Below are 57,671 nucleotides of genomic sequence, written 5' to 3'. Positions count from 1 at the left end.
GCGTCCGGTTCAAATTTTCCGATAACGTATTCAAGCTTTTGGATAAGCTGCCGATTTCATCATGACTGCGGATGGGGGATTTCGTTGAAAAATCCATGTTCGCCATGCGAACGGCAGTGCGGTTTATTGAAATAAGCGGCCGGGAAACCATTCTGGAAAAAAGGAAGGACAATACGGCGATCAGACACAATCCGCCGATTCCCAAATATAAATAATAAACTTTCAGCGCGCCGAATGACTCCGTGAGCTGTGTTAGCGGCGTAAGAACGAATACACATTCCCTGATTTTTCCATCTGCCATAATAGGCCGTATAAATATAATATTGCTGACCCCGCTGACCGGTTCGGTCCACTCCGCATGAAACGCCTGTCCATTCTTCACATTATCCGCATATTTAGGCGGAATCGGCAGCCACTCTTTCAATGCAGCGGCCAAAATCCCTTCTCGCTTGTTCCATTGTGCCGGTGCAGGCAGCAGCAGGTCCGTTATCGTACCGCTCACCTCTTGAGCTTGCCCCTCCGCAAGACCGTTAGGCAAGCTGCCGATTGCAGGCACGCCTTGTTTGGAGATCACATAGGGAGAGAACAGTAGATTGTTGATCTCCGAATAATAATTGCCTCGGACTGTAATCCGGTCCCCGCGCTTCAGGCCAAGCTCCGTCAAGCGCTCTATATCGGGGAAGAAGGAGACGGGAACTGCGACGGACAACCCTTGATCCGTCAGCAGGCGGATTCGAAACGGGTTGTCGTATTTGACATTGCCTTCAGCATCAAGAATGGCGACTTGCGCTCTATTTTGATTAATAAAACGGGCGATAACCGGCATCATTTCGCTTCGCGTCCAATTTTGGCGCGTGTACTGTTCTGTAAACTCCGCCACCTTCTGATCCAGTTCCTCGGCTCGTTGATGCTGATAAAATTTTTCAAAAAACCAGAACTGCCCCAAGATGACGACGGCAAAGAACATGACGAAAAACAAAAACGTCACGGCAAACAGCTTTGCTACAATCCCCTGTCCTTTCATTGAACTTCCCCGAATTTATAACCGGTTCGAAAAACAGTGGCGATATGCCGGGCATCCGCACCCAGCTTGCCGCGCAACTTTTTGATATAGGTGTCCACGACCCGCGGGTCGCCATAATAGTCGATCCCCCATACATGGTTAAGAATCGTTTCCCTGGACAAAGCGATATTCTCGTTTTTAATTAAAAACAAGAGAACGTCGTACTCTTTGGACGACAGATCAATGCTCTGCCCGTCGACGTGCACCGTGTGAGCCAAGTTATCAAGCTTGACTTTGCCGAATGAAACGATATGATCTTCATGACCGACGGTTCTTTCGACCCGTTTCATCAGCGTTTTCGCACGGGCCACAAGCACCTTCGGGCTGAACGGCTTGGTCACGTAATCGTCCGCCCCCAGCTCAAAACCGAGCAGCTTGTCCTCTTCATTCGATTTGGCGGTCAGCATAATGATGGGCACCGCAGACATTTGCCGGATGCGCTGGCATACGGACCATCCATCCAACTGGGGGATCATAATGTCAAGTATAACGAGATCGACCCGATGCTTGCCGAATTGTTCAAGCGCCTGGACGCCGTTCTGCGCCTCGTAAACATGCCATGAGGCCTCGCTAAAGTAATCGGCTACAATTTCGCGAATCCGCCTTTCATCTTCAATTATCAAAACAGTTCTCTGCACGCTTTCACCTCATTCATTTCTCTTGCGCCATCTATGTTAACATTAAAATTCATTTATTTTGAATCGATTCACACGAATTACACAACTCTAATGTATTATAGCGATAATGATTATCAAAATCACCTTTTTTACGAAAACAATTTTAAAGGAGAGAAACAAGTTGAACCAGAAACACCCGCACCGCAGACATGCAAAAAAACAAGCTGTCACCCTAGCCTCCCTTATCGTCATTATGGCCGCGTTCGTCAGCGCCTGCGGGACAAGCCCGAAGCCTGACGACAAGTCCGCTGTGCCTGCGGAAACAGCCAAGGCAGCAGCCGAATCCAAAGAGCTCGTCATGTATTCCGGACGCAAGGAGAAGCTGCTTGTTCCGATCATGGACGCTTTTGAGAAGAAAACCGGCATTAAAGTGAAAGCCCAGTTCGGCGCCTCCAATGAATTTGCCAACAAAATCAAGGAAGAAGCGGCGCATCCCGCAGCAGATGTCTATATATCGCTGGATGCGGGCATTATTGATTCCATGGGCAATAACGGCCTGCTTGAGCAAATGAGCGACGAGACGTTGAAACCGGTCGACCCTGCGTGGCATTCCTCCAAAAACTATTGGACCGGCCTCTCTTCGCGCTATCGGGTCATTTTATACAATAAGGATCTTGTCAAAGAAAGCGAGCTGCCTACCTCCGTTCTTGAGCTAAGCGACCCTAAATATAAAGACCAGTTGTTCATTACGCCAGGGTCCAATCAATCGCTGCAAGCTCAAGTGTCGGCAATCCGGCTTGTTAAAGGCGAAGATGCGGCAAAGTCGTTCCTGGACGGTCTGGTCAAAAATAACGTTTCCGTCTTGAGCAATCACGACGATATCCGCAAAGCTGTCGGAGCCGGCGAGCGAAAGTTCGGCCTGATTAACAACTATTATTACTATCAGCAGTTGGACGAGAAAGACAACAACCATGTCGGGATCGTTTATCCGGACCAACAGGAAGGCCAAATGGGTATTGTCAACGATGTTGCCGCCATCGGCATCGTCAAAGGGGCGCAGCACAAAGACGCAGCCGAAAAGTTCGTGCAGTTTTTGTTGTCGAATGAAGGCCAGGCGATGTTTGCCGGCTTGAACAGCGAGGTTCCGATCGTGCAAGGCGTTCCGTTCAAGGAGCGAGGCAAACCTATGAGCGAGCTGAAATTCGCCAATGTCAAGCTGGAGCAGCTCGCCGCCGAGTTGGACAAAACCCGCAAGCTGATCGATTCGGTCGGAGGCTTGCCGATTAAATAGAAGGACGGTCATCGCTTTGACACTGAGAATCCGCAATCGAAAGAGACCTTCTGCAAGTACTGCCGCTTTAGCTGTAGCGGCAGTACTTCTTATGCTTTTGCCGCTTGTTTTCGTTATCGTCCATGCATTATCGGCCAAGCTCGAACTGTGGGGCGAACTGAGCCGCCACCTTTTGCCGTTCTTGCTGTGGAACACCATTTCTTTGACCGTCTGCGTCACCCTGCTGTCGCTGGCGCTTGGCGTATCGCTGGCCTGGCTGGTCGCCCGCACGGATTTGCCCGGGCGCAAGGCGTGGCGCTGGCTTCTGGCGACGCCGATGGTCATCCCGATTTATGTTGGGGCATTTGCCTATATTTCTTTGTTGACGCCGGGAGGACTCGTGCCTAAATGGCTGAGCCGGTTGACGGGCGCTCCCGTCTATACGTTCAAGTACATTTCCGTATACCATTTTTGGGGCGTGTGGATCATTATGTCGATCTTCATGTTTCCGTATGTATATATGCTCGTGCTGGCTGCGCTGAATCGAATGAACGTCAGCCTGGAAGAAGCGGCGCGGGTGGGAGGCTATTCACCGGCACGCGCTTTTTTCCGAATCATTCTGCCGATGCTTCGTCCGAGCGTGGCAAGCGGGGCGCTGCTCGTCAGCTTGTACGTAATGTCCGACTTTGGCGCTGTCGGCATGCTGCGCTACAGCACGTTCACCTACGCGATCTTCGATCAGCTGAACCGCGGCTCGGACCGTTCCGGGGCGGCCGTGCTCAGCCTCGTGCTGACACTCATGACCTTGCTTGTGATCGGACTGGAATGGGGCAGCCGCAAACGGGTCCGATACTTCCAGACAGGCGCCTCGACAAAAGACGTCAAACTTATTCCGCTCGGGAAATGGAAGCCGGCCGCCCTGCTGTATGTGATTTTCATTGTTTTCATCGCTGCCGCCCTCCCGTTGGGCATGTTGGTATTTTGGACGGTGCAGGCACTGCAAACGAACATGATAGGCTTTAAAACGCTGCAGTACGCCTGGAACAGCGTATCGGTCTCCGCCCTGTCGGCAACGGCCGCGACACTGCTCGCTTTTCCCGTCGCTTTCCTGCGCACCCAATATCCATCGCGTTCAAGCGAGCTGTTGTCCCGCCTTTCGTACGCCGGTTACGCGCTTCCCGGAACAGTGGTAGCTCTGGGCATCATCTTTTTCTTTAACCGTTATGTGCCTGTTTTGTACGGAACCGTTGCGCTTCTCGTTTTGGCTTATGTCATCCGCTTTCTACCGCAAGCGATGCAGTCGCAGGAAGCTTCCTTGCAGCAGCTCGCCCCGTCTCTGAATGAAGCATCCCGCGTAATGGGGCATACGCCGCTGCGGACACTGGCCAAAGTGACGCTGCCTCTTATCGCACCGGGGCTTGTCGCCGGCTGGTCGCTCGTTTTCGTCAATTCCATGAAGGAGCTTCCGGCTACTATGGTGCTTCGTCCCATCGGCTTTGAGACATTAGCTTTTCGCGTCTGGACGGAAGCTCAAGGCTATTACTTCATGGAAGCTTCACCGGTAGCGCTTATCCTCGTGATCCTATCGCTTATTTCTTTAAAATCGCTGCTGGGAACCAAAACAATGGGAGGATAACAACGTGACAGATCATGCATCAAAAGAAGTGATACGCATCCGTTCGCTTGCAAAAACTTATCCGGGCAGTTCCAAGCAAGCTTTATGCGGGATAGACCTGTCAGTCGGCGAAGGGGAAATTATTACGCTCCTTGGACCTAGCGGATGCGGAAAAACGACGGCTTTGCGTCTCGTTGCGGGTTTGGAAACTCCCGATGCAGGCGAGATTTACATTCAGGGCAGGCTCGTTTCCTCCGCCGAAACATCGCTTCCGCCGGAGAGCCGCGGTCTGGGGATGGTGTTTCAAAATTATGCGCTTTTCCCGCATATGACCGCTTATGACAATATTAGCTTTGCACTCTTCAAATTACCGAAAAAAGCCCGCCGCCAGCGCACTGAAGAAGTGCTGGAGCTGGTCGGGCTAACAGCTTTGGCCGGCCGCTACCCGCATGAACTGTCCGGCGGCCAGCAGCAGCGGGTTGCTTTGGCCCGCGCCCTGGCGGCGAAGCCTGCGGTCGTATTGCTGGACGAGCCGTTCTCCAATCTGGATGAAGAGCTGAAGAAAGGGCTGCGCAAAGAAGTGAAGCAAATTTTGAACCGGGAACGGGTCGCGGCCATTTTCGTCAGCCACGATCAGAAGGACGCGCTGCAGCTGTCGAATCAGATTTTGGTCATGAAAGACGGAGCGATTGAGCAAGCCGGGACGCCGCAGCAAGTGTTTCTCCGGCCGCGCACGGCGTTTGTCGCCTCTTTTCTTAGCGGAGCGTACACCTTGCCCGGACAGGCTGACATTGCGAACGGACTCGTGCAGACGGATATAGGCGCTTTCCCCTGCAGCGACATTTCCGACCGCGGCAGCCAGGCAACCGTTTGTTTGCGCCCGGAAAGTCTGACCCTATGCGCCGAAGGAACGATACGGGGGATCGTCAAATCCGTCTCGTTCATGGGCCCGGTTCAGGAAATATCCGTACACATTCAGGGCGTTCGGGATTTGCATGAAATCGTTGTGAACTGCGGTCTTCAAGAGGACGTAAAGCCAGGACAACATATCCGGCTGCAGCCGGATGCCGGGCATATCGTCGTCGTTTAAAGCCGCCCGGACGGCTCTGATACGAAAAAGCCCGGCCCCCTGCCGTTCGGTTCGGCGAAGGACCAGGCTTTTTGCTATTTAATCAGCAGATCGCCTTGCTTACCGCGGCTGAGCACCGCTGTCACTTTGTCGGTTAACTGACTGACCTTGTCATAGTCGGCGGAAATCGCGCCCTGCTCGTTTCGATCAAAGATTAGTCCATCGATTTCGCTTCCCGTCTCAAATAATTTCCGAAATGATTTTGGACACCGGCGCGTTCGACAACATGACGGGGAGACCCGTTGACAGACATGCTCCCCATCGTTTGGAAAACTTTCATCGAACCGCAAATTTGCTGCATTTTACCAAATTCTTCCTCACTGTAAAAGGCGCACGTGCCGTTCGTCACTTCTTTCGACGTCTCCACCGCAAAACGGACAGCGGATGCGCAGAAAACCTGCAAAAATACATCTTTTTTATTCCCCAATACGCTGAATCTGAGCAATTCCTGCAAATGTGCAGTTTTTTTCGCTAAATTTGGGGCTAAGACTGACCAAGCTCGGAAATTCCTGCACAATTGCAGGCATTTCTTCCAAACGAGCGGATTACTGAAAAATACCTGCACTTTTGCAGGTTTTCGGGTGTGTGCGGGCTGGAAAACGACAACCGTCGTCTATTCGCTCCCCGAGGGCGAGCAAATTGCGAGTACTACAGGGGAACTTTGCATGGGATGAGTACGGAGACGTGTCGCGAAATCGCGGTGGTACCGGTACAGGTTGGTCAAGGTGGCGAAGCATGTGAGGCAGATGCAGCCTGCCGTAATTCCGGCTGATTTTTATTGCTTTGTATCGTGTCGATCCGAACTCTTTTATAAAGTGCCGGAAATGCCAAAAAATTCTCATATACTTGCCTTTCCTCTGTTAGCCTTTGCTTTATAACCCAATCTATTTTAAAAGAATCATGCCCCATATCAGGAAGTACCTTTCTTCCTTCGTCTCTCATTAACCCCAACTTTTCGAGGCGGCGGACACGTTCTTTATTCAATTCAGTCCATGAACTTTTTTTGCTTCTGGGAGACAGTCTCTGTGCCAGCCCCGCTTCAGATATTTTCTTTTTGACTCCATCGATCCATCCAAAACACAATGCCTCTTCGACCGCGTCCAAATATAGCAGCATATCCGGGTTTGGCGTCACACTAACTACTACCCAACAAAATTTTTCAGTCTTACAATTGTCCTGCAGCCAAACCCTCAAATCTTCTCTTGATTTTACTGCAATTAGATTTTCAATTTCCATGGATAAAATACAATCTCCTTTCTAAGTATGGAGAGTGATTGACAAGTAAAAAGGGCGATTTCTCTGATCTCAGAAATATCGCCCTTTTACACTACTCAGTGCCCTTAACCAATCTTACGGCGTAAGGGATTAAATGGATTCCGCAGGCTGCTGATACCAAAAAAGTGCATAGTCGTTCATGGCGGATGCGCGGCCCAACTGACGCAACATTGTAGAAACATTGCCCCTGTGATAGGTCCCGTGATTGACCAGATGCAGCACAATTTCCGATAAGCGTGTTTGGCGGATTCCGGCGTATGGATTGTCAAGCAAAATGGTTTGTTCCAAATCGGCTTGACTTCGGAACCATTCCCCGTATTGTTCCGATAACTGGGCAAAAATATTGGCGTATTCATCCACAGAATGCAGGATGCTCTCATTTAGCGGTATGCATGCTTGCAGCGCCTCTTTCATGCCAGTGCCCGTTAAAACCAGATACCACATCTTATCAACCGCATAAATATGATTAAGGGCATGGGCAATGGTGGGTAATGTCTCCTTTTTGATTTGCTATGGATTTGAAGTTGTTTCCTGATGTCAGTATAAAAAAAGAAGTTTGACAACAGCGTGTCATACTTCTTCATAATGTTTGAGTGTATTTTGAAGCTGTTCTTTTACGATGCCTCGTAGTAGAGGCGGTTCGAGAACTTCGGCGCCGCTGCCGAAACTCAATAGAATTGTCCAGAGCCACCGTGCTCTCAATGGCTGATAAACAGGAATTCGCATCGTCATACTTCCATCGGCATGAAATTGCTTATCGACCTGGTGAAACTGATCCAGCGCTTCCGCCAAAGCTTCCGGCCCCACCCGGATCACTACATCCTCCAACTGATCTTGCCATTCCTTGTATGAAAAAGCAGCCTCTTCCGGCACCTCGTGATGCGGCTCGAAAGTTTCCTGTGTCAGAAACAAATTCATCAACCGGGACAGTCGAAACTCCCGATACTCTCGCCGAGTTCGGCAAAACCCGTAAATGTACCAATTACGATATTTAAAATGAAGCCGCAGCGGTTCCATTTCACGGGTCGTGCGTTCATTCTTTGCATTGATATAATCAAAGCGGACGATATTTCGCCGGGAAATGGCCATGCGTAAATGTGGAAGCGCGTCAGGATCCGTCCGGCTGGTTTCAAAGTCCACTGTCAGACTCGTGGTCCGATGCTCCGGGCCGATCGTCTGCAGTTTTTCTGGCAAAATGTGGTCGACCGATCGCCGTCATGCAGCTCGACACCACACGCTGGGAGCTGCACGCGGTGCGAAAATCTTGGGACTGGCCTGCTTGTTGTGTCGTTTGACCAATCGGAGGAACTCGCTTTATCTGACGCGCTCCCAGAAGACCTCCGGTGCGTGTGACGTCAAGCTGGATTGGAGTTCCCTTGGAGAGCATCGCTACCGCGGGGAACGGTACATGACGAATGTGGAGGCGCAAAATGTTTGCTGTGCGGAGTTATTCTATCGCGCCGTGTCGGCGTGCAAGCTCGCAAAAAGGAGCTGCCGCGGCAGCTCCAGATTTTTTTCAATCATGTATGAATTATACCCGGTGTACCTTTTCCCATCCTCCCGAATTTACGCTTCTGACGATCGCATCATTGACGAGCATGGTTTGGTAGCCTTCTTTGAATGTAGCCACGGAGTCGGAGAGCGGCTTTTTATTTCTAATGGCGTCGTAAAAATGCCTCATCATGTTTTTCAAGCTATCCGGCCAGCCTTCCTCATGCCCACCCGGATAATGCACAAATGGAAGCGCTTCACTTTTCAAAATGCCGGCCTCCCTCTTTATCGCTTCCGCCGGTTTATCCCGATAGCCCATATGAAGCACAAAAGGTTCCTCCTGTTTCCAAGAACCGGACGAGAAAGAGCCGTCCAAATGAATTTCCAGAGCATTTTTATTTCCCGCCGACACTTGCGATACCGTAAAAACGCCCTTGCTTCCGTTATCGAATTTCACCAGAACCGAGCAGTAGTCTTCGGTGTGGACGTCAACGAGTTCCGAGGTTTCTCGCGATTTGTACCGCTTTGGAATAACGATGGACGAATCCGCCAAAACTTCAGAAATCCCGAGTCCAGTAACGTACTGGACCAAATCGAACAAATGGGACCCGATATCGCTGATCGCTCTCGTGCGTCCGCCGAACTCCGGCTCCATACGCCAGTTGTAGTCCGTGTCGTAAAGCAGCCAATCCTGCAAATAGCTTCCTCTGACGATGCGGATCTCGCCCAGATCTTTGTCTTTAACCATACTTTTGAGCTGCTGCACCATCGGAAACTGCCTGTAATTGAAATTGATGCCGGTATACAGCTGCTTTTCCGCGGCCAGTTCATATAGTTCCCTGGCTTCCTCACTTAGTAGAGTGAGCGGCTTTTCCGAAAGCAGATGTTTACCGTGCAGCAGCGCCTGTTTATTGATTTCATGGTGCAAATGGTTCGGCGTGCAATTGTGTACGACTTCAATTTCCTCGTCCTGCAGCAGTTCCATATAATGTCCATAAGCCTTGGGGATGTTCAATTCTGCGGCATATTGCTCGGCCTTAGCCTGATTGCTCTGGCTGACCGCTGCAATATCTGCAAAACCGAGCCTTCGTACAGCTTCGATATGCGCCCTTCCAATAAAGCCCGCTCCTATAACAGCTGCCTTGACTTTTTTCATAGCGCCTCTCCTTTTCATTTGTTCGTTGTATACTTTTGATTATATCAGTTATACTTTTAACATTCAATGTTAAAAGTATATGGAATGGCGTTCAACCGTGTGAATGCATCATCCTGTTTAGCGCAAGGGGTTATAAGCCTCCGCTTTGTCCCAGCTATGGCCGCACCTTTCGCCAACAGCGTGTGCTGACTTGACTGGATGGCGCGTGCCCATGCACTGTTTGCGCCAACTCACTGCAAGCGCGTCTTGGAGCAAAAAACCTGCAAAAGTGCAGGCTTTTCCGCTGAAAGCACCACGTTTTGGCGAAAAGCCTGCGATTGTGCAGGAATTTCCACTCCAGATTGAGCTGAGCCCCGAATTCGGCGAAAATTGCTGCACTTTTGCAGGAATTTATCTCGGCTGACATGTCGACGAGCAAAAAACCTGCACTTTTGCAGGCTTTCCTCGCTCTATCAAGCAGATGTGCTGCCGGCTCTGACGTGCGAGTTTTTCAACATTCTGAAAAACGAATCTTTCCCCCTGGATGCCTTTCCTCAAAGCAATCCTGCAGGCACCCCTCAGGCCCGTCCCGACCGGAAATTCCTGCATTATCGCCATGGCCGGCTTTCCCGCCAAAAACCGGCCGCTTCCAGCGAACGAGCCTGCACCTTCACAGCTTTGCCGGCCGGATTATGCCGTTTGTGAAGCCGCTAGCCCGCCATTCCATGCAAAAAAACCTTGCCCAAGGCAAAGTTTACATTGTCCATACTATATGCAATTCAACCGAGAGACGCCTCGGTTTTATCGTTCGTCGCTTGTATGATCAACTGGTCGATAGTCATATAAGCGCCGCCGATCAAGCCGGCCGTACTTCCCAGCACTGATTTATCGATGATCAATTTGCGGGTAGCGAGCGGCAAAGAGCGCTGATACACACTTTGGCGGATTGCCGCGAGAAACAAGTCCCCGAACCCGGAAACAGCGCCGCCGATCGATACCAGAGACGGATTGGAAAAGTTTACGACCGCAGCGATAACGCGGCCGATCGCCGCCCCGCTTTCGCGGACAAGTTGGGTGGAAACGGGATCCAGACTCAGCAAGCCCGCTTCAATATGCGCGAGCGAAATGTTCCCTTCCTCTTGGACGATTTTCAGCAAATACTCGCTTTTCCCCGACAGCGCAAGCTCCTTAGCCTTCGTGACGATGGCTTTGCCTCCGGCCGTCGCTTCCAGACATCCGCGGTTGCCGCACCAGCAGACCACTTCACTGCCGATGTCAAAATGCCCGATGTCCCCGGCGCTTCCGGTCGCTCCCCGGTACAGCTTGCCGTCATAAATAACGCCGGAACCGATTCCCGTATCGACATTGACAAAAATCAAATGCTCGACCTCGAAGTTCAAGCCTTTGGCGTACTCCCCGAGCGCCATAATGTTGACATCGTTATCGATGTAGCAAGGGCAATCGAAATAAGCGGACCAAAACTGTTTGATCGGATACTGGTCCCAACCCGGCATAATCGGCGGCGAAACCGGCCGGCCGGACGAAAATTCGACAGGGCCCGGGATGCCGATCCCGATTCCTTTGACCGAACGGCTCTCGATGCCGTTTGTTTTCAGCAATCGTTCCACGCACTCGTGCAACCGGGTCAAAACGGTTTCAGGTCCATCCTGGATCTGAATCGCCGACGCAGCCGAGTCTATGATTTGGCAATTAAAATCGGTTATCGCCACCTGAGCGACCGCGGTGCCCAGCTCAATTGAAACAATAAATCCGCAGCCCGCGTTCAGCGCGTATTGTTTCGGCTTTCTTCCGCCACTCGATGCGCCGATGCTGGAACCTTCGATCAGGTTCCCTTCCAGCAGCCGTTCGATATGATCCGAAACCGCCGACAAGGATACGCCGGCTTTGCTTGCTATGTCCGCTTTTGAGAGCGGCAGTTTGGATTTTCTTATCATTTGAAGAATGTCAGCCGTCATGGACAGCATGTTGGGACCACCACCTAGCCACTTTGCCGCCGCTTGCAACATATGTCTAATAAACCGGCCTGCATCTATGAATACTTTTAGTTACGACTGTTCATATATTACCACAAAGTCGCACGCAGACCAATTTGCCGCCCACCAATCCCCGCTATTTCCCAAATAAGACAATTCATACAAATGCATCGCCGCAAACTTCCCGGTAATTGCAAGAGGCACACTTATATTTCCTAGGAAATGAAGAAAAATAATCGATAGGCTTCGGCTTGTTGGCCGCTATGTCTTCCAGAAACTTTGCCATCTCCAACTGGCTGTCCGTAATTTGCTTCCTGACTTCCTCCAGGTCGGAGTCGTTCACTTCTATTTTACTGCACTCGCCGGAGAGCAAGTTTTCAATTTTAATTTTCATCTTTTCAGGCTGAGCCCCGTATTTCACGTTCAAGTATAAGGCATATACCTGTACTTGTTCTTTGTAGCTTTCGTCGTCTTTGCCCGTTTTCCAGTCTACGATCGTCCAGAAACCGTCTTTATTTTTGTATAATAAGTCCAGCTTTACGTATACTTTAGTCCCGTTGATGAGTATGTAATCCAATTGCTCCATTTCCAAAATTTCCAAATTCGTGTCCCTACACAATTCAGCCAAACTTTCGGAACCGAGCAAATGATCCAAGCACACCTGCTGCCTCGCTTTTATCGTTTGCACACGGTCAGGCGGCAGATTGCCTTCGTAATACATTTCATGAAGCATCGTTTTGTTTTTGGGCTGGTGCCACCACGCCTGTTTGTTCCGGGAGTCCACGTAAGCCCGGTTCAGCTCGGCCCGCATCTCGGCAGCCATCGTCTCCCGTTCCGGCAGCGTCCGGTTTTTTTGCCACTGCAGCACCGCTTTCAATGCTTTATCGTGCAAAACGGAGCCGAACAGCAGATACAAATTTTGCAGCTGCTTGAGTCTGTAAACCGTTTGCCGGCTTGCTTCCGCCTCTCTCAACCATCCGTTGTGCGCGCCGTAATACTGAAAATAATACTTTCGCGGGCAGTCCAGCAAAACTTGGTGCCGGGATACGGACCAGGACCATTCCGGATACGGAGTGACCTCAAATGGCATGGAATCCCCCCTTTCGCCGCGAGTTAACCTTCGGTTGACGCACCCGCGTAGTGCTTCGCCAGCTCGATAATCATCGCGCCCATCCGCTCGCTCTCCGGCACGATGACAAGATCGATCTGTTCGTTATTCAAAGCCTCGGCCGTCACTTTGCCGACCGCAACCGCTTGGACACGCTCGGCAAAAGCTTCCCGAACCGCGCCGTCAATCCCTTGCTGCCTCGCATAGTCAAACAAATAGCGCACTTGTACCGCGGTAGTGAAGCAAACTGCATCGATCATTCCGCCCAACAGCTCGCCGCAAATCGTTTCCAGTACCGTCGAGTCCGGCGCAACGTGCCGATAAGGAAGCAGCTGAATGACACGAGCGCCCCTCTCTTCCAAAAATTGGATCAACGCCGGCTGCGGCTCCCCATGCAGCTGAACGGCTACCGTCCGGCCCGCGAAATCGCAATCGGCCAAACCATTGATCAATCCTTGTGTCGTCCCATCCTCGTCGACAACTTCAGGCTGGATATCCAACTTCTTCAGCAGGGCGAACGTCTTATACCCCCGCGCCGCCACCTTCGCTTCCTTCATCTTTTGCAGCAAAGCCGTGTGAATGCCGAGCTTCGCGGCAGCATCCAGCAGCGTTTCCGTTCCGATGCCTGTCGTAAGGACGAACCAGTCCACCTTTTCGTTCGCGCAAACATGCAGCTCTTGTTCAACCGCCGTTTCATCGAACCGAAGCAGCCCTTGCAGCGGGCGAACGAGCGGAATCCCGCCCTGCTTCTCAATCAGTACGCTCATCTCATCCGTTTTTCTCGACCCGGCAATCGCAATTTTTTTACCGAACAGTTTGTCCATTTATGTATGAATCCCCTTTCGAACAAGCAAACAATACCCTAACCCGTTTATAGTAATAGGCAAACGGCTGTTTGGCAAGACGATTTTCTTTTTGGCCCTATCAAGTTCAAAAATTTGGAACAATAGCGGCAAACCCGGCTATATGCTTTTCCGCCCCGGATGATATACTAATGATGCTTTACTCTGCTTGCTACTTGGCCATAATGAAATAAGGTGATGAGAACATATGTGGAAACCGGACCGATCGAGCAAAAAGCCCATCTACCGGCAAATAGCGGATTACGTGGAACGGAGAATTTCTTTTGGAGAATTTCCTCCCGGAAGCGTCCTTCCTTCGGAAAGAAAATTAGCGGACAGCCTTGGCGTCAACCGCAGCACCGTCGTGCAAGCTTACGAGGAACTGCGGGCATCCGGCATCGTCGAGAGCGCCAAAGGAAGCGGCACCAGAGTAACCCGGCATAAATGGGGAATTGCCCCCAAACAGACGCCCAACTGGAAAACCTATGTGGAAGGCGGCACGTTCCTTCCGAATCTTCCCTTTATCCGCCGCATCCGCGAGGAACTGCGAAAAAAACCGTCTATCATCGATTTTGCGAGCGGCGAACTGTCCCCCGACCTGTTTCCGAACGAAATCGTGCGCGATTTGCTGCAAAAACAGCCCTTCGAGGAGCAGCTCGGCTACGACGATCCGCAAGGATACGCTCCGCTTCGGGAAACTCTCGTTTCGTTTCTTGAGCGGCACCTTCAAATCCAAAGCACGGATTCGTCGATCTTGATCACTTCGGGTTCCCAACAATCGTTGTACTTGATTACCCAGTGCCTCCTCAGTCCGGGAGACGCCGTTGCCATAGAAGATCCGTCCTACTGCTATTCGCTGCCGATGTTCCAATCGGCGGGGCTCCGCCTGTTCCGCTTGCCTGTCGACGATCAAGGAATCGATCCCCAGGATGTCGCCAACCTGTACAAGCAGCACCGGATACGCATGATTTTTTTGAATCCGAACTTTCAAAATCCGACAGGCAGCGTCCTGGCTGCGGAGCGCAAAATCCGCTTGCTGCAAATTGCCGCGGAGCTCGGAATCCCTATCGTCGAGGACGATCCTTTTACGCTGACCGCTTTTGACGGAAATCCGCCGCCCACACTTAAATCGCTGGATAAGACCGGCAATGTACTGTACATCGGCTCCTTATCCAAAATCGCCGCATCCGGCCTGCGGATTGGCTGGATGATCGCACCGCAAACCGTCGTGAACCGCTTGACGGATGCCAGACAGCAGATGGATTTCGGCTTAAGCAGCATCCCGCAATGGGTAGCCAATCAATTTATCCGGGACGGGCATTTTCAGACTCAAATCGCCGGGTTGCGTGAACGCCTGCGCATCAGGAGAGACGAGCTCATGCAAGGATTGCGGTCGATCATGGGCGATTCCGTTGCATTTACTCCGCCTCAGGGAGGACTCAACCTCTGGTGCAAAATCAATCGCGAAGTCGACAATTTCAAATTGCTGGACGAAGCGATAAAAAGAGGCGTCCTGTTCGTGCCGGGAAGCGTTTACGGCTCGGATCAGGGCTGCATTCGTATCAGCTTTGCGAGACCGCGCTTCGAGCAAATTGCACCTGGGCTTGAGTGCCTTCGCGACGCCCTGCAGCTGCAGGGCAAAACGGCCGCGTCCCGCAGCAAATAGCGTTGGCGCGGCGATAATTTATCCGGCCTATTGCCGGATGTACACGATTAGCGCCAACACTCCCGCGGCAATGGCTATCACATAAAGGGCCGAAAGCCGGATCCATTTCGTCCCCGTTTTTTGAAAGTAAGTTTGATCCCCTTCCCTGTTTTTGCGCGAAAAACCGACCATAAACGTGCCAAACAGGCCAAACAGCAAAATCACGGAAAAAATCGCATAATAAGCATACATAGACATAGCAAACCGCCCTTTCTTTACACAATCAACGTGTTATAAAAAGAAGTATATATGAAACAAGCGTTCACTTCATCAACCACTTTTGCGTTATTATGCCCATCCAATTGTCAAAAGATCGCTGTACCGCGAACGGGCGGCAGTTAGCACCGGCAGCAGTTGGCCGGAATTCGCCTTGCTGCGCGCCGCTTTTGGAGAAGCGCAGGGACTTAATTTCTGCCGGTGCGGGTGGACTGATTCGGTTGGCTGGCTCGGTTGGAGTGATTGGATAAGTTAGGGCGGTTGGTCGAGTGGAGTAGATGGACTGGTTGGACGAGTTGATTCTGCCGGTGCGATTGGGATTGGGATTGGTTAGACTAGTTAATTTCTGCGGGTGTGGTGGATTGATTTGACTGGTTGGGTGCGGCTGGTGGGATTGGACTAGTTAGAGTGGTTGGCTGGCTGGAGGTAGATGGGCTGGTTTGCCGCCTGCTGAGCCGATACAACCGTCTGTGGAGCGCTTGCCGGCCCGAAAGCCTGCAAAAGTGCAGGCTTTTTCTCAGGCGGCGGGGCATTTGGGGGAAAAGCCTGCGATAGTGCAGGAATTTTCGGCAATAACCCGCCTGAACAGGCGATTTGGCGAAAAAAACTGCAGATTTGCAGGAATATTTCGAGGGAAGGGCATCAAGGAGAAAAAAGATGTACTTTTGCAGGCTTTTGGCGCACATGAGCCCACTTCAACGCTCCGAGGGGCGGATGGATCGTTTCAGGCCGCTGTCAACGCCTCAAACGATACCTTTCACCTGCCGGAGAGTCAAGCGGGAGCCGCAAAACAAAAAGGCAGCCGGCACTACACCCGCGCGCGGCCCGCCTTCTCGCGTCCAGCCCCGCCACGCGTGCGTACACACGAGCACGCGCGCGCTTACTGCCGCGAGGCCTCTTTCACGAACTGTACGTGGACTTTGGCCCCGTACAGCAAAACGCGTTCATCGAGATCGAATCGGGGATGATGAACGGAATGCGTAAATCCTTTATCGCGGTTCCCGACGCCGATAAAAGCAAACGCGCCGGGAACGCGCTTGAGATACAAGGCGAAATCTTCGCCTGCCAGGCTCAGCGTTTCCAGCGAAACCGCCTGGGCCCGGCCCAGCACCTCGGCACCCGCCTGCAGCGCAAGCCGGGCGGCTTCGCTGTCATTCCACAGCGCCGTGCCCATGCGGAAGCTCAGCGCGCAGGTGCCGCCGTAATTGCCGGCGATCGCCTGCGCGCGGCGCTCGATCGACTGCCTGATCCGCTCCACTGCCCCGTCGCTGAACGTGCGGTAAGAGCCCGTGATTTCGCTGTCCGCGGCAATCGCATTCAGGACAGTGCCTGCCTTTAGCGTGCCGAAGGACAGCACCGCAGGCTCCAGCGGGTCGATTTCGCTCGCCACCGCGACCTTCATGTCCATGGCGAACTGGGCTGCCATCAGCAGCGCGTCCGCCGCCAAATGCGGCGTGCTGTGATGCCCGGACACACCGTGAAACTGCACCTTAAAATGCGTGGACGCAGCCATCGCATATTTGGGGTGGACGCCGATCGTGCCGATCGGCAGCTCCGGCCATACGTGCAGCGCGAAACACAGATCCGCGCCGTCCAGCACGCCGGATTCCACCAAATCCGCGCCGCCGCTAATCAGCCGTCCGTCCAGCGGGCTGACCTGCGCCCCCTCCTCGGCCGGTTGAAACACAAACCTGACCGTACCTGGCAGCTCATCCCGGAACCGGCTGAGCGCCTTGGCGGCGCCGAGCAGCATCGCGGTATGAGCGTCATGGCCGCAAGCGTGCATCGCGCCGTCTTGCAGCGATTTGTACGGCGTTTCGTTCTCTTCCCGAATCGGCAGGGCGTCCATATCGGCGCGCAGCACGACCGTCTTTCCCGGCTTGCCGCCGCGCAGCGTGCCGACAACGCCCATGCCGAAATGCTTGCCGCAGCGGCGCTCCACTTCCAAGCCCCATCGTTCCAGCAAATCAGCCACTATGGCCGAGGTGCGGACTACGTCAAACAAAATTTCCGGATGTCTGTGCAAATCCCTGCGGATCTCCACCAGCTCTTCCTCCAAAGTATCGATATAGCCCCAAATCGATGCCGTATCCATACCTCACCTCAGCTGTGCGCTTCCACCTTCGTGTAGCGGTTCGCCGGAATCGGAACCCCCAGATTGCCGCGCAGCGTGTCGGATTCGTAGTCTTTCCGGAATAGGCCGCGTTCCTGCAAAATCGGGACGACCAGATCGACGAAATCGTCCAGCGCTTTCGGAATGGAGGCAGCGATGATGAAGCCGTCCGCCGCGCCTTCCTCGAACCATTTTTGTACGCGGTCCGCAACCTGCTCCGCCGTTCCTGTAAATTCGCCGCGCGGCGTCGCCACGCTGAGCGCCACCTGACGGAGCGTCCAATTGTTCTCCTTGGCGTCGCGCTTGATTTTATCCGTGCCGCTGCGGAAGCTGTTGCTGCCGAAATCGCCCAGATCCGGGAACGGCTCGTCAAGCGGATACTGGGAAAAATCGTGATGCTCGAAAAAGCGGCCGAGGAAATCGAGCGCCTTATCGATCGTAACCAAATTCGCAAGTTCCTGATATTTGCGCTCAGCCTCTTCTTCAGTGCGCCCGATAATCGGGCCGATTCCCGGCAAAATCACGACGTCGTCCGGCGAACGCCCGTGAGCGGCCGCTCTGCTTTTAATATCCTGATAATAAGCCTGGGCTTCTTCGAGCGTCTCATGACCGGCGAAAATGGCATCCGCCACCCTGGACGCAAACGCACGGCCGTCCTCGGACGCTCCCGCCTGAAAAATAACCGGCTGCCCCTGCTTCGAACGGGCAATGTTGAGCGGGCCCTGCACGGAGAAAAATTCCCCTTTGTGATTGAGCGTATGCATTTTCGCCGGATCGAAAAATACGCCGCTCTCTTTATCCCGGACAAACGCATCGTCTTCCCACGAATCCCACAGCCCGCGCGCTACTTGCAAAAACTCGCCGGCAATCCGGTAGCGCTCCGGATGGGCCGGATGGTTCTCTTTGCCGAAGTTTTTGGCCGAGCCTTCGAGCGGAGAAGTGACAATGTTCCAGCCTGCGCGCCCGTCGCTGATTTTATCGAGGGAAGCGAACTGCCTGGACACCGTGAACGGCTCGCTGTACGTGGTCGATAACGTGCCTACAAGACCGATGTTCTTCGTTACGGCCGCAAGCGCGGACAATATCGTAATCGGCTCGAAACGGTTCAAAAAGTGCGGGATCGATTTTTCCGTAATATAAAGGCCGTCCGCAATGAACAGCAGATCGAACTTGCCGGATTCGGCTTTTTGCGCCTGCTGCTTGTAAAATCCGAAGTTTACGCTGGCGTCCGTAATCGCGTCGGGATGACGCCATCCGGACACATTGCCGCCTACGCCGTGAATGATTGCGCCCAATTTCAGTTGTTTACGTTTTGGCATGTTCGTTCCGTCCTCTCATAATAAAGCTGCTTGTTTTAAATGAAGCCGGTAGCTTTTGACCAGAGTGTCGCCTTTTTGAATGTCCTTGTCGAAGGCCCGTTCGAAGCCGAGCCGCTCGTACAGCTTCACCGCCGACGCCATCATGTCCGACGTGTGCAAATGAAGCGTCTGTGCGCCGGACTCCAGCGAGCGCCGGGCGCTTTCTTTAATGAGCGCCGTGGCGATACCTCGCCCCCGGGCCTGCGGGGAAACGGCCAGCAGCCGGATGATCGGGGAGTTGATGTCCAGCTCCGGTGCGCCGTATGCCGCCGCAGACGACGCGAACAGCAGCACGCTGCCTACAACCTCCCCGTCGATTTCGGCGACGAGCCGCGCCTCAGCGCCATCGCTTTCGATCGAGGCGACGATCGAATCCTTGTACTGCTGCCAGCCCTCAGGTGGCAGCGTATTTGCATACTGCACATACGCGTCCAGCGTAACTTGCAGGATAGCCTGCCGGTCCGCGCTATTCGCTTCGCGAATCCGCACCTCGTGCACGCTCATAGTTCCCCGCCTCCGTTCTTCCCCGGCCCCGGTCAGCCGACTTTACTTGCTTCGCTCTCCGCCAGCTTGATCCGGCTAATTTGCGCCAGATGCACCTGTACGTGGGCGACAAACGATGAAACGACGTCTTTCAGCGACACCGTCTGCCCTTTAAAATTGACGGCCGTTTTGTCCCAATCCTCCGCCGACAGCCGTTTGAACAATAAACTGTTATAAACCAATAACGCATGGAAAATGTCCAAAATATCCGCAGCAGAGCCTTCGTTTGCCTTTGCGTCGCTGACCCAAGGGTCCTGGCTGAATGCCGGCAGCTGGGCGGTCGAGCCTGAAATAATTTCCCGGATGCGGAAAGAAACGACGATGTTATGATCGGCCAGATGCGACAGCACCTCGGTCACACTCCACGATTCCGGCGCCGCTTTCCACTTCAACTGCTCGTCGGAGAGCCCTTCTATCGCGGTTTTCAGCTGTTGATGCTTATCCAGATAAGATTGAATATCGATTTCGCTCACACTCATTTTTTAACCTCCAATGTGCTCCCGAATAATTCCGGCTGACTCAAAGCAAGCTCGGCCAACTCGGCAAAATATTGCGCGCTGACGGGCAGAGCGCGTTCGTCCAGATCGAATGCCGGATGGTGCCATTCCTTCGAACCGGAAGTGCCCATAAACACGAATACGCCAGGCACCTGTTTTTGATAAAAAGCAAAATCTTCCCCTGCTGGCGAAGGCGTCGGCACAACGACGTTCAAGCCTGTGCCGTTCGCGGCCCGGGCGGCGAGCTCCGCCAGCTTCGCGTCATTTTGCACGGATGGCGGCCCCTTCACCCAGCGCACGGACGCCGTCGTCCCGTAAGCCGCAGCCACGCCCTCGACCACCTGCTCCAAGCGGCGGATGACAAGCGAGCGGACCTTTTCGTCGAACGTGCGCACCGTGCCGTCCAGAACGGCTTTCTCCGGGATGACGTTCCAGGCCGTTCCGCTATGGATGCGGGTGACGCTGATGACAGCGCTTTGTAGCGAGTTGATGTTGCGGCTCACGATAGATTGGAGCGCCGTAATGATATGGGCGCCCGCAACGATCGGATCGATGCCCGCATCCGGGACCGCGGCATGCGTGCCGTGCCCTTTGACTTCGATCACGAACCCGTCCGCGGCAGCCATGAGCGGGCCGGACTTGATGCCGATCGTCCCGACCGGAAGATCGGGCTTATTGTGCATGCCGAAGATGGCCTGCACATCCTGCAGCGCTCCGCTGGCGATGACCTGCTCGGCTCCCTGCGCCTTCTCTTCGGCCGGCTGGAAAATAAACCGCACCGTGCCCTGCAGCTCATGCTCGCGCTGCTTGAGCAAAAACGCCGTCCCCAGTATGGCGGCCGTATGGAAATCGTGCCCGCAGGCGTGCATTTTTCCCGCCGTCTGCGAAGCGTAAGGCAGTCCCGTTTCCTCCTGGACCGGCAGCGCGTCGATATCGGCCCGCAGCGCGATGACGGGGCCGCCGCTCCGCCCGCCGACCTCGGCGATGACGCCGGTCCGGAGAGGGAAATCGGCAATCCGGATGTCCGCTTCCCGCAGCCATTCGCGGATCGACGCAGTCGTCTGGAATTCCTCGTTGGACAATTCCGGGTTTTGGTGCAGCTGACGCCGGATGGCAACCAGCTTTTGCCCGAAATCCAAATCCGTCAAAGACGGCACCAAAGTTTCACCGCTCATAAGCGCTCTCCTTCCCTCCGTGCACGTCTCATACGTGCAGCCCGGAGAAAGCTTCTTTCAGCAATTCGAAGGAACGAATGCGCTTTGCGAAATCTTTCACCGGCGTCGTGATCATAAATTCGTCCAACCCATACTTGTTTTGAATGTCGAGCAATTGGGAGCGCACGCTTTCTTTCGAGCCCTTCGTCACTTCCGCCTGCTTTTCTTCGACCGTAAATTTGGCGTTAGTCTGGCGTCCGTACTCTTCGGCCTGCTCCAGCGTGCCGACAGTCAGCGTTTTGCCGTTTTCCAAATGAATTTTGACGTTTTTGTACTCGCCGGCCAGTTCCTTCGCTTCCTCTTCCGAGTCGGCGACAATGAGTGAAAGCGCGAGTATCGCTTTCGGCTCAGCCCCGCCGCTGCGGTTGAACCCGCTGCGGTAAGCTTCGAAAGCCGCTGCGGCCACGGCGTGATCGCCGTTGATGAACAGGGCGAACACGTACGGAAGCCCGAGTTCGGCAGCCAGTTCGGCGCTGGCCCTGCTCGCTCCGAGCAGGTAAATGTCCGCAGGCTGCGCCGGAATCGGCGAAACGCGCAAGCCTGCCAGCGGGTGATCGTCCTTCAGACGGTTGCTCACAAATTGCTGGAGCTCCTTCAGCTTATCCGATAAGGAAGCAGGCTCGGCAATTCCTTGCTGCAGCGCCTGCGTCGAGCGCGGCAGACCGCCGGGCGCTCTGCCGATGCCGAGATCGATTCTGCCCGGCGCGAGCGAAGCGAGCACATTGAAGTTCTCAGCCACTTTGTAAGGGCTGTAATGCTGCAGCATAATGCCGCCGGAGCCGATGCGGATGCGCTCCGTTTTGGCCAGCAGGTGAGAAATCAATACTTCCGGCGAGGAACCCGCCAATTGATCGGAATCGTGATGCTCGGAAACCCAAAAACGGTCATAGCCCCACTCCTCCGCTTTTTTCGCCAGTTCAACCGTATGCCGCAAGGCGTCCTCCGCATTCTCTCCGGGTAAAATAACGCTTTGATCCAAAATGCCAAATTTGATTTCCATGGCTCAGCACTCCTATCTGAATATCGTTATATCGTATAGCTCCACTCGGGAGTAATCCGCTTCAAAAACTGCCGGGTGCGCTCCTCTTTGGCCGAACCGAAAATTTCCTGCGGCTTGCCCTCTTCCACGATGACCCCGCCGTCCATGAAAACGACATGATTGGACACGTCGCGGGCAAAGCCCATTTCATGGGTGACGACGATCATCGTAATCCCTTCCCTGGCGATTTTCTGGATCACGTCCAGCACCTCGCCCACAAGCTCGGGGTCCAGCGCCGAAGTCGGCTCGTCGAACAAAATGACTTCCGGGTTCAGCGCCAGCGCCCGGGCGATGCCGACACGCTGCTGTTGTCCGCCGGACAACTGGCTCGGAAATGCGTCCAGCTTGCTGCCCAGCCCGACTTTTTCCAGCATTTGCACGCTTTTGGCGCGGGCGGCTTCCTTCGATTGCTTTTGTACGATCACGAGCCCTTCCATCACATTTTCCAGCACCGTTTTATGCTTGAACAAATTGTAATGCTGGAACACCATCGCCGTTTTGCGGCGCAGGGTATGAATGTCCGCTTTGCTCGGACGCTTGCAGTTGACGCTGAAATCGCCGATCGCCACCTCGCCGTCATTCGGCTTCTCCAGGAAGTTCAGGCAGCGGAGCAGCGTCGTTTTGCCGGAACCGCTGGGGCCGAGAATACAAACGACTTCACCCTTTTTCACGGTCAGGTCAATGCCTTTGAGCACCTCGTGCTTGCCGAAAGCTTTCGTAATATTCGTCAGTTTGATCATGATACGCCACCTCGGTTGTACAGATTGATTCGTTTTTCCAGCTGCCCTGTCAGCTTTTCGATCAGCATGGTCACTCCCCAAAAAAGCAGGGCCGCGGCAATGTATGCCTCAAAAAATTTCCAGTTTGTCGTAGCGACAATCTGCGCTTTGGCATTGATTTCAACGACCGATACGGTAAAAGCGAGCGTCGACCCGTGCAGCATGCCGATCAGCGAGTTGGATAAATTCGGTAAACTGACGGCAAGTGCCTGCGGGAGCACGATCCGCCTGAGCGCCTGGGGCGTCGTCATGCCGATTGAGTAGGCCGCTTCCATCTGCCCGCGATTGACGGCGAGTATTCCCGAGCGGACCACTTCGGATAAATAAGCCCCTGCCGTAATCGAGAAGGAAATAAAAGCAAAACCGATCATCGGAATCGATGTCGATCTGAAGCTCCAGCCGATTGCGGCGGCAAAAGCGTCCAGCAGCATCGGCAGCCCGAAATAAATGAGCAGCAGGTGCATCAGCATCGGCGTGCCGCGAACGAACGTAACATAGGCGGCGGCCAAGTAATGAAGCACAGGAATGCGGTAAATCCGGATCAAAGCGACCGCCGAACCGATCATAAAGCCGAAAAATACCGAGACAACCGTAATGACGAGCGTAGTCGGCAGCGCAGACAGCAGTTGAACGAAAGCCGTCCAAATAAACACGGGATCGAGCTTCATGGCTGATACCCTCCTTTACCGGGCTGCGCAGCCCAGACTCCTTTGAACAAGCGCCGCGATTTCGGCTGCGGTTGTTCGGAAACGATGCGCTGCTCGTAGCGAAGCAAACGTTTTTCGATCAACTGGAAAATCTTTTCCAGACCGTAGCAGATGACAAAATAGATCAGCGAAAGCGAAATATACGTTTCTATAAAATGCTGCGTAGCGGCGCCGAGCGTCTGCGCCTTGCCCATCAGTTCCATCGCCCCCAGCGAAAAAGCGAGCGACGTATCTTTTAAATGGGCGATAAGCAGGTTGGCAAAATTGGGCAGCGATATCGCCAGCGCCTGCGGCGCAATAATTCGCGTGAACGCCTGATACCCGGTCATCCCGACGGAATAAGCGGCTTCGACCTGGCCCCGGTCCACCGCTTTGACCGCCGCCCGGATCACCTCCGATATGAAGGCTCCGGCGTTTAGCCCGAAAGTCAAAATGACGAAAGTCAGCACGGGAGCTCTGGAGACGTCCACGTCGATCAGCTTCAGCGTCTCCGGCAAACCGTAATAAATGAGGAACAGCTGGATCAAAATCGGCGTTCCCCGGAAGAAGGATACGTACACTTGCGAAAAACGCTTTAACACCGGGATATCGTACAGCCTGGGGAGGGCGACGAGCAGTCCGACGACAACCCCGAGCAGCATGGAACAAGCGACGATAAACAGCGTAATATTCAAATACGACAACAGTTTCGGGATAAAATCAAACACATAGGTGATATCGAATTGTTTGCCCATGATGACGACTTCACCTTCCTTAAAATCCGGAATTAAATGCTCACTACTTGGTATCTTCTTTTTTGGTGAAATCGCCGCCGAGCCATTGCGTGCTGAGCTTGGAAAGCGTACCGTCGGCTTTGATCGCCTTCAGCGCCTCATCGATTTTGTCGGCGAGAACCTGCTCGTCTTTATCGTTTTTGCGGAACAAAAACCGCACTTCGGCCTCTTCGAGAATGGGGCCTACCGCTTTCAGTTTGCTTTGCGGATCGATCAGCGGAAGCAGGAAGTCCGCCCCCAGCATTCCGTCTGCGCGTCCCGACGTCAGCTGGCTGACGGAATCGTTAGCCGCTCCGCTTTGGTACACGATATTGATGGCGTTGTTATTCGTCTTGTTGTATTTTTCCAGCAGCGTCGCTTCCGCGCTCGTAGCGGTCGTCAGCGCCTTCTTGCCTTTCAGATCGTCGATCGATTGAATCGCCGTGTTGTCTTTGGACACGATCACCTTCGTTTTCCAGAAAGCGTACGGTTCGTTATTAAACAAATATTTCTGCTCCCGTTCCGGATTTTTCTCCATTTCGTGAGCGACGAAATCGATTTTGTTCGTTTCCAGGCTGAGAAGCAGGTTGGTGAAATCCATCGTTTTGAACTCGAACTCATAATCGGGAAGACGCTTGTCGATCTCTCTGACGAGCTCGATGTCGTAACCGGTCAGCTTGCCGCTGCTGTCCAGAAAAGCTACGTTAGGGAACTGGGTGCCCGTTCCTACGATAATTTTTTTCACCTTTGCCGATTCGGTTCCGGCTGCCGCTGCCTGCGCCTTCGTACCTTCCGCCGCTTTGTCCGCTGTAGAGTCCGCGCTTTTCGCACCGCAGCCCGCCGCCGTCAATGCCAAAGTAAGTGTTGCCGCCCAAACCGTCCATTTTTTCATATTCGTTTCCCCCATGCGCTTCAAAGTTGTTTTATTTAACACATAATTCCTACAGGTTTTATATGAATTAAGCTTGAAACTAATTTATCATTTTCGCCGCAAAATGGATAATAGAGTTTTTCTATATGCATATTAAACATTCGAATATGAATGGCTTTCTTAGATCGGCAACATTTTACATATTTCTATAATGCTGTTGAAAAACAACGTGCTGCCGCCGTTAAGAGCGATCAAATTGGTTTGCAGGGAAACGCTCGAAGTTTCCGGAAAATCAATAGGAAACAGCTTGCCGTCCTCCACTTCCCGGCTGACGCACAGCCCAGGCAAAAACGAAATGCCGGCTTTTTGCAGCACAAGCTTTTTCGCCGTTTCCGAGTTGTCCGTCTTGATTTCGATATTCGGGGGCACATTCAAGCTTTCGAAAATGCGATGAATCCGCATCCAATCCAGCGACCCGCATTCAAAAAACACGAGCGGATGCTTGGCAATCTCCTCTATCGATACTTGCCTGTTTCCTATAAACGGATGCCCTTCATAGACATATAGGCGAATCGGATCTTCATAGAGCTTTGCCGATAAAATGTTGGGATGCGTCACACCGCGCACAAAACCTAAATCCAGCTCCTTGTTCAAAACTTTATGGACGATCTCATCCGTCACGCCGGTCGTCAAATGAAAATGCATATCCGGATATTTGAGCTTCAGCTTCGGGATCATTTTCGGTATCACGTAATTGGATACGGACACCGTACAGCCGATGCGCAGCTCGTTCGGCAGCGCTTTTTTTTGCTTAAGCTGGATTTTGCCTTTCTGGTACGTTTGCAGCAGCTGCTGCGCATAGGGCAAAAACTTTTTCCCTTCCTCGGTCAAGTGAATCTGCTTCCCGATCCGGTCAAACAGCTTGCAATCCAGCTCGCGCTCCAGCGATTGAATGCGGGCTGTCACCGACGGCTGCGACAAAAACAGCAGCTCCGCCGCCTTCATAAAACTACCATAGTGAATGACGTAAACGAATGCTTCGATATTCTCAATATTCATTGCGGCAGCCCCCAACAATAATGAAACATTTTAATTCGATTATTCCAATGTATTAACTCGGAATTAAGATTGTTTTCAATATAATCCACATCCTCACCGGTGTCAATACATTTCTTAATCCGCTTTGTCCACCATACAAACCTGGCCGGATGAGCGGCTCATCCGGCTAACGTCCACTATCAGCTAATCAGCCAAATAGTCGTTTTGAGTAGCAATGCCTGATTTTCCCCCCATACATCGGTCGGGTAAATTGCAGGATAAAGCCCGCGGCTTCCAAATTGTTCATACTTGGGAGGTTGTCGGGATGAACAGTTGAATACAGGTATCGACAGCCTCTCTCCCTGGCGCGAAGTTCGCGCAGCTGATGAAAATGCCTCTGCAAACCAAGACCGCGAACGGATTCATGGACTACCGTCGAATCCAAAACTCCAATGAGAGGCAATTCCCGCTCCGGCACCCCGAATTCTCTTCCGAGATTGCTTTCACTCATACCGGGAAACGCCAGAACCGAATATGCCGCAAGCTTCCCACCCAGGTAGGCGCCGTATATTTTACCTTTTTCCTCAACGTGCTCTTGCAAGTACTCTTCTTCATCCATGGCAAAAAGCTCTTGGGAAGGAAGCCGTGAAATCACGTCAAGCATTAGCAGCCGCACCTTTTCTACTTCCGTATGCCCCAACCGGCGTATCTTGATTTCCGTACCTTCGCTATTCCGCATCAATAGGCCCCCTCCACAGCAGCAGTTCATAGGTATGAAAATAGTACCACATGATGGGACTGGGCCGCCAATTCGTTCAGCGACTATAACCGATTAGGCAAAAAAACAGCTCCCCTGTGCGCGGGACCTGTTTATTGGTTGTGGGCCGGAACTTTATTTCGTTCGTTCGGGTACGGGCGCAATATCTTTTTGGTAGGCCAGCACGCGGTCCCAGTCCCCGCTAAAGATCGGGACCCGGTAGTAGCCGACCCGTTCGTAAAGCGCAGCCGCTTCAGGCTGCAAAGGACCGGTCTGCAGCTTGATGCTGCTGTAGCCGAATGCGGCCGCAAGGCGCTCGATCTCGGCGAGAATCGCCTGCGCTACGCCCTTGCGGCGGTAATCGGCGCGCGTGTACATTCTTTTGACTTCGACGGTCGTCTCGTCCAGCGGGCGAAGCGCTCCGCAGCCGACCGGATGGCCGTCAAGGCGGGCGACGACGAACGCTGCGCGGGGCGCTTCGACGTCCTCCGGCTTGAAGCCCGCGCCTCCGTCGGAATGCTGATACAGCGCCGCAAGTTCAGCGCTAAGCTCCCGGATCAATTGCGCGGAGTCTTCGCTGCGCACGTCTTCGGCAGATGCTTTTATCGTTGTCATGATCATATTCCCCTTCCGTTTTCGAATAGAAATCGAGCTGCAATACTAAAGTCGATAATTCCTATGCTTTATATCGGTTTTAGATTTGTTATAAACTTATCACTGCTTTTTGCCATCGTCAATGCGCTTTTCAATAGAAAATTTCAATTTAAAAATAGAAAAATTCAATTGAAATGGCGGGCGGTGGCGGTGACCCAAGCACTTTGCCGTACCGCTTCGCGCATGATAGCGCCGGCTTCGTAACCTTTTTCAAAACTGCGCGTCTAAGGTTATGGAAAAGAATTGCTTGTGAGGAAAGGGAGGGGAATTGGAATGAAGCGTAAAGTTTTGTTAGGGGCGGTGTTCATTACCGCTTGTTGGGGCTTGATGGCGGCTCCCGCGAAAAGCTCGGCTGCCGGGCAAAGCGTCAGGGTTACGCTGCCGGACTTTACGGTGAAGCTAAACGGAAATGAAGTTGACAATCGATACAGACAGTATCCGCTGCTCGTTTATAAAGATATCACCTACGTCCCGATGACATGGTTCGATTGCAGGCTTTTGGGGCTGCAGACGGAGTGGTCGCCGGAAGGAGGATTGAACATTTTTAAAAGCGGCGTCACTTCGTCGTATATGCCGTACACAACAAGTAATAAAAATTCGAATTCGTACAAAGCAACCGTTTCTGCATCCGAAATTTCCATTGGCGGAAAGAAAATCGATAATACCGAAGAGCCTTACCCGCTCTTGAGCTTTAACGATGTCACCTATTTCCCGCTGACATGGAAATTCGCCCATGATGAGTTCGGTTGGGACTATGCATGGAGCGACTCGGAAGGACTTTCCGTCAATTCCGGCAACCCGCGGGTTACAACAGCGAATCTTCCGGCCGACGCTGGGGAAACCGGTGTTGCCGTGTTTAAAGGGTACTATTATTTTTCCGAGGCGACGGACAACATGAACCGGATTTACAGAGCGCCTGTAAATAACGTGTCGGCCAAAGAACCGGTGTATGAATATGATAGAAGTTCCGTTTACGGCCTTGGCAGGTATATAAGATTTTGGGTATCCTACGGCGAACTGTGGTTTACGTACCATGTCGGAGGAGCTATCATGGGCTCCGATGTGTACTGCAAAGTAAACGACGATGGAAAAGCCGCCGTCGTGCAGCGGGGATACCTCGATTTTAAAAATACGCCGAACGGCACTTTAATCATTGACCAGTCTGTGCCGCCGTCAGGCAACAATCTGAGTCTGGTGCTGACAGGGCAAGATGGCAGCAACCGTAAAAATGTGGGCAATCCGAATCTCATTTACGGACAGCATATCGAGTATGGCGATGGCGGCGGCCTAGGCTTTGGGGGCAACCGTTCCACGACAATCATCGGCAGCGACGCGTATGTGATGGGTTCGCCGTTTCCCGTCGACAACCAGAGCTTGAATCGAATTTACAAAATCAATTTGAATACCAACGATACGGTGGCGGTTACCCCATTTGGGGTTTACAACTTCAAAATCATCAACGGCAAACTTTACTATATAAAAGACGCGGATCGTTACTTATATTCATCTAACATGGACGGATCGAACGAGCAAAAGCTGTCCGACAAGAAGTATCAGAATTGGTTTGACGAAATCGAGGGCCAACTGTACTACACCTCCGCAGATGAAAACGGCCAAAGCCATCTTTACAAGGCGGACCCGGCCAAAGACGATACGCTTATGTTGAAGGAAGCTTTGGATAGCGTCCAAATCGTGAACGGCAAATTGATATGCAAGGTGGCGGCAGGCGGAGATTACGGGCTAAAAGTGTTTGACAAATCAGGCGAACTCAGTTTGGCCGTGACCGACCAGGTTTCCGAACTTTTTGCGGGCAACGATGCGATCGTGTTCGTTTCCCCGGAAAATAAATCCGTTAAATGGGTGCAGCTGCAATAACGGAAAAAAGGTCGCCCTCGCAGGGAGGGCGACCCGGGCGTCGGAGCAGTCACTTCTACTTGGTACTGTGCGCGGAGAAAACCTGCAATTGTGCATCTTTTTATCGATTAGATGCGCTGCTCTCGAGAAATTCCTGCAAATCTGCAGCAATTTCTGCTCATACAAGCGCTCAGCCCGTCAAAATCTGTAAAAGCCTGCACTTTTGCAGACTTTTACCTAGAACGGGCCACTTTCACCGGAAAAGCCTGCACTTTCGCAGGCTTTCCTCGGAGCTGACCGCCTGCCGGGAATATGCCTGCTCTTGGCGAAAAACTCGCCACGTGAGAGCAGGCAATTCTAATTGGCATTGCGCGCGGAAAAAACCTGCAATTGTGCATCTTTTTACCGCCTAGATGCACCAACTTCGAGAAATTCCTGCAAATCTGCAGCAATTTCTGCTCATACAAGCGCTTTGCCCGTCAAAACCGGTAAAAGCCTGCACTTTTGCAGGCTTTTTCCCAGAACGGGCCACTTTCACCGAAAAAGCCTGCACTTTCGCAGGCTTTTCCTCTGAACTGACCGCCTGCCGGGAATATGCCTGCTCTTGGCGAAAAACTCGCCACACTGGAGCAGGCAATTCTACTTGGCCGCGGGCTTTCGAGGGCTTTCGAGGGCTTTCGCAGCCTTTTCGGCGTGCCCCAACCGCCGCATCACGAACGGCTGCTGCGCGTCTTTGGCGGCGCTGCCGGAGACGATTGCGACGGCGCGATATTTCTCGCTGCGCCGACGCCGCACACGGGCTCGCCGCTCAGAAGCCGGGAGCGGCGAGCAGCCCCAGCCGCCCGGCCGTGTCCCCACGCCACTTAGCTGCGGATTAATAAAGGAACGACGCTCCCTTTATTGACGTCGATTAAACCGAAGTCCGTTATTTTCAGCGCCGGGCTTACAGGTAAGGATAGTGTGCTGATGGACATAATCGGATTATAATGCCGGTAGCCCAGCGATTCCATCGCTTTGCGCAGCCGCTCCACTTCCTCGGCGACCTGCTCCAGCGGGTCTTCCGTTAAAATGCCGCCGACAGGCAGGCGAAGTCCGGCGATCACTTTTCCGTCCTCGACAACGCTAAAGCCTCCTTGATTGCGGATCACCTCGTTGGCCGCTATCATCATGTCGAGCGGATTATGCCCGACAACGAGCAGGTTGTGGTTGTCGTGAGAGTACGTCGTCGCCACGGCTCCGCGCCGGATCGTATCGCCGCCGATGAGGCCGTACGCGCGGTTGCCGTTTTTGCCGTAGCGCTCGAACGTCGCGATAAGCGCGCAACCGCTCTCCTCCCAGCGAAGCTTTCCTTCGCGGACTTCGACCTCGATCTGACGCTCCTCGGTGAACGTCGATCCGTCCTTGACCGTCATCGCGCGGGCCACATACCGGTTATCGTCAGCGCCCACGCTTACCGCGAAATCCGCTTCCGTCAGCTCCTCCATCTGTACGCTTTGGTAGTAATGCGCCGGAAAAGCTTTTGTACTTGCGGCAGGAACGTACGCCTCGCGCCGGTCGTAAACTTTACGGCCGCCCTTGAAAACCTGGTCGATCGTCAACTGCTCCAGATCGGTCAGCAGCTGAAAATCGGCGATTTTCCCGGGGGCGATGACGCCGCGGTCATGCATTCTCATGCGTTTGGCCGGAGAAAACGTAGCGGCATAAATCGCATGCTCCGGCTTCATTCCCATGCCGATCGCTTTGCGGACGATGTGATTCAGATGTCCGCGGCGCGCAAAAGAATCGGCCATCACGTCATCGGTCACGAAGCAAAAATGCTCGGATACGTCGCGGCCGGTCAAATACGCCATCACTTCCGGCGTCATCGATTTTTCCTGAATTTCGATAAACATCCCGGCGGCGATCCGCGCTTCCATGCCTTCAATCGTCTGGTGCGTATGATCGGAATCGACTCCGCTGTAAATCATCCGGTGCAAGTCCAGATCCAGCAGCTTCGGCACATGCCCTTCAATAATGAGATGCGGGTAGCGGCTGCGAACATGGTTTAAAATGCGATTCGTCTTGCAGTCGGGATCCGAAATCACATCCACGTAGTTCATAATCTCGCCCAAACAAATGATTCGTTCCGTGCGCAGCAGTTCGTCGATATCTTCGATCTCTATCGTGCCCCCGGTCGTTTCCAGAGAAGTCGCCGGCACAGAGCTTGGTATGGCATAGAACATGTCCGCCACGCAGTGCGCGCTGGCCTTGATCATTTCCTTTACCCCGCTCAGCCCGAACACATTGGCCATCTCGTGAGGCTCAGGAACGATCGTCGTGACGCCGTTGCGGATCAGGCCGTAAGAGAACGTCTCCGGTGTAACCATCGTGCTTTCAATATGCAAATGGATATCGATGAGGCCGGGAATCAGGAAACGTCCTCCCCCGTCCAGGCGCTCCGCCGCTTCGAAGCCGTCGTCTCCCCGCTCCCCGATATATAGAAACTTTCCGTCCAAAATAGCCGCGTTGCCCCGAATGAACGTTTTCAAATAACCGTTATAAATTCGTACATTATCAATCCATGTATCTACACGCATCTGCCTTCCCCTCCACGTACGCTACTCAACTAAAACCAGCTTCTCGCCCGGAAAAAGAAGCCGCACTTCCTGACCGCCCGGATAAGGGAGCTCCATTTCTTTATTGACGGTAAAATCGCCCAGCGCCGTCTCGACGACGTACTGGTAGCTTCTGCCGAGAAACGTGCTTACTTTGACCCGGCCGGTCACCCGGTTCGCCCCTTCCTCCATTTCGCTCGTGCTTGCGATGATGACATCGTCCGGACGAATGGCTCCCTGCTTGCCGGCCTGCTCCCCTTTGCCGGGGTGCCTCGTTACGGAAAACGCGATCCCCTTCGCTTTCAGCTCAATCGCATCTCCGGCTTCGGTTCTTTCATCGAAAGCGATAAAATTCGTAAAACCGGTAAAACGGGCGACAAATTCGGTTTTCGGATATTTGAAAATCGTGGCCGGAGCGCCCAACTGCTCGATCACTCCTTTATTCATAATCGCCACCTGATCGGAGATCGAGAAGCACTCTTCCTGATCGTGCGATACGTAGACGGTCGTAATGCCAAGCTCCTGCTGGATGCGGCGGATCTCCACCCGCATGTTGACGCGCAGGTTAGCGTCCAGATTGCTCAGCGGTTCGTCGAAAAGCAGCAGTTCGGGCTCGATGACGAGCGCTCTGGCAATCGCTACCCGCTGTCTTTGGCCCCCTGACAGTTCTTTCGGAAACCGCTGCTCGAAGCCGGACAAGCTGACGATGTCCAGTATGTTCCGTACCCGCCGCTCGATCTCGGCCCGATTCACTTTGCGCAGCCGGAGACCGAAGGCGACATTGTCGTAAACGGACAAATGCGGGAACAAGGCATAGCTCTGAAACACGAAACCGAAGTTTCGTTTGTTTACAGGGACGCGCGTGTAATCTTTGCCGCCCAGCGAGAAAGTGCCCGCCTTCGCCTCGATGAACCCTGCAATAAGCCGCAAAGTCGTCGTTTTCCCGCATCCGCTCGGACCGAGCAGCGAAATAAGGCTGCCTTTTTCAACGCTCAGGTTGAAGTTTTGCAGAATATATTGCTGGCCGTAGGCGACCGATATATTTTCCAGTGATAGCAATGCCATGGACAAAAGCCTCCGTTATCGTTTGGTGAAGTAGGACAATCCCATCAACCGTTCAATAATGAACATAAGTACCGCGGTGAACATCATCAGCAGCACGGAAATCGCGGCAATCGTAGGGTCAAAATGGTTCTCCACATACGTCAGCATCTGAATCGGCAGCGTACTGACGCCCGGCCCCGTCATGAAGACCGAAATGTCGACATTGTTGAACGATTCCAGAAATGCGATCAGAATGGCGGCGATAATACCGGATTTGATATTCGGCAAAACGACTTTGAAAAATGTTTTCAATTGGCCGGCGCCGAGGCTTAATGCCGCTTCCTCCACCGCAAAATCGAAATTCGCCAAGCTCGACGCAACGACGCGGATAATAAACGGCAGCATGATCACCGTATGGCCGACGAGCAGCGCCGCATAGATCGGCAGGTGGTACATGACGATAATGTATTTGAGCATCGCAAAACCAAGCACGATACCGGGAATAAGCACCGGCGAAATGAAAATCGCGTTCAGCGCCTCTTTTCCTTTGAACTGGAACCGGCTCAGCGCATATGCCGCAGGAATGCCGAGCAGCAGCGCGAGCAAATTCCCGAGCAGCGAGACGATAATCGAGGTGTTGAAGGTCGTCATGAACATTTTGACCTCCAGGATGTTCCGGTACCATTTTAAAGAGAAGCCTTGCGGCGGAAATTTCAACACGCTGCCCGGCTCAAATGAAGCAAAGGCGATAATGACGAGCGGCCCGAGCAAAAATATATACACAAGAAGCGTAAACAAGGCCAGCCCCCGATTTTTCTCCCGCATATTTCTACCCCTTCGGATTCAATTTAGTGGCCAGCTTGTTCATCAGCGCGATAACCGCGAAGGTGATCGCAATCATAATGACGGCAATGACGGAGGCGAGGTGCCAGTCGTTAAGCGTAATCGCATTTTGATACAAAAATGTGGAGATGACCCGCTGCTTGCCTCCGAGCAAAGCCGGCGTCGTGTAAGCCGTCAAGCTTCCGACAAAAACTAGAATGCTGCCTATGATCAATCCGGGTACGCTGAGCGGCACGATCACTTTGACGAAAGCCGTAAGCCGGCCCGCTCCGAGGCTCTCCGCTGCTTTAAGCAGATCCGCATCTATATTCTCAAGAACGCCGACCAGTGTAATAATGATGAGCGGCAAAAACAGATGGATGAGGCCGATCATCATCGCCGTCGGCGTATACAGGATGTCAAGCGGCTCTTTAATGAGGCCGATGGCCAGCAAGGCGTTGTTGAGCAGCCCTTTTTTGCCCAAAATAATCATCCAGCTGAACGACCTGACCACCGAGCTTGTCAGCAGCGGAAAAATCGCCAGCGCAAGCAAAATCGCTTTATGCCGCGGACTTTGCTTGGAAATGAAGTAAGCGACCGGAAAACCCAGCAGCACGCATAGAAGCGTAGTTACGAGGCTGACGCGCAGCGTGGTCCACACAATTTGCAGAAAATAAGGGTCTTTGAAAAAGTTCAAGTACCCGGCGAGCGTAAAAGTACCGTTATCGAAAAAGGTCGAACCGATCGTCAGGACGATCGGAACTACCATAAATACCGCCAGGAACGCCAGTCCCGGCAGCAGCATGAAAGGCAAGTACGTTTTTTTCATGTAACTTACTCCTGTTCCACGGTTCGCTTAGGCACGCAGCGCGCCGACAAATAGCTTGAGAAATTCGTCCGCCGACACGTCCAGGCTCACATGAACGTTAGCCGCTTTGGACAAGCGGTTTTGGAAATCGCACACGCTCTGCCCGTCGCACAGCTCGCTTTTGGTTTCCACATCTACGTAGTAATGGCGCGTTGTGACCAATTGCTTGTTCAGCGCGACTCCGACGGCCAGCGGATCGTGAAGCGCGCATGCCCGAACGCCGTTGCGCTCATAGTAGCGCTGCATATAGTCAGCCGTGCTCGTCTTGACATATTCGGCCAGAGGAGAATCCCCGAGCTCCCGGATATGTTCTTCGGTCATGAGCGCCTTGCGCGTCACATCCAGTCCTACGAGCGTCAAATCCGGAAAACCGGCCTGGAAAACGAGCTTGGCCGCTTCGGGATCGACGTACATGTTGTATTCCGCCGTAGGGGTTACATTGCCGAACCCTTGGACGACACCTCCCATTACGATCACTTCCTTCACCTGGTGCACAAGCTCAGGATACTTCATGACCGTCATGGCCAAATTCGTCAGCGGCGCCGTCATGACCAAAGTGACTTCGCCGTCGTACCGCTTCACTTGTTCAGCGATAAAGTCGGTTGCATGCCCTGCCGCCGGCTGCATGAGAACCTCCATATCGGCTAACGCGCCGCCGATTCCGTCCTTGCCGTGAACCCGGTGCTCGAAAAAAGAACTCCGCATCAAAGGCTTGTTAGCCCCCCGAACGACCGGAATTTCCCGTTCCATTCCGGCCAGCTGAAGGATTTTGCACGTATTCTCGGTCGCCTGGTCCAGCGAGACGTTGCCGTTCACCGTCGTGATGCCGAGCACATCGAGCTCCCCGCTGCGAATCGCCAGCAAAATAGCGAGCGCATCGTCCACTCCCGTATCCACATCGAGGATCACTTTCTTTTTCATAAGTACGCTCCTTTCCGTCCTGTACAAGAAAAAGCAAGGGTATATACGTTCATATACCCTTGACTCATTTTCACTTACTTGGCAACTTCCTTATTCCAGCGGTCAATCCACGATTTCAAATGCTCGTTGACGAATTTCATATCCAGCTTGCGCAGCTTGTTCACAACGTCGGCACCGTACGTAATCCCTTCGGCCTCGTTAGCCGAAAGCTGAAGCGTCGTGTTAACGGGCGAGTCCACTTTTGCCTTGGCCGACTTTTCCTGAACTTCCTTGCTCAAATGCCAGTTGATAAAATCTTCCGCCAGCTGCTTATGCTTGCTTCCTTTGATAACGTTGACCGTATTCATAACGGCGTAGGCCCCTTCTTCCGGGGAAATGAATTTCGTTTCCGGCACGGCCGCTTTCAAATCTTTTACATACATTTCCATAATCGGGCCGGCGGCGATTTCTCCTTGCGCGAACATGTTGACGAACTCGGAAGTTTGCCCGTAATATTTGACGACCCCTTTGTTCAATTCCTTCGCCTTGGCAAACGCCTGGTCCTCATTGAACGTAGTGCTGCCGGCAACGATCGAGGCCGCATCCAGCACCATCGGGCCCGTCGTCGACGTAATGTTCGGCATAGTCAGCTTTTTGGAGAGCTCAGGGCTCCACAGGTCGCTCCACGACTTGATTTCCTTGCCCGCAGCTTTCGGATTATAGGCGATGCCCAGGCGGCCGATCGTGTATGCCGGACCGTAATCTTCACCGAGCGGCGCTTTCGCGATGTCGTAAATGTCTTTCAAATTCGGGATGCGGCTGCGGTCGATTTTGTCGAACAATCCCGCTTCAATCCCCTGCTGCGCGTAGTAATCCGACAAATAAATAAGGTCGACGCTCGAGCTGCCCTGCTTCACTTTGTTCAAACGGTCTGCGTTGTTGCCCACTTCGAGCACGATTTTAACATTATGCTCTTTCTCAAACGGCGCATATACTTCTTTCTTGAAGAAATCGTCGGAAAACCCCCAGGTGGAAATCACCAATTGTTCCGGTTCCCCTTTGGAGGCGGCGGCTGTCGCCGAAGCGGCGGGACTGGCGTTACCCTGTTCTTTTGCAGGCGAAGTTCCGCATCCTGTCAAGGCCAGTCCTGCTACAGAAAGGGTAAGCAACCCGCGGATCATAGTTTGTTTCATGTTCATCGTCCTCCCAATGGATTATATCGGTTTACATATAAAAAAGAAAAAGCACGCTTGTATAGAAGAAGAAAACTTCTAACAAGAGCACTTTTCATTGTAAACAATGCAAAGAGACATCTGTTGCCGTACATGCGGTTTCCTCTTAAGATAGATCAAAAGAGAAACACCGTCGCATTTAAAATTCCGTTTGTTTCAAAATAATATTCGTAATGGCCCATTGAGTCGGCGGATCATAGTCCCTTAATACCGCATCGATGGATAAGCTCAATTCCTGCTCCAGCTTCTCGCGGATCTTCTTCTTATAAATCGAAGACATGTAAAAATCGACCTCATGCTTGAGCGAAGGCGCCTCGCCTTCCAATGCCGTAGAGCGCGGCGACCGGCGGTGCTTGGCGTGAAACGTGATGATGTTGCCGTCCAGCGACACCTTCAGCAAGATCGTACCGAAGCCGAACAGCTCTTTGGAAATGTCGTTATACAGGTGACACAGCTTCTTCTTATATTCGTTAGAATCCGGGAGGGACATGCAATCACCTTCAGAACAATAATCGACTTTTCTTGCATTTCTTTTTATAATACATAGGTTTTCAGAATTAATCAAGTAAATCGTTCGTCTTTTTATCAAAAAACTCGCGAATTATTCGTTCAGACCGCCTTAAATTATTCATTTTTCCGAATGTATAAATTACATTAAATTTTTCGGGAAGTCGATATTCAATACAGCCGGCGCCTAACCGACAAACACATCATTCTTCTGCTCGTTGTTCCATTTGCAGAAGAAACTACGGTATAATAGAAGAAAGCGGATTAAGATGGCCGGAAGCCAATCTTTTGAAGCATTGAAGGCTGTGATCCAGGAAATTAACCATAACCCGCCGAATAGGAGGAGAACGATGGATTCAAGCCGGACAGGACCGGATATTCACCAACCGCATGACAGTTCTTACCGCTTTTTGTTGTCCAGCAAGAAGCTGTTTATCGAATTGCTCCGCTCGTTTGTCCGCAGAGGTTGGGTCGAGCAAGTCGACGAAACGGATGTCGAGACTATTAACCAAACGTTTGTGCTGCCTGATTTCAAACGCAAAGAAGCCGATCTGGTGTACAAGGTGCGTCTGAACGGGCGGGATGTTATTTTTTACTTGCTGATGGAGTATCAATCTACGGTCGATGTAGAGATGCCTTACCGCCTTTTGCTGTATCAGGTGGAAATTTGGCGCTATGTGCTTCGAAACCAGGACGATGCGGGCGAAAGAAAAGCTTTTGCACTGCCAGCCATCGTACCTATCGTGCTATATAACGGCAGTCGTCCGTGGACGGCCAAGCGTCGATTCCGCGAACTGCTCGCCGGTGAGGAAGCGTTCGGGCCGGAGCTGCTCGATTTCGAGTATATCCTGCTGGACGTGGAGCGCTACACTGAGGAAGAGTTGCTCGCGTTGTCGAACACGATCGGCTCTGTATTTTTACTAGATCAAACTGCGGACCAAGAACTGCTGCTGGAAAGACTGCGCAAGCTGATGGGCACGATCCGGCGTATGCCGGAAGATTTGCAGGGACAGTTCATCAGCTGGCTCGCAAACATAATCAGCGTACAGCTGCCGCCGGATAGCCAAGACGTCGAGAAGTTGATCCAGGAAATCAAAGAGAAGGGAGGGACCACTATGGGGCTGCAAAAAAATCTGGAAGCAATCAAGCTCAAAGGAAAAGAAGAGGGTAAAATAGAGGGAAAAGAAGAGGGTAAAAAAGACGTTGCAAAAAACCTGATTGAAATGGGACTGGACAACCCGGCTATTGCGACAGCGACCGGGTTTTCAGTGGAAAAGATCGAACAGTTGCGTAAACAAGTCCATTGACGAACGGAGAATTCGTTGCGCCCGATGAGTGAACAGCCGCAAAGAAGCCTGCCGCACCCGACTCTGCCAAGAGCAAGGTGCAGCAGGCTTTTTCGATGCGGACTACATAAGCGGGTATCGGCTGCCTAGCCGGACTTTTTCGAAAAAATGTTCCCCGCCGACCTGCCCGCCCTTGAGCACCAGCTCAAGGCCGTCGAATTGCGGGGCCCGCGAAAACGCCCGGCACAAAGGGCCGCCGGGCTCAAGCAGCGACTTGCACGCGAGGGCATAGATGCCCAGCTCGCGCGTGATGTACCCGGATGTATCGCCGCCGGCGATCAGCACCCGGGTCAAGCCGCAGGCCAGCACAAGCTCTCGGGTCAACGCGCCGAGCGCCTTGCCGAGCAGCTCGCCGCTGGCGCCTGCCGGCAGCCCCTGCGCGGCCAGCGCTTCGCGCGCGCGGGCAATCGCCTCGTCCTGCGGGCCCGCGGCCGAGTAGACGACCACGCTGCGGCCGCTGTCCAGCGCAGCCCGCGCTTCCTGCAGCAGCCGGCTTCGCGCTGCTGCGGCCAGCTCCGGGCGCAGCAGCTCCTCGGCCGGCACGCGGATTCCCGCGTAGCCGGCGGCAAGCGCGCGCCCGATCTGCCGCTGCGTCACAGGCGAGCAGCTGCCTGAGACGACGAGCAGCCGCTCGACGGCTTCGGGCGACCGGCCCGCCTGCGCTTCCGCAGGCAGCAGGCCGGCTTCCCGCCAGCAGGTGGCGAGCGCATACTCGACGCCGGACGAGCCGACCGCAAACAGCGTCCCGCCGGATTGCGATTCTTCCCACAGCAGCCTGCCGGCCGTATGCAGGCGCGCTTCATCCAGCACGTCGAACAGCACGATGTCCGGCCGCTCTTCGTCCAGCTTGCGGGTGAAACGTTCCCGCACAGCCGCCTGCGGGCCTTCCAGCGCTAAAATATCAAACAAAGCGCTGGGCAATGCGGTTTGTTCCTGCAAATGCAGGCGCAGATCGGATTCTGCCATCGGCGTCACCGGGTGGCGCGACATCGTCGGATGGCGATCCAGACGGTATGTGTCCGCTCCCGCTCTAGCGCCGACCCCGGCAGCGGCAAAATGATGGCCGAAAACCGTATACCTGCCCAAATAAGGCACGCCGGCGATGACGGGAACGTAGCGGCCGCCGAATACTTTGCGGCCGATTTCGATCGCTTTGCCGATGCTGCCGATAGCCGGCGATGAATCGAAAGTCGAACAAACTTTGTAATGAAACACGGCGGGCTCTGCCGCCCGCATCGTTACAAACAACGGGGCCAGCTCGCGCTCCATCTCCGCGGGGCTTAACGAACGCCCAACGCCGGCGACGCCGATGCATTCCGCATCGCGGAACCGCCCTTCCAGCATGTCCTGCGTAGGTGGCTCAAGGAACAGCACCGTATTGAGCCCGGCCCGAAACAGCGCTTCCAGCACATCGGTCGAGCCCGTGAAATCGTCTCCGTAGTAGCCGAGCAGACGGCGCGGCTTGCCGCTGCCGTCCCCCGATTTTTTAACGCTCATGGCCGGCTCAACCTTTCCCGAATTTCTCGATCGCCCGTCTGAGCGCCGGATGCTGTGCGGCATAAGCGTCCAGCGGAATGCCCCGGACAGCCGCTTCCCAGCCGAGCTTCATGCTTTCGAAGCCGGCTGAAGGCCCGTCCGGATGGGCCAGCATGCCGCCTCCGGCCAAGTGCATCACATCGACGGAGCCCGTTGCTTCGTAAGTAGCCGGCGCGGTGCCGGCCCACTGCATCGAAGAGACGACAGGCATCGCCATACAGCCGCCGAGCAGAGGCGTCATGCACGCCTCGATCGAGCGCAGTACCGATTCGTTGCTTTCATAAAATTTGCTGTTCAGTCCGTTCACATGCAGATGATCCGCGCCGGCCAGACGGCACAGCTTTTGGTAAGCGGTAAATTCAAAACCCAGCAGCGGACTGCGCGTCAGCGCCCCCCATTGGTTGCGGTGGCCGTGAATCGGCACTTCGCTGAATTGATTCAAGTACGCGAGCCCGCTCAAGCCGATGCTGAGAATGCTGACCATGACGCAAGTTCCGCCGGCTTGAACGACCGTCTCGTGATTGCGCTTCAGCTCTTCCATATCGCCGGTAATGTTGAAGGCGTACATCAGTTTTTTGCCCGTCGCATCTGCCGCCCGCTCCACGGCCTCCATGACGGCCTTCACCTTTTGCTCCAGAGGCGCGAACGGGGGATTCGCATTCAGCTCGTCGTCTTTTATAAAATCCATGCCGGCTTTAGCCAGCTTTTCTACCAGCTCCGCCAACTGTTCGACAGGCAGCCCGATGCTCGGCTTTACTATCGTGCCTAGCAGCGGACGGCCGTAGACACCGGTCAGCCTGCGCGTCCCTTCGATGCCGAATTTCGGCCCGAAATACCGCGTTTTGAAGCTTTCGGGCAGCTCCAGGTCCACCAGCCTCAAGCCCGACAGCTCCTGCAGTTCGTACAAATTGCCCGCCACCGCCGACAGCAAATTCGGAATGGAAGGGCCGAAATTGTGCAGCGGAAACGATACCTGGACGCGCCCCCGCCGAAATTTGCCGTCATGCCCGGCGGGCACCTTCGCTCCGGGCAGCGAAGGCCTGTCTGCCTCGTCGAGCGGCTCGATATGTTCGACAACCGCGCCGTGATTCGCCTTCAATTCGTCCGTTTCGCCCGGAACGGCTGTGAAAGTGCCCGTAGACTGCTCCCCGGCGATAACCGCCGCTGCATGTTCCAGCGAGTACGGCGTTTCCACCAAATAAGTTGCGATAACCCGTTCCTGATTCATCAGGCATCTCCTCTCCTTCGACCGAAACGCTATCCGTTCTGCTGCTTCTCGCTCTGCTCCAGCAGCGCTTTTACCGCTTCCACGCCCATCCGCGGAGAGGACAGCACGGGCTTGCCCGTCGCTTCCCTGAGCGTTTGTTCCATCCGCGCCATGGAGCCTTGGGCCAGCACGAGCACGTCCGCTTCCGCAGCAATCCGTTCGGCGGTTGCCAGCAGGATGCGGTCGTGCTCGGCCGGGTTGCCGCCTACAAGCGCATCGAAGGCGCCTTCGGCCAGGCCGTTTACGAGCTCCACCTCTTTGCCGGCCGCAGCCGCTTGCTTCCGAATGAGCCGCATCGTCGGCTCCAGCGTCGATGGCAGGGTCCCAAGCACGGCTATCCGCTTGTAAGCCGCAGCGGCCGCCGCCGTCATCGCGTCGTCGATTTTGACGATCGGCACGCCGATCAGGCGCCGCGCATCGTCCGCCACTTCGCCGACGGAGGAGCACGTGTTCAAAATGACATCAGCGCCGATTTCCTCGCCGTGGTGAAAGTACTGGATCAGCCGTCGGGCCACGCCGGCCGGGACATGTCCGGCCTGCACCACGTCGCCGATCAGGCTGTCGTCGATAATGTTGACAAGCCGGCAGTCGGGAAGCAATTCTTTAAACACGGCCTTTAAGGAATCGGCCAAGCCTTGGCCTGTATAAACGGCCACAACCGTTTTGGGCATATAGGTTCCTCCTTTTTTGTACCGGATCTTACCAAACGAATTCCTTATCCAATCTCCGGTAATCGCCTTCGCGCATCGGTGCCTTGTCGTAAACCTTACGATCGCTGTACAGAGGCTTCTTCGTGCCTTTCGGCGTAATGTTCACGACGTCGTCGCCGCGCCATTCCGTTTCGAACGTCTGGCCGACCGCATGTTCCAACGTTTTGCGGAAACTGAGCGGGAACGTGACCGTAATTTTCTCTCCGGCGGCAGCGCTGCCCAGCAGCAGAAAATGTTTGTTCACCCAGCGGCTTTCCTCGCTGCCCTTACCCTCCGTCACTTGACCGTCCAGCTCGCGGGTATAGCGGATTTTCGTGAAGCCCGCCCACTCCGGTATGCGGATCTGCAGCCGCGGCACATCCGTATGGACGTCGATGACGACTTTGCCTTCATGCGGCAAATAGCTGCTTACATCGAGCCATTTGGAGCCCCGGTTCAGCAGGAAGTTAATGCTGACCGCGCCGTTTTTCTCGGTGATGCTGTTGCTCCAGCCCATGAACAGTCCGCGCGTGCCCGAGCCGAGGCAGCAAATTTGCAAATCGCTCGTGTGACCGCGCCCTTCGTTGACATCGCAGATGAAATCGTTAGGGGCCGAATAGCCGGCAAACGACCCGCGCGTGCGCTGCGCCACTTTGTAAAACGATTTATTCATCGGAATGTCGCCCGATTTGTCGTCGGTTTCCTCGACCCAATCGAGATCGAGCAGCTGCGATTCGGTCAAATGATTGCGCAGGAACCGCTCCACCGTTCCCCAATATTCCACGTAGCCGCTCTGCGCCAGCGTGATGCCCGTCGCGATCAGATCTACCAGCGAGCATGTTTCATGCTCAAAAGCCTGCTCATGCAAATCACCGGGCGTCCAGCCGAAAGCCGTGCATTTGGTCAGCGCCCAGTCGTAGCACTTTTTCACCCAACTGATCATCGCCGCATCGCCCGTGAAAACGCCGAACCGCGCTATCGCGTCCAGCGTGCCGAGCCGCGTATGGAAATGGCCGCTGCGGTAAGCCAGGGCATCATTGAAACTGCCGTCCTGGTTGAATACTCCGCTGCGCTCGACAATAAGCGCTGTAAAAAACTGGCACAAATCGAAAGCGTCCCGGTTGCCCGTCAGCTCGTGATACTTGAGCAGCGGCATCACCAGCCGGCCGCAAAAAGCAGCCGGGTCCGGCGCCAGCCGAAGCTGCACGCCGTTCGCTGACGGCCAGCCGGTCTCCTTGTACTCGGACGCCGGATAGTACCACACATCGCGCTCCTTGACCGCAATGCGCTTCAGCGCCGCGATATGCCGGTCGGCCGCCTCCTTGACTTTCGGATCGCCCGTTTCCATATACCACGTCGTCAGCGACAAAATAACTGCGCGCTGGTCGATCAGGTTGGCGTTCGGCTCCCAATTGCGCGTCGGATTGATTTGCCGGTAGCTCATGCCGTCCTCTTTGAAAAACGACAGCAAGTTCGCCCTGTACCGCTCCTCCACGTCTTTGCCGAACGTTTCCCCGGACATATGTCTGGCTAATATGAGGCCGTCGATCATTCTCCCGTGCGATGAGCCGTAGTCCCAGTCTCCGTGCGTCATGAAAGCGGGCTTATGCATCAGGTCGGCGTTGAAAAAAGGAATGTAGTTATGATCCTTATCCGCCATCCCTACCATCGCATTGATCGCATGCCTGGCGCGTTCCTCGAGCATTAATGTATCCGGAATCAGTCGTTTGTCCATCTCCCAAATCACTCCTTGTTCATAAGCGGCGGGGCCGTTTCTTCCTTGCTCCGGTATTCGCCGATCGTCATGCCGGTTCTCTTTTTGAAAATTTGGCTGAAATACCGGTAGTCTTCGTAACCGACCATTTGCGCGATTTCATAATTTTTATATTTGGCGTGTTTCATCAATTGCTTCGATTTGCCGATCCGGTAATCGGTCATATAGTCTACAAAGTTGTGGCCCGTCGTTTTTTTGAACAGCCGGCTCAAATAATCCGTGTTCATATAGTGGCTTTCCGCGATTTGATGCAGCGACAGCGGCCTGTCGTAATGCGTTTCGATCAGCTTTTGGATGTCGCGCACGATTTTCTCGCCCTGCTTTTCGCTGGAGCGTTTGCCGTATGCCAGCAGCGGTGGGATCAACTCTTGGGCAAAAAGGCCTTTGACCGATGCGGCGTCGTTGATTTGCCTGATCCTTTCGGCGAAAGCGAGCGGGCTCTGGCCGCATACATCCTCAAGCCGGCTCTCCGATCCGCGCAGCTGTTTTTCAACCGAGTGGATCAGTACTGTGGCGCTGCGCTGCATATGATCGACGGTCATGTCCGGCGCGCTGAAAGCTGCGAACAGCCTGTCAAAGTCGTGCGCCGCGCTCTCGCTGCCCATCTGCAGCGACAGGAGGAAGGCGTCTTCCAGCTCCCGCGGATAGCAGGGCGGTGCGGCGTTCGTTTCGCTGCCGGAAAACAGTACGGCGTTGCGTTCTCCCAAGCTTTTCGCCTTGAGCGCCCGAACCGCTTCGACATAGGCGCGCCCCGCCTGCTGCGCGTCCGTCTTTGCGCCGCTGACGCCAAAGCTGCAGCCGTCGATGCCCGCTTGCTTAAGCGCCGCTTGCAGCGTTCGGCACAATTTGTCGAAGTCTTCGCGCTTCAGCCGTTGCCCTGTGACGGCCAGCACCGTTTCCCTTGCGGCGTCTGGAGCCGTCGTCACGACATAGCTCCACTGTCCGCCGAACAGAAATGGCCGGTTCCGCTCGAGCTGTTCCCTGATCAGGGGCAGCAGCTTCGCCGGATCGGCGTTGTCCCCATAAGCGTCCGGCTGAAGGACGACGATACGGGCTTCCCCCGCCCACCAGTCCGGCGGCGTATGGGACAGCCCCTCGCCGTCCCGCGGTTCCGCTTCCGCATGATGCAGCATGCGCTGCAGCCGGTCTTCCGGGCTCTCGCCTGGCGCCCTGCGCTTCTCGCTTTCCCTCCGGTCCAGCTCGGCCGCCGCTTTTTCCAACACTTGAACCAGTTCTTCCTTCTTCACCGGCTTCAGCAAATATTCAAAAGCTTTATGCCGGATCGCCTCTTTCGTATATTCAAAATCGGAATAGCCGCTGACCACGATCGTCAGCAATTCGGGCAAATCCCGGTTCAACATCCCGATCAGTTGTTTTCCGTCCAAACCGGGCATCCGCATATCCAGAAAAAGCAGATCCGGCTTTTCCGCGAGCGCAATCGCATGCGCCTCTTCGCCGTTCGACGCTTCTCCGACGAGCTTCAGCCCGAACCGCTCCCAGGGAATCGATTGGATCAGCCCTCTGCGAATCCATATTTCATCATCGACTATGACAACTTTGCGCATGGATTTAGCCCTCCCGCTCTTATGTTACTGACATGTTATCCTTTCAGAGAACCGGCCGTCAAACCGTCGATGATGTATCTCTGGAGGAATAAATAGACGATTAACACAGGCGCGACGACAACGGTCATAAAGGCGAAAACGACGCCCCAATTCGTACTGTACATCGTGACGAAATTGAAAATTTGCAGCACGATCGTCCACTTGGTGCTGTCGGTCATCAAGTAAAACGGTCCGAAAAAGTCGTTCCACACCGACACCATCACGACGATCGTCACCGTGACCAGCACCGTCACAATCAGGGGCAGCACGATTTGCCAGTACAGCCGGAAATAGCCGCAGCCTTCGAGCAGAGCCGCCTCATCCAGCTCGCGCGGGATCGATTTCATAAAGCCGACGAGCAGGAACACGGCGAATGGAAGCAGAACGGCTGTGTAGTACATGATCAGGCTGAAATATGTGCCTCTGATGTGCAGATCGCCCATCAGCTTGATCGTCGGCACGATCGAAACCGGCACGATCAGGCCCGTAATGAACAAATAATACGCGGTCCGCAGAAAGCGGCTGTCTCTCCGCTGAATAATGAAAGCGGCCATGGAGGCGAAAATGTTCACGCATACGACCACACAGCCAGAAATCAGAACGCTGTTCGTGAACCCGCGCAAAATATGAGCCTGGCCGAAAATATCCCTGTAATTGCCGAACTGCCACTCGGAGGGCAGCGACAAGCCGAACAGCGCCGATTCCCGGATATCTTTGAACGAATTGACGAGAATCATCAGGAAGGGGATGAGAATGACAAGCGCCATACAAATCGCCGCCAGTTCAAGCAATATGAGCCATGCGCTTCGCCGGATCACATCTCCACCTCCCTTTTTTTCATTTTCATGAGCACAGGCACGCCCACGCAAGTAACCAGAACGAACAGCACAACGTTCACCGCCGTCGCATAACCGAATTCGCCCGAGCTGAACATGCTGCGGATATAGGTGAAAAATACTTCCGTCGAATAGCCGGGACCGCCCTCGGTCAGCACCATGACGATTTCGAACACTTTCATGGAGCCGATCATCGACAGCAGCACGTTCACGGTAAAAGCGGGAGCCAGCAGCGGGAACATAATTTGCCGGAACCGGCTCCAGTAGTGCGCTCCGTCCATAGACGCGCTTTCAATCAGATCCTTCGGAATGAACTGCAGCCCGGCCAAATAGACGACCATGGAAAAACCCGCTACGCGCCATATGTCGGTGACGATGATGGAAAACAGCGCATACTTCGGATCGTTCAGCCAATCGTGCGCCAGCATGCCGAGGCCGATATTGTTCAGCAACTGGTTCACAATGCCGTGCTCCGGATGATAAATCGCCCGGAAGATGTAGCCGATGACGATCGGTGCGATCACGTAGGGCAGGAAAAAAATCATCCGCAGCACATTCTTCAGCACGAGCGCTTCGTTCAAAATGAGTGCGAGTCCGAGCCCGCACACGTTTTGCAGCACCGTAACCGCAGCCGCAAAAATGAGCGTGTTCAGCAAAGCTGTCATCAACCGCGGTTCGCGAAACAGCTCGACGTAATTCCGCAGCCCGATAAAACGGATATCGGGCGCGTTAATGTTCCAGTCCGTAAAGCTGTAGTAAAAGCCGATCAGCGTCGGCGTCATAAAAAACAGCAGAAACACAGCCAATGCCGGAAATGAAAAGTAAAGCGGGTACTTGCTTGTTCCCATGCTTACTCAAACCCTTCGAGTCGTTTGGTTTTGCCGTCCTTCTTGTAGTTGGCGTCGAATTCTTTCACAGCGTTGTCCACATTGCCGAGAATGTAGAAGTTTTGCAGCGTTTTCTGAAGATCGGCAAATGTAGGCGTCAGACGGTTCTGGATATTGATTTTCGCTTTGCCCGCGTCGATCATCTCTTTGACTGTTTGCTGCACGGGGTACAGCTCGCTTTTTGCGTCTTTGAAAATCGGGATGCCCGGTGCCGTCTGGTAGTACAGATTCACCACATCGGGCGAAATCATGAACTTGATCAGCTCGATCGCTTCTTTAGCATGCTTCGCTTTTTCCGGCACCATCAGCTGGTTCGGAGGCGTAATCAGCGCCGTTCCCGCGTCGCTCTCCGAAGGGAACGGGAAGAAGCCGATGTGGTCTTTCACGAAATCTTTGCTGAATTTTTTTTCCAGCTGCGGAATAATGCCGTCGAGCATGAAAGTCATCGCCACTTTGCCGTCACCCAATTTCGTCTGCAGCTCGTCGTACGTGCCGGCCATCGGGTTGTCCTGAATCAGCCCCAAATCTTTCAGCTGTTTTTGCTTGACGAACAAATCTTTCACCTGCGGAATATCGGCAAGGCTCAATTGGTTCTTTTCGAGCTTTTGGACGCCGGCGTCGCCAATCGCCGGATCGACGTTGGACACCCAGCCCGTCAAATAAAAGATTTGCGTCGGCCAGCCGTCTTTCACCGCATCGTAAAACGGAGTGACGCCGGACGCCTTGATTTTTTTCGCCGTTTCAAGCAAATCCGCGTAGTTTTTAGGCGGCTGCACGCCGGCCTTGCCGAACACATCCTTGTTGTAGAAAACCCCCATCATGCCCGTAGCCCCGAACGGTACGCCGTAAATCTTTTTGCTTGCCGTCGTTTGGAAATCTTTCATCGAAGGGATGATCCGGTCCCATACGCCCGCTTCGGCGCTCCATTCGTGCAGCGTCTCTTCCGCGCGCAATTTGACGTTCTGCTTCGTTCCCGGCTGCATAAGGAACAAATCCGGGAAATCGCCGGTCGAGAACCGGGTTTTCATCATGTTGTCGAAGTCGCCGCCGGGCAGCGCCTGCAGTTCGACTTTGTTGCCGGTCTGTTTTTCGTAAGCTTCGAAAATTTTGTTGAACGGCGCCGCATCGACCGTATTGGAAATGACGAACGTCAGCGTAACCGGAGCTTTGGACGTCTTCGGCGCCGCTGTCCCCGCCGCCGTCTTGTCCGCTGCCGGGGCCGCTCCGGTACCGCCGCCGCAGCCCGTGATAGCGCCGACGGTTAAGCAGACTGTGAGCGCCGATAAGACCGTTTTCATTTTTTTCATTTTCTTTAGCACCCTCCCTGTAGTTTCGTGAGAAAACTTGCCGCGTAAGCATTTGTTGAAGGAATCGCTTACAATTCAATTATATGAAACCGCTTTCGTTCGCTCTATTCACGATTTCGACTAATAATGTTTAATATTCTTACAAGTTCCCGGGGCCGATGACGAGCGTCACGCTCGTGCCTTCCCCTTTTTTGCTCTCGATAATGCAGTCGAACTGTTTGCCCAAACGAATCGCGTACCGGGCGTACACATTGCGGATGCCGAGGCCGCCTGCCGGGGCTTGCGCGGAAACCGTCTCCGAATAAACCGGCTGATCCAGCCTCGCCCGCAAGCCGTCCAATTGCTCCGCGGTCATGCCGACGCCGCCATCGCTCACCGTGAGCAGCAAGTCCTCACCCTGCCGGCGTGCGGCTACGCAAATGGTGCTGGGCCCGAGCTTGGGCTCAATGCCGTGGAATACGGCGTTTTCGACCAGGGGCTGGAGCGTCATTTTGAGAAGCGGATGGTCGTACAAGCTTTCCTCGATATCCGTTTCGTACGTAATTTTGTCCTCAAAACGAATGCGCTGAATGCTCATATATGCTTCGGCCTGCTCCAATTCTTCCCTGAGCGTGACGACCTCATCCTTATTTTTAATATTGTAACGGAACATATCCGCAAGGGACTGCGCCATGCCGCCGATTGTTTCCACGTCGTAATAGTCGGCCATCGCCTTAATGCTGTCGAGCGTATTGTACAAAAAGTGGGGATTGATCTGCGAATACAGCATCGCCAGCTCGGCCTGCTGCAGCTTGATCTGGTAAATGTATTTGCTCTCGATCAAGTTTTGCAGCTCATCCTGCATATCGTTGAAATTCATCGCGATCCGGCCGATTTCATCGTTCCTCCGCACGGGGACGCGAATGGAAAAATCCCCCCTTTTGACGCGGTTGATCGTTTTGTAAAGCTCCAGAATCGGATTCGTGATCCGCTGTCCGAACAGGACGGAGATGAGCGAAGTGACCAGAAAAGCGATCAACGCCGTTATGAGCGTCGTCGTTTTAATGCGATCGAGCGAGCTGAAAATTTCCTTCTTCGGCATGAGCAGCACGACTTTCCAGTTGGAAAAATCCGACCTCGTATACGTGACGAGTATGTCGCCCTGCTTGTCTCCGTACCAAAACGTGCCGTTGTCCTTCGTAATCTGCGCGAGCATGTCTGTCCGCAAGTAAGCGTCCTGCGGCTCCGCGGAGCTGAATATGGGCCTGTTAAGCTCGTCGAGCACGAGCAGCACGCTATTCGCGGAAAGGCTGTCGTTTTGCCCGATGGCGCGAAACAATTCGGCGCTGTACTCCGCGCGCACGATGATGAAATAAACGGGATTCGAGAAATCGCGGATCAAAATGGAAGATGAAAAAGCGGGCCGCTCATTTTCCCGGTTTTCCCCGGCGGGAGGCCCGCTGAAATGAACCCGGCCGTCCTTGACGATCGTCTGCCGGAACCATTCGGACTGCGTCACTTCTTCGGCCGTCCACGGCTTCCGGTCGTCCGAGGCGTTCAGCAGCTCGCCGTTGCTGTAATAAATTTGAAAACGGATGAAATCGGGAATCGGGGTAATGTTGAAGCTTTTCAAAAAGAGGTCGCCGAGCTTGCGCTTGAACAGAAACTTGTCCTGCTCGTCCATCGTCGCATAGGCGTTAATGCCGTCTATATATTCCTGGCCGTAATAGGGAGCCAGCAGCAGATTGCGCTTGTTTTGAAAATCGTTGTTCATATTTTTCTCGATTTGGCGCACGATCTGATTGCTCGATTGCTCCGCTTTTTCCGACGTCGAGCGGTACGAAATATAGAAGGAGATCGTTCCGACCAGGGCGATACAAATAAGGATGATAATGAAATAGCTGAAGAGCAGCACGATGCGGATTCTGGAAAACATAGGTCAGAGCTTCCCCCCTTCTTCTGCATGCGCGCGGCCGGACGGCAGACGGCGGGGCGTATTCCCCACCGACATACGCGTCCGGCGCGGCCGCAGGAGAACGTGCGGCTCCCCTGATGCGGCATGCTACTTTTCAATTATACATCTAAAATGGTATTCGCCTGAACCTATATCGAATTGTGCGGACAGCGGACCGGCGGCGATGGCTGTGGCTTCCGGGTTAACCCCGTTCAGCAGCGAGCCGGTGCTTGGCAAATGGACGGTCGCCGTCGTGTTGGCGGGCACCTCGACCCGCAAATCGAACTGTCCGCCGTCCGACAGGCTCCAGGCCGACCGAACGGTGCCGTACAAAGAGTCGTACTGCGCGTTAACACGCGTCAAGCGCCCGCCTGGCCGCGGACGGATGACGCTATGCCGGAAGCCCGCTTTTGCCGCGTCGGTATCGATGCCGGCCATATAGCGGAACATCCACTCGCCGACCGAACCGAGAGAGTAGTGGTTGAACGAGTTCATTTGCGGCGTCTGGAAGCCGTTGTCTTCGGTCCATCCGTCCCAGCGCTCCCAAATCGTCGTCGCTCCGTGCTTGATGGAGTACATCCATGACGGGAACGCCTCCTGGGTCAAAAGCTCATAGGCAATGTCCAGCATGCCATGATCGGTAAGCGCCGGCAGCAAATAACCGACGCCGAGGAAGCCCGTCGACAGCCGCCCGCCGCGCCGGCGGATGTCGGCCGCCAAATGGCCGGCGGCCTGCTCGCGCAGCGTCTCCGTCAGCAGGCCGAACTGCAGCGCCAACACGTAGACGGTTTGCGTGCCTCCGTGAATGCGGCCTGCGGCGTCGACGAAAGCGGCGCGGAACGCCGCGGCGATGTCCCCGAACAGCGAGGCGTACTTCGCCTCGTCCTCTTTTTTGCCGAGGACGCCGGCGATTTGTCCCAACAGCTTCGCGCTGTAAGCGAAATAAGCGGTAGCCAGCACTTCGTTCGGCGTATCGGCCTCGATGGACAGCCAGTCGCCGTAGTTGGCGTAAGCCGGCCTGACGAGACCGTCGCTGTTCGCCTTCAAGTAGTCAACCCACCGTACCATCGCCTCGTAATGAACTTCCAAAATTCGCGTATCCCCGTACATCACGTACAGCGTCCACGGCAAAATAACGCCCGCATCTCCCCAGCCGGCATTGTCGGGAGCGAACCAGTTGAGCCGGGTGCTCCACATTTTGTACCGGATCCAGCCCGCATCTGGCGCAACGTCCGTAAAAGCGCCCGACGGCTGCTGGCAATCCCGCATATCCCACATATATTTGGTGAAAAAGCGCGCTACGTCCATATTATAGGAAGCGGTACGGGCAAAAATTTGCGCGTCCCCGGTCCAGCCCAGCCTCTCGTCACGCTGCGGACAATCCGTCGGCACGGAGAGGAAATTGCCGCGCTGCCCCCAGGTAATGTTGGAATAAAGCTTGTTGACCATCTCATCCGACGTTTCCAGCGTCCCCGTAACCGGCGTGTCCGAATGAACGACTTTGCCGACGATCGTATCCAAATCCGGCTCTCCCGGAAAACCGATCAATTCGACGTACCGGAAGCCGTGAAACGTAAACCGCGGTTCGTAGCGTTCCTCGCCTTCGCCTTTTAAAATGTAATGATCCTGCTGGACAGCGACCCGCAAATTGTCCAGATACAAAGAGCCGTCAGGCTGCAGCATCTCCGCATGGCTCAGCGTCACCTTCGCGCCGCGCGTTCCGGCCACCTTCAGCTCCGTCCAGCCGACCATATTTTGCCCCATATCGTAAATATACGTGCCCTGCTCCGTCCGCCTGACGTCGATGGGGCGCCTCTCCTGCACGATGCGGATCGGCGGCTCGACCGCCGCGACCAGGAGTCCGTTGTAGCCCGGCCTGACGTCCGGCCGTTCCCAATGCGCGTCCGCAAAATCCGGCCGTTCCCAGCCCTCATGCTCCAGACGGGCGTCATACGTCTCGCCCATAATCATGTCCGAATACACGATCGGCCCGCCGGACGTCGTCCAGCTCGCATCGGTGCAAATGCAATCCCGCGTCCCGTCCTCGTAATCGATATGCGCCTGCATGAGGAAGAACGGCCTTTCCCCGTAAATGCGCGCGCCCAAAAAGCCCACCGTCCCCGCATACCAGCCGTCGCCAAGGATGACGCCGAAGGCGTTGCCGCCTTCCTGAACCTGTTCCGTCAAATCGAACGCCGTTACTTGCACGCGCTTGTCGTAATCGGTCCAGCCCGGAGCGAAGCGGTCGCCGACCGTCTGCCCGTTCAGGTGCAGCTCGAACAGGCCGAGTGCCGTCGCATAAGCGGTGACGCGGCGCACTTGTTTGCGGACGGTGAACGTTTTGCGAAAATAAGGGGCTGGCTGCATCTGTTTATTCGGCTCGGATTTGCGGCCGATCCACTGCGCCTTCCACTCGTCGCGGGACAGCAGCCCCATCGTCCAAAAGGCGCATTCGCTCCAGGCCGACGCCAGGCCTTCACCGTCCCACACGCGCACTTTCCAGTAGTAGCGCCCTTCCGACTGCAGCGGCTTGCCCTCGTATACGAGATGAACCGATTGCCCGGAGGCTGTTTTTCCCGTGTCCCACATCTCACCCACGCCGCTCTCAAGGCTCTCGCGGGATTGCGAGACGATGACCTGATAAGCCGTCTGTATGGCGTTCCGTTCGTCAGACTCAAGCCGCCAAAACAATCGCGGCCGGCGCTCATCCAGCCCGAGCGGATTATGCATATATTCGGTCTTGCAAGAAATGACTTTCAGTGTCATGAAAACTCCCCCTTGATTGGCTTGATGCGCACTTCCAGCTTCATGTTTTGCGGCTGCAGCAAATAGGCGTCGAGCGTCGGCGCATAGCCGCAGCTGTGATTGCCGAGACCGCTTTGCGCGGCATCGATGTGCACAATCGTCTCATCGCGCTTTGCAAGCTTGTGCACGTGCTTCGTCAGCGTCAAATCTTCCGTCGTATAATGATGTGCGCTTACTTGCAGCAGCTCCGGACCGCTGAAAATCAGGCAGCTGCCCGACGCATCGCTGATCTCCGCCCAGCGGACGTCGGCTTTGCTGCCGTTTTCCTGCGGCTTGATGTACGGCACGAACTGCTCCTGCACCGTGCCGCTGTAAATGCCGAGCTTGCCGCTCTCTTTGCGGTCCGCATAGCATTCATGCGGCCCTCTGCCGTACCAGCGCAGCCTGTCAAAACCGCCCGGCATCCGCAGCTCGATGCCGAACCGCGGCAGCGGCGGCAGCTCCCCGCGCAGCGGCTCGATCGACGCTTCCAGCTGCAGTTCGCCGCTGCCGTCGATCGAATAGACGAGCCGCGACCGGAAAGCGACGGGCTCGCCGCGGGCCCCGATGACCGCATCCGCGGCAATCCGCACGCCCTGTGCGCCCCACGCGGATACTTCCAGCGTCCGCTGGTGCGTGACGAGGCGGTCATACCCCGCCTTTTTCCACGCCTTCGCGAGCTGGACGTCATTGTCCACCGGCGCGCGCCACAATTGAATGCGCGGGCCGGCTTTCAACAGCCGCACGCCGCGGCAGCGCCAGTCGTTCATCGCCTCCGCTTCCTTGTCGTAGACGGCGGCGAAATGCTCTCCTTGCACGAAGACGTGACGTCGCGTGTCATCCCACGCCAGCGCAGCCGTGCTGCGGCTGACGTGCGCGGGCGACCGTTCGGCGATGACCGCGACCGGCAGGTCCGCCCAGGCGATTTCGTAGCCGCGCTTCGCCCACGGCGCATCCTCGCGCAGCGCGAACCGGACGCGCAGCACGTATTCGCCCGCTTGGGTCATGCCGTCTGCGGGGAGCACCAGCGTCAGCTCCTCCGTTTCGCCGGGGAGCGTTCGCAGGGCAGGCAGCTCGCCGCTTGCCGCAGGCTCGCCGTCCTTGAGCAGCGTCCACTCGCCTTGCAGATGGGCAAGGCTGACGAAATCGTACCGGTTCGTCACACGCAGCCTCCTGGCTGTTGGTTCCGGTTGCGGTTGCGATTGCGATTGCTGATGGGCTTGCGGCTGTGCCTCCAGTTGCGTTTGCGATTGCGATTGCGCCTGGTCCGCCCAGGCGATTTGGACCGGTTCGAGCGTTTTTTTAAGCTCCAGGATCGACGCTTTCACGCTTCTGTCCGGGAACAATAACCCGTCCAGGCAAAAATGGCCGCTGTGCGGCTCTTCGCCAAAATCCCCGCCGTACGCATACCACGGCTCCCCCGCTTCGTCATACTGACGGATGCCCTGATCGGCCCATTCCCAGATCAAGCCGCCGAGCAGCCGCGGATACGTATATATCGCTTCCCAGTATTCCTTAAGATTGCCAACGGAATTGCCCATCGCATGGCCGTACTCGACCATCAGATAAGGCCGCGGATCGTCCTTGCGCCCTTCCTCGATGACTGTCTCCACGGCCGGGTACATTTGGCTGACGACATCGACCACTGCCGCATCGTATGCCCGCTCGTAATGGATCGGCCGGGTCGAGTCGCGCTCCCGGATCCACTCGGCCATGGCGTCGTGGTTGGCGCCGTAGCCGGATTCGTTGCCGAGCGACCACATGATGACGCAGGGGTGGTTTTTATCCCGCTCGACGAGCTTCCTGGCCCTGTGCAAGTAAGCTTCCCGCCAGTCCGGGTGGGCGGACAAATAGCTTTCATCGCCGAGAAAATGGAAGCCGTGCGTCTCCAAATCCGCTTCGGCGATCACGTACAGCCCGAAACGGCTGCACAGCTCGAGCCATCTCGTATCATTCGGATAATGGGCCAGGCGAACCGCATTGATATGATGGAGCTTCATAAGCTCGATATCCCGCTCCATCGATTCGAAAGTAGTAACGTAACCGAGATCCGGGTCAAACTCATTGCGGTTTACGCCCTTGATCCGGATCGGCTTGCCGTTGATCAGCATCCTGCCTTGTTCAACCCGGATTTCGCGAAACCCGACATCGAGGCGATGGACCGCAGCTATCTGCCCCTGCTCGTCATATAGCGTCAGGATCAGCGCATATAGATGAGGCGATTCCGCGGTCCAGAGCTTTGGCTGCGCGATGTTCTCCGACACAAGCAGCTGCGACTCCACCGTACCAGGCTCATACTTGACGGCCGCCGAATGATCGTGTCGAAGCACCTGCACGCCGTTCTCATCCAGCAGCGCCGCCGTTATACGGTACTCCGCCTCGCATCCCGGCAATCGGGCGGCCTGAATGCGAACATCCAGCCGAGCCTCGCCATAGCCGTTTTCAAACATCGTTCGAACGAATACGTCCCTGATGTGAACGCCGGTCAAAGCAAGCACATACACATCCCGAAAAATACCGCTGAGCCGCCATTTGTCCTGACTTTCCAAATAACTCCCGTCCGACCATTGATATACGCGAACCGCCAGCACGTTGCTCCCGGCATGCACCAATGAAGTGATATCGAATTCGGCATGCATGTGGCTGCCTTGACTGTACCCCGCCAACCGACCGTTCACCCACACATGAAAAGCCGAATCGACGCCCTCAAAAACAAGCCGAAGCCCCTTATCCTCCCAAGATGCATCCACCGTAAAAACCGTCCGGTAGCATCCCGTCGGATTCTGTTTCGGCACAAGCGGCGGGTCGATCGGAAAAGGATATGGGCAGCTGCTGTACTGGGGTATTCCATACCCGTGCAGCTGCCAATTGGACGGAACCGGAATTTGCGGCCAGTCGGCCGCCTCATATTCCGGGTTCATAAAATCAGCCGGAGCCGAAAGCGGCGACTCCGCATACATAAACGACCAATTGCCGCCCAGCAATTGGTAATACGGCGACGACGCCCGGTCGCCTTTCATCGCGCCGTCCGGGCTGGCATAAGGAATAAGCGGCGCCCGCGGAGGCTCCGCGTTTTTTTCCAGCACATGCAGATTCGACCAATCCGGCTCTACGCCCACCGGTTCATTCATAAATGCAGCCCCCAATATTTTTCATATCGTAATCGCTTACAAGATTGCCGCGCGCATGACGGCTGCGAACAGCGCATCTTCCTTTCAGAATAGTCAAAATGAAAGCGCCGAACAATTGAGAAAACCGACCTTTAATGTGGATGATTCCGATATCGCCCGCTCCATCCTCCTATTTCATTCCACCCGCTTTATTTGTGCTGCATATCCGATCATGCATGCTAGGACTGGCGGGGCCTCGAATTTAAGAGAAATTACTGCAGATTTAGAGGAATGTTTGTTCGCTGCAAGAGTACTAGAGAGTAAGAAGCCGCATTTTTCAGACGTTCGAGAAATTGACGACGCCTTTGTTGGGGACTGCAGTCGTTCTTTCCCAACGCGCGCCTCTTCCAGCGCGGGTTGCGCCGCTGCACGGCGGGTGGCCATAAGGCAGCTGGACAGGCCGATTCGCGAAAAACCTGCAAATGTGCAGGCTTTTACCGAAAAAATAGTCCATTTTGGCAAAAAGCCTGCAAATGTGCAGGAATTTTCGATGAAAATGATCCTAGGCCCATGTGTGCGGTGAAAAGCCTGCACTTTTGCAGGAATATTTCTCTGCCAGCATATCAATGGGCAAAAGCCTGCACTTTTGCAGGTTTTCCTCGCGCAACTGGGCGGATAGATGCTCCGGCTCCGGCATATTCCGCCTCCATCGTCCCCCAACTCCTCGCCGCCGCATCCCCGACACGCCACAGCAATCTCCTCCACGGCACGGCAATCTCCTCCACCGACACGGCAATCTCCTCCACCGACACGGCAATCTCCTCCACCGACACAGCAATCTCCTCCACCGACACAGCAATCTCCTCCACCGACACAGCAATCTCCTCCACCGGCACGGCAATCTCATCCACGGCACGGCAATCTCATCCACGGCACGGCAATCTCATCCACGGCACGGCAATCTCATCCACGGCACGGCAATCTCATCCACGGCA

General features: G+C 54.5%; 49 protein-coding genes and 2 pseudogenes (1 of these 51 running past the window's edge). 8 read left to right on the top strand and 43 right to left on the bottom strand.

Annotated features, from left to right (window positions below; genetic code table 11):
• Together AC0LWT_RS33845 and AC0LWT_RS33840 are read right to left on the bottom strand one after the other, a co-directional pair.
• On the bottom strand, positions 1–1,024 hold the 5' portion of the coding sequence (locus AC0LWT_RS33845) for a HAMP domain-containing sensor histidine kinase (protein WP_474685887.1). The gene continues 734 nt to the left of window position 1, outside the view; the window shows 1,024 of its 1,758 coding nt (coding positions 1–1,024); it begins with the start codon at positions 1,022–1,024; its stop codon lies off the left edge, out of view.
• A complete protein-coding gene (locus tag AC0LWT_RS33840; protein ID WP_474685885.1) occupies positions 1,021–1,701 on the bottom strand; it encodes a response regulator transcription factor in 681 nt (226 codons plus the stop codon). Before AC0LWT_RS33840 ends, AC0LWT_RS33845 begins: the two co-directional genes overlap by 4 nt.
• A 160-nt stretch (positions 1,702–1,861) precedes the next feature.
• On the opposite strand from AC0LWT_RS33840, the gene AC0LWT_RS33835 reads away from it, so the two are divergent.
• The 3 genes from AC0LWT_RS33835 (at position 1,862) to AC0LWT_RS33825 (ending at position 5,655) form a co-directional block, all read left to right on the top strand.
• Entirely contained in the window at positions 1,862–2,971 is a 1,110-nt protein-coding gene (locus AC0LWT_RS33835) for an extracellular solute-binding protein (RefSeq protein WP_474685883.1), read from the top strand.
• A gap of 91 nt (positions 2,972–3,062) precedes the next feature.
• Positions 3,063–4,586, top strand: a complete 1,524-nt coding sequence (locus AC0LWT_RS33830; protein ID WP_474685881.1) for an ABC transporter permease — start codon at positions 3,063–3,065, stop codon at positions 4,584–4,586.
• Between the two features lie 4 nt (positions 4,587–4,590).
• Positions 4,591–5,655: an ABC transporter ATP-binding protein gene (locus AC0LWT_RS33825; RefSeq protein WP_474685879.1), complete on the top strand. Its 1,065-nt coding sequence runs from the start codon at positions 4,591–4,593 to the stop codon at positions 5,653–5,655.
• A gap of 193 nt (positions 5,656–5,848) precedes the next feature.
• Here AC0LWT_RS33825 and AC0LWT_RS33820 read toward each other — a convergent pair whose 3' ends face one another.
• The 5 genes and pseudogenes from AC0LWT_RS33820 to AC0LWT_RS33800 all read right to left on the bottom strand — a co-directional run bounded on the left by AC0LWT_RS33820 (position 5,849) and on the right by AC0LWT_RS33800 (position 9,616).
• On the bottom strand, positions 5,849–6,121 hold the full coding sequence (locus AC0LWT_RS33820; protein ID WP_474685877.1) for a DUF1177 family protein: 273 nt from the start codon (positions 6,119–6,121) through the stop codon (positions 5,849–5,851).
• A 293-nt stretch (positions 6,122–6,414) separates the two neighbouring features.
• Positions 6,415–6,930 (bottom strand): YdeI/OmpD-associated family protein, encoded by a 516-nt coding sequence (locus AC0LWT_RS33815; protein WP_474685875.1) that lies wholly within the window; start codon positions 6,928–6,930, stop codon positions 6,415–6,417.
• Positions 6,931–7,059: 129 nt separating this feature from the next.
• A pseudogene (locus tag AC0LWT_RS33810) lies at positions 7,060–7,464 on the bottom strand (DinB family protein); the annotation flags it as partial.
• 75 nt (positions 7,465–7,539) lie between these two features.
• Positions 7,540–8,157, bottom strand: a pseudogene (locus AC0LWT_RS33805) (helix-turn-helix transcriptional regulator); the annotation flags it as partial.
• Between the two features lie 343 nt (positions 8,158–8,500).
• Positions 8,501–9,616, bottom strand: a complete 1,116-nt coding sequence (locus AC0LWT_RS33800) for a Gfo/Idh/MocA family protein (RefSeq protein ID WP_474685873.1) — start codon at positions 9,614–9,616, stop codon at positions 8,501–8,503.
• Between the two features lie 211 nt (positions 9,617–9,827).
• On the opposite strand from AC0LWT_RS33800, the gene AC0LWT_RS33795 reads away from it, so the two are divergent.
• Positions 9,828–10,019, top strand: coding sequence for a hypothetical protein (locus tag AC0LWT_RS33795; RefSeq protein WP_474685871.1), 192 nt, complete (start codon positions 9,828–9,830; stop codon positions 10,017–10,019).
• Between the two features lie 355 nt (positions 10,020–10,374).
• Here AC0LWT_RS33795 and AC0LWT_RS33790 read toward each other — a convergent pair whose 3' ends face one another.
• From AC0LWT_RS33790 to AC0LWT_RS33780, 3 genes are all read right to left on the bottom strand, one after another.
• Entirely contained in the window at positions 10,375–11,580 is a 1,206-nt protein-coding gene (locus AC0LWT_RS33790; protein ID WP_474685869.1) for an ROK family transcriptional regulator, read from the bottom strand.
• A 166-nt stretch (positions 11,581–11,746) separates the two neighbouring features.
• A complete protein-coding gene (locus AC0LWT_RS33785) occupies positions 11,747–12,679 on the bottom strand; it encodes a PD-(D/E)XK nuclease family protein (protein ID WP_474685867.1) in 933 nt (310 codons plus the stop codon).
• A gap of 23 nt (positions 12,680–12,702) precedes the next feature.
• The gene (locus AC0LWT_RS33780) at positions 12,703–13,521 is read right to left on the bottom strand and encodes a uroporphyrinogen-III synthase (protein WP_474685865.1); all 819 of its coding nucleotides are present in this window, start codon (positions 13,519–13,521) and stop codon (positions 12,703–12,705) included.
• 226 nt (positions 13,522–13,747) lie between these two features.
• Here AC0LWT_RS33780 and pdxR point away from each other — a divergent pair, with 226 nt between their 5' ends.
• Positions 13,748–15,205: a MocR-like pyridoxine biosynthesis transcription factor PdxR gene (pdxR, locus tag AC0LWT_RS33775; protein WP_474685863.1), complete on the top strand. Its 1,458-nt coding sequence runs from the start codon at positions 13,748–13,750 to the stop codon at positions 15,203–15,205.
• Between the two features lie 27 nt (positions 15,206–15,232).
• On the opposite strand, the gene AC0LWT_RS33770 is transcribed toward pdxR, so the two are convergent.
• From AC0LWT_RS33770 to AC0LWT_RS33705, 14 genes are all read right to left on the bottom strand, one after another.
• Positions 15,233–15,442 (bottom strand): hypothetical protein, encoded by a 210-nt coding sequence (locus tag AC0LWT_RS33770; RefSeq protein WP_474685861.1) that lies wholly within the window; start codon positions 15,440–15,442, stop codon positions 15,233–15,235.
• A gap of 898 nt (positions 15,443–16,340) precedes the next feature.
• Positions 16,341–17,555, bottom strand: coding sequence for a M20 metallopeptidase family protein (locus tag AC0LWT_RS33765; RefSeq protein ID WP_474685859.1), 1,215 nt, complete (start codon positions 17,553–17,555; stop codon positions 16,341–16,343).
• Positions 17,556–17,563: 8 nt separating this feature from the next.
• Positions 17,564–18,892: an LLM class flavin-dependent oxidoreductase gene (locus AC0LWT_RS33760; RefSeq protein WP_474685857.1), complete on the bottom strand. Its 1,329-nt coding sequence runs from the start codon at positions 18,890–18,892 to the stop codon at positions 17,564–17,566.
• A gap of 15 nt (positions 18,893–18,907) precedes the next feature.
• Positions 18,908–19,435: a GNAT family N-acetyltransferase gene (locus AC0LWT_RS33755; RefSeq protein ID WP_474685855.1), complete on the bottom strand. Its 528-nt coding sequence runs from the start codon at positions 19,433–19,435 to the stop codon at positions 18,908–18,910.
• Between the two features lie 32 nt (positions 19,436–19,467).
• Positions 19,468–19,953, bottom strand: a complete 486-nt coding sequence (locus AC0LWT_RS33750; RefSeq protein ID WP_474685853.1) for a DinB family protein — start codon at positions 19,951–19,953, stop codon at positions 19,468–19,470.
• A complete protein-coding gene (locus AC0LWT_RS33745; RefSeq protein ID WP_474685851.1) occupies positions 19,950–21,146 on the bottom strand; it encodes a M20 peptidase aminoacylase family protein in 1,197 nt (398 codons plus the stop codon). Before AC0LWT_RS33745 ends, AC0LWT_RS33750 begins: the two co-directional genes overlap by 4 nt.
• Positions 21,147–21,174: 28 nt before the next feature.
• Positions 21,175–22,185, bottom strand: coding sequence for an LLM class flavin-dependent oxidoreductase (locus AC0LWT_RS33740; protein WP_474685849.1), 1,011 nt, complete (start codon positions 22,183–22,185; stop codon positions 21,175–21,177).
• Between the two features lie 26 nt (positions 22,186–22,211).
• Positions 22,212–22,964 (bottom strand): amino acid ABC transporter ATP-binding protein, encoded by a 753-nt coding sequence (locus AC0LWT_RS33735; RefSeq protein WP_474685847.1) that lies wholly within the window; start codon positions 22,962–22,964, stop codon positions 22,212–22,214.
• On the bottom strand, positions 22,961–23,671 hold the full coding sequence (locus tag AC0LWT_RS33730) for an amino acid ABC transporter permease (protein ID WP_474685845.1): 711 nt from the start codon (positions 23,669–23,671) through the stop codon (positions 22,961–22,963). Before AC0LWT_RS33730 ends, AC0LWT_RS33735 begins: the two co-directional genes overlap by 4 nt.
• The gene (locus AC0LWT_RS33725) at positions 23,668–24,444 is read right to left on the bottom strand and encodes an amino acid ABC transporter permease (RefSeq protein WP_474685843.1); all 777 of its coding nucleotides are present in this window, start codon (positions 24,442–24,444) and stop codon (positions 23,668–23,670) included. The genes AC0LWT_RS33730 and AC0LWT_RS33725 overlap by 4 nt, the downstream gene beginning before the upstream one ends.
• Positions 24,445–24,487: 43 nt before the next feature.
• Positions 24,488–25,354 carry a transporter substrate-binding domain-containing protein gene (locus tag AC0LWT_RS33720; protein WP_474685841.1) on the bottom strand — a complete coding sequence of 289 codons (867 nt, stop codon included), beginning with the start codon at positions 25,352–25,354 and terminating at the stop codon, positions 24,488–24,490.
• Positions 25,355–25,513: 159 nt separating this feature from the next.
• On the bottom strand, positions 25,514–26,392 hold the full coding sequence (locus tag AC0LWT_RS33715; protein ID WP_474685839.1) for a LysR family transcriptional regulator: 879 nt from the start codon (positions 26,390–26,392) through the stop codon (positions 25,514–25,516).
• 187 nt (positions 26,393–26,579) lie between these two features.
• Positions 26,580–27,035, bottom strand: coding sequence for a GNAT family N-acetyltransferase (locus AC0LWT_RS33710; RefSeq protein ID WP_474685837.1), 456 nt, complete (start codon positions 27,033–27,035; stop codon positions 26,580–26,582).
• A gap of 228 nt (positions 27,036–27,263) precedes the next feature.
• A complete protein-coding gene (locus AC0LWT_RS33705; RefSeq protein WP_474685835.1) occupies positions 27,264–27,743 on the bottom strand; it encodes a GNAT family N-acetyltransferase in 480 nt (159 codons plus the stop codon).
• 312 nt (positions 27,744–28,055) lie between these two features.
• Between AC0LWT_RS33705 and AC0LWT_RS33700 the strand changes: the two genes are divergently transcribed.
• On the top strand, positions 28,056–29,657 hold the full coding sequence (locus tag AC0LWT_RS33700; RefSeq protein WP_474685833.1) for a DUF5050 domain-containing protein: 1,602 nt from the start codon (positions 28,056–28,058) through the stop codon (positions 29,655–29,657).
• Positions 29,658–30,499: 842 nt separating this feature from the next.
• Here AC0LWT_RS33700 and AC0LWT_RS33695 read toward each other — a convergent pair.
• The 7 genes from AC0LWT_RS33695 to AC0LWT_RS33665 form a co-directional block, all read right to left on the bottom strand.
• Complete coding sequence (locus AC0LWT_RS33695) at positions 30,500–32,212, bottom strand: adenine deaminase (protein WP_474685831.1); 1,713 nt, start codon at positions 32,210–32,212, stop codon at positions 30,500–30,502.
• A gap of 21 nt (positions 32,213–32,233) precedes the next feature.
• A complete protein-coding gene (locus tag AC0LWT_RS33690; RefSeq protein WP_474685829.1) occupies positions 32,234–33,295 on the bottom strand; it encodes an ABC transporter ATP-binding protein in 1,062 nt (353 codons plus the stop codon).
• 15 nt (positions 33,296–33,310) lie between these two features.
• A complete protein-coding gene (locus tag AC0LWT_RS33685) occupies positions 33,311–34,099 on the bottom strand; it encodes an ABC transporter permease (protein WP_474685827.1) in 789 nt (262 codons plus the stop codon).
• A gap of 4 nt (positions 34,100–34,103) precedes the next feature.
• Positions 34,104–34,925 (bottom strand): ABC transporter permease, encoded by an 822-nt coding sequence (locus AC0LWT_RS33680; RefSeq protein WP_474685825.1) that lies wholly within the window; start codon positions 34,923–34,925, stop codon positions 34,104–34,106.
• A gap of 27 nt (positions 34,926–34,952) precedes the next feature.
• Positions 34,953–35,885 (bottom strand): nucleoside hydrolase, encoded by a 933-nt coding sequence (locus AC0LWT_RS33675; RefSeq protein WP_474685822.1) that lies wholly within the window; start codon positions 35,883–35,885, stop codon positions 34,953–34,955.
• A 74-nt stretch (positions 35,886–35,959) separates the two neighbouring features.
• A complete protein-coding gene (locus AC0LWT_RS33670; RefSeq protein WP_474685820.1) occupies positions 35,960–37,057 on the bottom strand; it encodes an ABC transporter substrate-binding protein in 1,098 nt (365 codons plus the stop codon).
• 178 nt (positions 37,058–37,235) lie between these two features.
• The gene (locus AC0LWT_RS33665; RefSeq protein WP_474685819.1) at positions 37,236–37,586 is read right to left on the bottom strand and encodes a DUF2294 domain-containing protein; all 351 of its coding nucleotides are present in this window, start codon (positions 37,584–37,586) and stop codon (positions 37,236–37,238) included.
• A 367-nt stretch (positions 37,587–37,953) separates the two neighbouring features.
• Between AC0LWT_RS33665 and AC0LWT_RS33660 the strand changes: the two genes are divergently transcribed.
• Positions 37,954–38,910, top strand: coding sequence for an Rpn family recombination-promoting nuclease/putative transposase (locus AC0LWT_RS33660; RefSeq protein ID WP_474685817.1), 957 nt, complete (start codon positions 37,954–37,956; stop codon positions 38,908–38,910).
• A gap of 102 nt (positions 38,911–39,012) precedes the next feature.
• Here the strand turns inward: AC0LWT_RS33660 and AC0LWT_RS33655 are convergent, their stop codons facing one another.
• From AC0LWT_RS33655 to AC0LWT_RS33605, 11 genes are all read right to left on the bottom strand, one after another.
• Positions 39,013–40,446, bottom strand: coding sequence for a four-carbon acid sugar kinase family protein (locus AC0LWT_RS33655; protein WP_474685815.1), 1,434 nt, complete (start codon positions 40,444–40,446; stop codon positions 39,013–39,015).
• A 7-nt stretch (positions 40,447–40,453) separates the two neighbouring features.
• Complete coding sequence (locus tag AC0LWT_RS33650) at positions 40,454–41,713, bottom strand: ribulose-bisphosphate carboxylase large subunit family protein (RefSeq protein ID WP_474685813.1); 1,260 nt, start codon at positions 41,711–41,713, stop codon at positions 40,454–40,456.
• Positions 41,714–41,742: 29 nt separating this feature from the next.
• The gene (locus tag AC0LWT_RS33645) at positions 41,743–42,423 is read right to left on the bottom strand and encodes an aspartate/glutamate racemase family protein (RefSeq protein WP_474685811.1); all 681 of its coding nucleotides are present in this window, start codon (positions 42,421–42,423) and stop codon (positions 41,743–41,745) included.
• A gap of 28 nt (positions 42,424–42,451) precedes the next feature.
• Positions 42,452–44,176, bottom strand: a complete 1,725-nt coding sequence (locus tag AC0LWT_RS33640) for a glycoside hydrolase family protein (protein ID WP_474685809.1) — start codon at positions 44,174–44,176, stop codon at positions 42,452–42,454.
• A gap of 8 nt (positions 44,177–44,184) precedes the next feature.
• On the bottom strand, positions 44,185–45,780 hold the full coding sequence (locus tag AC0LWT_RS33635) for a response regulator (RefSeq protein ID WP_474685808.1): 1,596 nt from the start codon (positions 45,778–45,780) through the stop codon (positions 44,185–44,187).
• A gap of 35 nt (positions 45,781–45,815) precedes the next feature.
• Positions 45,816–46,637, bottom strand: a complete 822-nt coding sequence (locus AC0LWT_RS33630) for a carbohydrate ABC transporter permease (RefSeq protein WP_474685806.1) — start codon at positions 46,635–46,637, stop codon at positions 45,816–45,818.
• Positions 46,634–47,503, bottom strand: coding sequence for a carbohydrate ABC transporter permease (locus AC0LWT_RS33625; protein ID WP_474685804.1), 870 nt, complete (start codon positions 47,501–47,503; stop codon positions 46,634–46,636). The genes AC0LWT_RS33630 and AC0LWT_RS33625 overlap by 4 nt, the downstream gene beginning before the upstream one ends.
• Before the next feature lie 2 nt (positions 47,504–47,505).
• A complete protein-coding gene (locus tag AC0LWT_RS33620) occupies positions 47,506–48,849 on the bottom strand; it encodes an ABC transporter substrate-binding protein (protein ID WP_474685802.1) in 1,344 nt (447 codons plus the stop codon).
• 139 nt (positions 48,850–48,988) lie between these two features.
• Positions 48,989–50,764 (bottom strand): cache domain-containing sensor histidine kinase, encoded by a 1,776-nt coding sequence (locus AC0LWT_RS33615; protein WP_474685800.1) that lies wholly within the window; start codon positions 50,762–50,764, stop codon positions 48,989–48,991.
• A gap of 126 nt (positions 50,765–50,890) precedes the next feature.
• The gene (locus tag AC0LWT_RS33610) at positions 50,891–53,548 is read right to left on the bottom strand and encodes a family 78 glycoside hydrolase catalytic domain (RefSeq protein WP_474685798.1); all 2,658 of its coding nucleotides are present in this window, start codon (positions 53,546–53,548) and stop codon (positions 50,891–50,893) included.
• Positions 53,545–56,697: a glycoside hydrolase family 2 TIM barrel-domain containing protein gene (locus tag AC0LWT_RS33605; protein WP_474685796.1), complete on the bottom strand. Its 3,153-nt coding sequence runs from the start codon at positions 56,695–56,697 to the stop codon at positions 53,545–53,547. Before AC0LWT_RS33605 ends, AC0LWT_RS33610 begins: the two co-directional genes overlap by 4 nt.
• A gap of 55 nt (positions 56,698–56,752) precedes the next feature.
• Between AC0LWT_RS33605 and AC0LWT_RS33600 the strand changes: the two genes are divergently transcribed.
• Positions 56,753–57,259, top strand: a complete 507-nt coding sequence (locus AC0LWT_RS33600) for a hypothetical protein (protein ID WP_474685794.1) — start codon at positions 56,753–56,755, stop codon at positions 57,257–57,259.
• Positions 57,260–57,299: 40 nt separating this feature from the next.
• Here AC0LWT_RS33600 and AC0LWT_RS33595 read toward each other — a convergent pair whose 3' ends face one another.
• Positions 57,300–57,587 (bottom strand): hypothetical protein, encoded by a 288-nt coding sequence (locus tag AC0LWT_RS33595; RefSeq protein WP_474685792.1) that lies wholly within the window; start codon positions 57,585–57,587, stop codon positions 57,300–57,302.
• Between the last annotated feature and the right edge of the window lie 84 nt (positions 57,588–57,671).

The sequence above is a fragment of the Paenibacillus sp. sgz302164 genome (assembly GCF_056120505.1).
The sequence above is the reverse complement of the archived record's forward strand: the minus strand, read 5'-3'. Positions and strand labels throughout refer to the sequence as shown.

Excerpts from the sequence above, each read along its gene's own strand:
- AC0LWT_RS33635 (WP_474685808.1), bottom strand. The coding sequence starts at position 45,780 with ATGCGCAAAGTTGTCATAGTCGATGATGAAATATGGATTCGCAGAGGG.
- AC0LWT_RS33675 (WP_474685822.1), bottom strand. The coding sequence starts at position 35,885 with ATGAAAAAGAAAGTGATCCTCGATGTGGATACGGGAGTGGACGATGCG.
- AC0LWT_RS33615 (WP_474685800.1), bottom strand. The coding sequence starts at position 50,764 with ATGTTTTCCAGAATCCGCATCGTGCTGCTCTTCAGCTATTTCATTATC.
- AC0LWT_RS33760 (WP_474685857.1), bottom strand. The coding sequence starts at position 18,892 with ATGCCAAAACGTAAACAACTGAAATTGGGCGCAATCATTCACGGCGTA.
- AC0LWT_RS33700 (WP_474685833.1), top strand. The coding sequence starts at position 28,056 with ATGAAGCGTAAAGTTTTGTTAGGGGCGGTGTTCATTACCGCTTGTTGG.
- AC0LWT_RS33650 (WP_474685813.1), bottom strand. The coding sequence starts at position 41,713 with ATGAATCAGGAACGGGTTATCGCAACTTATTTGGTGGAAACGCCGTAC.
- AC0LWT_RS33790 (WP_474685869.1), bottom strand. The coding sequence starts at position 11,580 with ATGCTGTCCATGACGGCTGACATTCTTCAAATGATAAGAAAATCCAAA.
- AC0LWT_RS33670 (WP_474685820.1), bottom strand. The coding sequence starts at position 37,057 with ATGAAACAAACTATGATCCGCGGGTTGCTTACCCTTTCTGTAGCAGGA.
- AC0LWT_RS33800 (WP_474685873.1), bottom strand. The coding sequence starts at position 9,616 with ATGAAAAAAGTCAAGGCAGCTGTTATAGGAGCGGGCTTTATTGGAAGG.
- AC0LWT_RS33605 (WP_474685796.1), bottom strand. The coding sequence starts at position 56,697 with ATGAATGAACCGGTGGGCGTAGAGCCGGATTGGTCGAATCTGCATGTG.
- AC0LWT_RS33765 (WP_474685859.1), bottom strand. The coding sequence starts at position 17,555 with ATGGATACGGCATCGATTTGGGGCTATATCGATACTTTGGAGGAAGAG.
- AC0LWT_RS33755 (WP_474685855.1), bottom strand. The coding sequence starts at position 19,435 with ATGAGCGTGCACGAGGTGCGGATTCGCGAAGCGAATAGCGCGGACCGG.
- AC0LWT_RS33665 (WP_474685819.1), bottom strand. The coding sequence starts at position 37,586 with ATGTCCCTCCCGGATTCTAACGAATATAAGAAGAAGCTGTGTCACCTG.
- AC0LWT_RS33710 (WP_474685837.1), bottom strand. The coding sequence starts at position 27,035 with ATGCTTGACGTGATTTCACGGCTTCCTTCCCAAGAGCTTTTTGCCATG.
- AC0LWT_RS33655 (WP_474685815.1), bottom strand. The coding sequence starts at position 40,446 with ATGAGCGTTAAAAAATCGGGGGACGGCAGCGGCAAGCCGCGCCGTCTG.
- AC0LWT_RS33715 (WP_474685839.1), bottom strand. The coding sequence starts at position 26,392 with ATGAATATTGAGAATATCGAAGCATTCGTTTACGTCATTCACTATGGT.
- AC0LWT_RS33600 (WP_474685794.1), top strand. The coding sequence starts at position 56,753 with ATGACGGCTGCGAACAGCGCATCTTCCTTTCAGAATAGTCAAAATGAA.
- AC0LWT_RS33735 (WP_474685847.1), bottom strand. The coding sequence starts at position 22,964 with ATGATCAAACTGACGAATATTACGAAAGCTTTCGGCAAGCACGAGGTG.
- AC0LWT_RS33640 (WP_474685809.1), bottom strand. The coding sequence starts at position 44,176 with ATGGACAAACGACTGATTCCGGATACATTAATGCTCGAGGAACGCGCC.
- AC0LWT_RS33720 (WP_474685841.1), bottom strand. The coding sequence starts at position 25,354 with ATGAAAAAATGGACGGTTTGGGCGGCAACACTTACTTTGGCATTGACG.
- AC0LWT_RS33740 (WP_474685849.1), bottom strand. The coding sequence starts at position 22,185 with ATGGAAATCAAATTTGGCATTTTGGATCAAAGCGTTATTTTACCCGGA.
- AC0LWT_RS33625 (WP_474685804.1), bottom strand. The coding sequence starts at position 47,503 with ATGGGAACAAGCAAGTACCCGCTTTACTTTTCATTTCCGGCATTGGCT.
- AC0LWT_RS33770 (WP_474685861.1), bottom strand. The coding sequence starts at position 15,442 with ATGTCTATGTATGCTTATTATGCGATTTTTTCCGTGATTTTGCTGTTT.
- AC0LWT_RS33660 (WP_474685817.1), top strand. The coding sequence starts at position 37,954 with ATGGATTCAAGCCGGACAGGACCGGATATTCACCAACCGCATGACAGT.
- AC0LWT_RS33690 (WP_474685829.1), bottom strand. The coding sequence starts at position 33,295 with ATGGCATTGCTATCACTGGAAAATATATCGGTCGCCTACGGCCAGCAA.
- pdxR (WP_474685863.1), top strand. The coding sequence starts at position 13,748 with ATGTGGAAACCGGACCGATCGAGCAAAAAGCCCATCTACCGGCAAATA.
- AC0LWT_RS33680 (WP_474685825.1), bottom strand. The coding sequence starts at position 34,925 with ATGAAAAAAACGTACTTGCCTTTCATGCTGCTGCCGGGACTGGCGTTC.
- AC0LWT_RS33780 (WP_474685865.1), bottom strand. The coding sequence starts at position 13,521 with ATGGACAAACTGTTCGGTAAAAAAATTGCGATTGCCGGGTCGAGAAAA.
- AC0LWT_RS33785 (WP_474685867.1), bottom strand. The coding sequence starts at position 12,679 with ATGCCATTTGAGGTCACTCCGTATCCGGAATGGTCCTGGTCCGTATCC.
- AC0LWT_RS33795 (WP_474685871.1), top strand. The coding sequence starts at position 9,828 with ATGCACTGTTTGCGCCAACTCACTGCAAGCGCGTCTTGGAGCAAAAAA.
- AC0LWT_RS33750 (WP_474685853.1), bottom strand. The coding sequence starts at position 19,953 with ATGAGTGTGAGCGAAATCGATATTCAATCTTATCTGGATAAGCATCAA.
- AC0LWT_RS33620 (WP_474685802.1), bottom strand. The coding sequence starts at position 48,849 with ATGAAAAAAATGAAAACGGTCTTATCGGCGCTCACAGTCTGCTTAACC.
- AC0LWT_RS33830 (WP_474685881.1), top strand. The coding sequence starts at position 3,063 with ATGCTTTTGCCGCTTGTTTTCGTTATCGTCCATGCATTATCGGCCAAG.
- AC0LWT_RS33705 (WP_474685835.1), bottom strand. The coding sequence starts at position 27,743 with ATGACAACGATAAAAGCATCTGCCGAAGACGTGCGCAGCGAAGACTCC.
- AC0LWT_RS33695 (WP_474685831.1), bottom strand. The coding sequence starts at position 32,212 with ATGCGTGTAGATACATGGATTGATAATGTACGAATTTATAACGGTTAT.
- AC0LWT_RS33645 (WP_474685811.1), bottom strand. The coding sequence starts at position 42,423 with ATGCCCAAAACGGTTGTGGCCGTTTATACAGGCCAAGGCTTGGCCGAT.
- AC0LWT_RS33725 (WP_474685843.1), bottom strand. The coding sequence starts at position 24,444 with ATGGGCAAACAATTCGATATCACCTATGTGTTTGATTTTATCCCGAAA.
- AC0LWT_RS33685 (WP_474685827.1), bottom strand. The coding sequence starts at position 34,099 with ATGCGGGAGAAAAATCGGGGGCTGGCCTTGTTTACGCTTCTTGTGTAT.
- AC0LWT_RS33815 (WP_474685875.1), bottom strand. The coding sequence starts at position 6,930 with ATGGAAATTGAAAATCTAATTGCAGTAAAATCAAGAGAAGATTTGAGG.
- AC0LWT_RS33610 (WP_474685798.1), bottom strand. The coding sequence starts at position 53,548 with ATGACACTGAAAGTCATTTCTTGCAAGACCGAATATATGCATAATCCG.
- AC0LWT_RS33745 (WP_474685851.1), bottom strand. The coding sequence starts at position 21,146 with ATGAGCGGTGAAACTTTGGTGCCGTCTTTGACGGATTTGGATTTCGGG.
- AC0LWT_RS33730 (WP_474685845.1), bottom strand. The coding sequence starts at position 23,671 with ATGAAGCTCGATCCCGTGTTTATTTGGACGGCTTTCGTTCAACTGCTG.